The sequence below is a fragment of the Bordetella genomosp. 2 genome (genome assembly GCF_002261345.1).
GTDB lineage: Bacteria > Pseudomonadota > Gammaproteobacteria > Burkholderiales > Burkholderiaceae_B > Bordetella_A.
On sequence record NZ_NEVT01000004.1, the window covers coordinates 56,841 to 111,339 of the forward strand.

Genomic DNA, 54,499 nt, shown 5'->3' on the forward strand with positions numbered 1-54,499 from the left:
GTCCTGCAGGAAACCGCCTGAAGGCAGGCGGCCCCGAGGGACCGGGCTACTGCCCGGTCCACTCCGTGACAAATTCCCGGTAGTCCGGCCGCTCGGCCGGCGGCACCGCGCAGGCCGGCGTGCCGATCGCCAGGAAGCCCAGGAAGCGGTAGTCCAGCGGGTCCAGCCCGAGGGCTTCCTGGACTTCCTCCAGGTAGGTGCCCATGCCGGTGCTCCAGAACGCGCCGTAGCCCAGCATGTGGGTGGCGTTCAGGATGTTCATCACCGAGGCGCCGGTGGCCAGCAGTTGCTCCTGCTCCGGCACCTTGGGGTTGTCGTGCTCGATCTTGTGGGCCAGGCCCACGAACAGCGGCACTTCGCTCATCCACTGGCGCACCGATTTTTCCTTTTCCGGCGTCATGCGCGGGTCGCCGCTGCGCTTGACCGCGTCCAGGGCGCGGTCGGCCAGGCGGCCGATGGCCTCGCCGCGAATCAGCACGAAACGCCAGGGACGCAACTTGCCATGGTCCGGCGCGCTCATGGCGGCCTGGAAAATCTGGTCGAGCTCTTCCTGCTTGGGCGCGGGCGCGCGCAGGAACTTCATGGAACGGCGGGAAGCCAGGGCATGCAGGGGAGAAACGGTCATGGGTAAGCGTCAGCCTATTCGAGAAACATTCTCATCATACGACAGCCCCCGCGCGGGCCGGCCCTATCCCCCCGCCCCGGCCAAGGTCTTGGCCGCGCTCAGCCCAGGTGGGTGTGGCGCTCGGGGCGTTCCTCGACCTGCATTTCGGACAGGCCGTGCAGAATGCCGCAGTCGTCAGTATCGGGCCGCGCCGACAGGCAGCGCCGGCGCAGTTCGGAAAGCTGGCCCTTCAACTGCAACAGCTCGGCGATGCGGGCATCCACGTGGGCGATGTGCTGGTCGAACAGCGCGTTGATCGGGCCGCAGCCGGCGCGGTGGTCGTCGGCCAGTTGCAGGATGGCCCGGATCTCCTCCTGCGTCATGTCCAGCGCGCGGCAATTGCGGATCAGGCGCAGCCGCTCCAGGTGCGGCGCGCCATAGCTGCGGTAATTGTTCAAGCCACGCTCCGGCGCGGGCAGCAAGCCCTCTTTTTCGTAATAGCGCACGGTTTCGACGGTCGTGCCGGCCGCCTTGGCGAGTTCGCCGATCTTCATGGCTGCCTCCACAGGAAATCGGCCGGGTACGGCCGCTTGACCCTATAGTAACTCCAGGGTGTGCAATGCCGTCAATGCTCTTGAATGGACCCCGATCCGAGCCATGACCCACCCTGTTTCCGACTCCCCGGCCTGCTGCGGCCACGACCACGCCGGCCACGACCATGCCGGGCATGCGCACCCCGCCGCCGGCCGCCGCGCCGAGGCGGCGCCGCTGCGCGCCGGCCCAGGCCAGCGGCTGGCGCGGCTGCGCATCGGCCAGATGGACTGCCCCACCGAGGAGACCCTGATCCGCAAGAAGCTGGGCGCCCTGCCCGGCGTGCACGGCATGCACTTCAACCTGATGCAGCGGGTGCTGACGGTCGCGCATGGCGAGGGCGCGCTGGACAAGGTGGTGGCCGCCATCAAATCGCTGGACATGACGCCCGAGGTGCTGGCCGACGACGATGCGACGCCCGCCGCCGCGCCGGCGGGGCGCCGCGGCCATGGCTACTGGCTGGCCGCCGGCGGCGTGCTGGCCGCCCTGTCGGAAGCCGCCCACTTCGCCGCCCTGCCCACGGCGGTCGCGGCGGTGCTGGCGCTGGCCGCCATCCTGGCGTGCGGCCTGGGCACCTACCGCAAGGGCTGGATCGCACTTCGCAACGGCAATCTCAACATCAACGCGCTGATGAGCATCGCCGTCACGGGAGCCGTCCTGATCGGCCAGTGGCCCGAGGCCGCCATGGTGATGTTCCTGTTCAACGTGGCCGAGCTGATCGAGGCGCGCGCGCTGGACCGCGCGCGCCACGCGGTGCGCGACCTGCTCGACCTGGCACCGCAAGTGGCGACGGCCCGCCAGGCCGACGGCTCGTGGGCCGAAGTGCCGGTGGCGCAGCTGCGCCATGACGACTGGGTGCGCGTGCGGCCCGGCGAACGCATCGCCGCCGACGGCATCGTGGCCGACGGCTCCTCGGCGGTGGACCAGTCCGCCATCACGGGCGAGAGCCTGCCGGTCGACAAGGCAGTGGGCGACACCGTGTACGCCGGCACCGTCAACACCACCGGCGCGTTCGACTACCGCGTCACCGCCGCGGCCGGCGAGACCACCCTGGCGCGCATCATCCACGCGGTCGAGCAGACCCAGGGCGCGCGTGCCCCGACCCAGCGCTTCATCGACCGCTTCTCGCGCGTGTACACGCCGGTGGTGGTGATCCTGGCGCTGCTGGTGGCCGTGGCGCCGCCGCTCATCTGGGGCCAGCCGTGGCTGGACGCGATCTACCGCGCGCTGGCGCTGCTGATCATCGCCTGCCCCTGCGCGCTGGTCATCTCCACGCCGGTCAGCATCGTCAGCGGGCTGACCGCGGCGGCGCGCCGCGGCATCCTGATCAAGGGCGGCGTGTACCTGGAAGAAGGCCGCCGGCTCGCCTGGCTGGCGCTCGACAAGACCGGCACGCTGACCCACGGCAAGCCGGTCTGCACCGACCTGGACACCCTGGTCCGGCCCGAACCCGGCGCGGCCGCGCCGGCCCTGCTGGCCGCCAGCCTGGCCGCGCGCTCCGACCACCCGGTGTCGCGCGCCGTGGCGCAAGCCCATGCCGCCGGCGCGGCGCCCGCGCCGCTGCTGGAAGTGCGCGATTTCGCCGCCCTGCCGGGACGCGGCGTGCGCGGCCGCATCGGCGGACAGACCTGGCACCTGGGCAACCTGCGGCTGATGCGCGAACTGGGCGTGGCCACGCCCGACCTGCAGGCCCGCATCGAAGCCCTGGAGCAGCAAGGCAAGACCGCCATCGCGCTGGCCGACGGCCGCGGCGCCGTGGCGCTGGCGGCGGTGGCCGACACCCTCAAGCCCGGCAGCGCCGAAGCAGTCGCCGGCCTGCACCGCCTGGGCGTGCGCACGCTCATGCTGACCGGCGACAACGTGCGCACCGCGCGGGCGGTGGCCGAACAGGCCGGCATCGACGAAGCCCATGGCGAACTGCTGCCCGAGGACAAGCTGCGCGCCGTCGAGGCCAAGCTCGGCGCGGCCGGCAAGGTCGGCATGGTGGGCGACGGCATCAACGACGCGCCGGCGCTGGCGCGCGCCGACATCGGCTTCGCCATGGGTGCGGCCGGCACCGGCACGGCCATCGAGACGGCCGACGTGGCGCTGATGGATGACGACCTGCGCAAGATCGGCCAGTTCGTGCGCCTGTCGCGCGCCACGCACCGCATTCTGGTGCAGAACATCGCGCTGGCGCTGGGCATCAAGGCGGTGTTCCTGGTGCTGGCCGCCGCCGGCCACGCCACCCTGTGGATGGCCGTGTTCGCCGACGTGGGCGCCAGCCTGCTGGTGGTGGCCAACGGCCTGCGCCTGCTGCGCGCGCGCTGAGCGCCGCCGCGGGCGGCGCGGGCACGGCGCCGCCTAATAACCGCCGGCAATATTCTTACGATTCTTCATGCTTTGTGGAAAAATAGGCTGGTTGTTACAGTGTTCGTTTCCCCGGCGCGGCCCACAAGGCGGCGCCGGCGCGCATGACACCATCCACTGGAGCACCACCATGAAATTGCGCTCGATTCTGCTGGCCGGACTACTGCAACTCACCGTGGCGGCCGCCGCCCATGCCCAGGACGGCCTGGCCGCCATCAAGTCGGCCGGCGTGTTCAAGATCGGCACCGAAGGCACCTATGCGCCGTTCACGTATCACGACACCTCCGGCAAGCTCACCGGCTTCGACGTGGAAATCGGCCGCGCCATCGCCGAGCGCCTCGGCGTCAAGGCGGAATTCGTCGAAGGCAAGTGGGACGGCCTGATCGCCGGGCTGGACGTCAAGCGCTACGACGCCGTGATCAACCAGGTCGGCATCACCGATGCGCGCAAGGCCAAGTACGACTTCTCCGACCCGTACATCGCTTCGCAGGCGGTGTTGATCGTGCGCGACGACAACACCGAGATCAAGCGCTTCGAGGACATCAAGGGCAAGCGCTCGGCCAATACGCTGACCAGCAATTTCGGCAAGCTGGCGCAGAAGTACGGCGCCCAGGTGGTGGCCGTGCAGGGCTTCAACGAGAGCATCGACCTGCTGATGTCGGGCCGCGTCGACGCCACCATCAACGACAACCTGTCGTTCCTGGACTTCAAGAAGCAGAAGCCCAACGCCAAGGTGAAGATCGTCGACAGCGACAAGAGCGCCGAGTTCAGCGAATCGGGCGTACTGATCCGCCAGGGCAACCCCGAGCTGCGCGCGGCCATCAACAAGGCGCTGGCCGACATGAAGGCCGACGGCACCTACAAGGCCATTTCGGAAAAGTACTTCGGCACCGACCTGTCGGCCCAGTAAGCCCCGCCGCCTCGTCCGCCGAGCCACCCTTCCAAGGAAGACACGCCATCGTGCCCGCCTGGCTGCAGTTGATGATCGATTCATTCTGGCCCCTGCTGCACGCGGGGCTGGTGTTCACGGTGCCGCTGACGCTGCTGTCCTTCGCGGGCGGGCTGGTGCTGGCCTTCGTGGTGGCGCTGATCCGCCTGTTCGGCCCGGCCCCGCTGGTGGCGCTGGTGCGCTTCTATGTATGGCTGATCCGCGGCACGCCGCTGCTGGTGCAGTTGTTCGTGATCTTCTACGGCCTGCCCAGCGCGGGGATCGTGCTCGACCCGCTGCCGGCCGCCCTGATCGGCTTCACCCTCAACGTCGGCGCCTACAACTCCGAGGTGATCCGCGGCGCCATCGAATCCATCCCGAAGGGCCAGTGGGAAGCCGCCTACTCGCTCAGCATGACGCGCGGCCAGGCCATGCGCCGCACCGTCCTGCCGCAGGCCGCGCGCGTGGCCGTGCCGCCGCTGGCCAACTCGTTCATCTCGCTGGTCAAGGACACCTCGCTGGCCGCCGTGCTGACCGTGCCCGAGATCTTCCAGGCCGCCCAGCGCATCGCCGCGGTCACCTACGAGCCGCTGATTCTCTACACCGAGGCCGCCCTGATCTACCTGGTGTTCAGCTCGGCGCTGTCGGCCGCGCAAGTGCGGCTGGAGCGGCGCTTCGGCCAGCACGCGGTGTTTTCCGAGAGGAACCGATGATCGCGCTGACGCAGATCGACAAATTCTTCGGCGACCACCATGTACTGGACAAGGTCGACGTCGCCATCGCCGAAGGCAGCGTCACCGCGCTGATCGGCCCGTCCGGCAGCGGCAAGAGCACGCTGCTGCGCTGCGTGAACCTGCTGGAGATCCCGGAGGGCGGCACACTGCAGCTGGGCGACGAGACCGTGCGGTTCGACCCGCAGCGCAAGCCCGAGCGCGACGCCGTCCAGCGCGTGCGCAAGCAGACCGGCATGGTGTTCCAGAACTTCCAGCTGTTCCCGCACCAGACCGTCATCGACAATGTCATGGAAGGCCTGGTCACGGTGCAGAAGTGGCCGCGGCCGCGTGCCCGCGAGCGCGCGCTGGAACTGCTGGCCAAGGTCGGCATGCGCGACAAGGCCGACGCCTGGCCGCTCAATCTGTCCGGCGGGCAGCAGCAGCGCGTAGCCATTGCCCGCGCGCTGGCCCCCCTCGCCGCGCGTGCTGCTGTGCGACGAGCCCACCTCGGCGCTCGACCCCGGCCTGGCGGCCGAAGTGGTCGAGGTGCTCAAGCAGCTGGCCAGCGAAGGCATGACCATGCTGATGGCCACCCACGACCTGCGCCTGGCCGCCGCCATCTCGCGCGAGGCGGTGTTCCTGCAGGAAGGCCGCGTGGTGGAATCCGGCCCCTCGGCCGAACTGTTCAGCCGGCCGCGCGACGCGCGCACGGCGGCGTTCATTTCCACGCTGACGCAGTAGGCCGCGCGCCTGCCGCCGGACTCCCGCGCGAGGCTCGCCTCAGTTCACCTGGGCGCCGGATTTCCGCACCAGATCCGACCACTTGGCGATCTCGGCCCGTTCGAAACCGGCCAGGTCGCGGGTGGACTCGCCGCCCGGTTCAACGCCCTGCCCGGCCAGGCGCTCGAGCACCTGCGGATCGCCCAGGGCCTGCTGCGCCGCCTGGCGCAGCACGGCCAGCGCCGGTTCGGGCGTGGCGGCCGGCGCGTACAGCATGAACCAAGCCACCAGGTCGAAATCGCTGCCGGTCTGCTCGGCGATGCTGGGCACATCGGGCGCGGCGCTGCTGCGGCGGGCGCTGGATACTCCCAGGGCGCGCAGCTTGCCGGCCTGGATGTGCGGCAGTACCGCGGCGGGATGGTAGAACATGAACTGCACCTGGCCCGACATCACGTCGGACACGGCCAGCCCGCCCTCTTTGTAGGGCACGTGCAGCATTTCGCCGCCCAGCCGCGCCTTGAGCAATTCGCCGGCCAGGTGGCCGGACGTGCCGCTGCCGGCCGAGGCGAACGCCACGCCGGGCGCCTTGCCCGCGGCGGCGGCCAGGTCCTTGAGCGACTGGATGCCCGATCCGCTTCCGGTGACCAGGAAAGTCGGCGTCTGGCCCACGAACGCCACCGGCGCGAAGTCCTCCAGCGGGTCGTAGCCGGGATTCTTGTACAGGGCCTGGTTGATCGCGTGCGTGCCCACCGTGCCCATCACCAGCGTATAGCCATCGGGCTGGACCCGCGCCACCTGAGCCGTCCCGATGGTGCCGCCCCCGCCGGATTTGTTTTCCACCACCACTTGCTGGCCCAGCGGCTTGGCCATGGCCTCGGCCACGATGCGCGCGATGGTGTCGGTGGTGGTGCCCGGACCGAACGGCACCACCATGCGCACCGCACGCTCGGGGAACGCGGCAGCCTGCGCGGCCACGGCCGGCAGCCCCAGCACGCCGGCCAACAATGCGGCGCCCAGCAATTTGCGGCGTGTCCGCCGGCCGTTGGAATGGTGATCGAGCGGTTTCATGGTTGTCTCCTCGTTATGATGAGTATGTGCGGCGAGCCATGCCGGCGGCGCGCCGCGATTTGCAACGCCTACGGGCGCTGCGCGGCAAACCCCGGGGGCAGCGCGCCCTCGTATTGCACCGCGCGGCCGGCCTGGTACGACAGGGCGAACCCGATCGGCGCCTCCTGCTCTTCGGTCAGGTGCGCAATGAGGCCGGCGGCGCGCGCCAGTATCGGCACGCCCTTGAGCGCGGCCAGGGGAAAGCCGATGCCCAGCAGCACGGCGGGGATCGCCGCCGAAACATTCAACCGCAGGTCCTTGCCCACGACCTGCGGAATCACCGCCTCGACCGCCTCGGCGATGGCCACGTACTGCAGGCCGGCCGCGCTTGCGCGCGCCACCTCGAACAGGCGCGCCACGCGCGGGTCGCGCTCCTTGTGCAGCGGGTGCCCGTAGCCTGGAATGGCGCGCCGGTCGGCCCGGTACTCGGCCACGACGGCGCGCGCCGCAGCGCCAATGTCGCCGCCGGGCCCGGCGCGCGTCTCGATCTCGTGGAACAGCCGCCCGGCCGTCTCGGACGCGCCCAGGATCACCGATCCGCACCCGAGGATGCCGGCGGCCACCGCGCCCTGCAGCGCATCCGGCGCGGCGGCCAGCGTCATGCGGCTGGCCTGCACGCTGGGCACCAGGCCATGCTCGGCGATCGCCACCAGGGTGGCGTTCAGCACCGCGCTGGCGGCCGCATCCGGGCGGCGGCCCGTCACCAGCAAATAGAAATAGTCGCCAAACCCCATCTTGCCGATCAGGTCCTGGCACAGGTCCGCGCCGCGCACCACGATGGTGTGTTCGTCAGAAGTGCAGATCGAGGTGCGGGGCACCGTTTGTTTGCCGATTTTCATGAACTGCTCGCGGTCGTGAAATGGTGAAATGGACGGCCGGCGTCAAGCCCGGGCATTGCGCAGGGCCGCGCGAATCTCGTCGTTGTGTTCGCCCAGCACGGGCGGCGGCCGCACGTGCGTGGGACGCTGGCCGTCGAACGTCACCGGCGAGCGCACCGTCTTCCAGGGGCCGCGCTGCGGGTGCACGCCCTCGATCTCGATCTGCAGGTGACGGGCCTGGGGATCTTCCAGCGCTTCGCGCGTGTCGTACATGGGCGCGTGCGGCACGTCGCGCTCCTGCAGGCGGCGGCACCAGGTATCGCGCGGCTGGGTGGCGAAGACCTCGCCCAGCAGCTCGATCAGTTGCTCCTGGTGCGCGATGCGGCCTTCCCGCGTGGCAAAGCGCGCGTCGTCGAAGAGGCCGGGGCGCTCGATGGCGGCCGCCAGGCCGCGCCAGAACTTCTCGGGCGACGACATGTGCAGCGCGATCCACTTGCCGTCGGCGCAGCGCAAGGTGTACGACTGCGACACGCGGGGCCGGCTGTACGGGCCCATGATCTCGCCTTCCGACAGGTAGTGGGTGAAGGCATCCAGGTTGAAGTGGCACATGGCTTCCAGCATGGACACCTCGACCCGCTTGCCCCGGCCGCTGCGGGCCCGTTCCACCAGCGCGCCGAGGATGCCGTAGGCCGCGTAGAAGCCGGTAAGGGCGTCGGCGATCGCCGGCCCCACGACGCGCGGATTGGCGGGGTTGACCAGCAGGTTCAGGAAACCGCTGGCCGCCTGGGCCACCGTGTCATAGGCGGGCCGACCGGCGGCCGGGCCGGTCTGCCCGAACCCGCTGATGGCACAGTACACCAGGCCGGGATTCAGGTCGCGCAGGCGCGCCTCGCCGGCGCCGAGGCGTTCGGCGGTGCCGGGCCGGAAATTCTGGATATAGACGTCGGCGCTCTGGATCAGCGAATCGAATACCTGCGCGTCCGCCGGGTCCCGCGCATCGAGTTCGATGCTGCGCTTGTTGCGGTTGTAGGTCTGGTAGTGCGGGCTGTACAGCCCGCCCTTGAAGGCCCGGAACGGATCGCCGGTGCGGGGCTGTTCGACCTTGATCACGTCCGCGCCCAGGTCGGCCAGCAGCATGCCGGCGGCGGGCCCGGTAATGAAAGTGCCTTGCTCGATGACCCGGATGCCGTCCAGTACATTCCCCATGGGAGCTCCTTGCTGCGGTTTCGGTACCGGCGTAAGACTAGCCATGGCGCAGGAAACATGGAAATGATTAATTTATGGATTTACCATTGATGCTATCGATCATTAGGTGGACACACCATGGAACTGCGGCACCTGCGCTACTTCATCGCCCTGGCCGGCTCGTTGAATTTCACGCGCGCCGCCGAACGGGTGCACGTGACCCAGTCGACGCTGTCGCACCAGATCCGCCAACTGGAAGACGAGATCGGCCAGCGCCTGTTCGACCGCGTCGGCAAGCGCGTCGTCATCACTGCCGCGGGCGAGACTTTCCTGGCTTATGCGGCGCGCGCGCTGCGCGAGGTCGACCAGGGCCTGAGCGAGCTCAAGCAGAACGCCGCCGCGATGACAGGCGAACTGCGCGTGGGCACCACTCACACCTTCAACCAGCGCTTCATTCCCGACTGCGTAGCGCGCTTCCTGCAGCGCCACGTCACGGTGAAAGTGATCATCGAAGAACTGGCGGCGGACCAGATTGCCGCGCGGCTGGAGGCGGGCCAGCTCGACCTGGGGGTGGCCTACCGGCCCGAATCGGCCAGCGGCCTGCAGTTCGAGCCCCTGTTCAACGAGGAACTGGTGCTGGTGGTCTCGGCTTCCCATCCGCTGGCGGCGCGCAAGCGCATCCGCATGATTGAGCTGCATCGCGAGCCCCTGGTGCTGCTACCGGCCAGCTTCTCCACCCGGCGGCTGCTGGACGAATGTTTCGCCGCCGCGGGCGCCGAACCCAACGTCGTGGCCGAGGCCAATACCATCGCCGCCATGCTGGGCATGGTGGCGCGCCTGCCCGTCGGCGCCATCGCGGCCCCCAGCGCCCTGGCCCCCGACCCCGCGCTGCGCCTGATACCCATGGAAAGCCCCACCCCCATGCGCACCCCGGGCCTGCTGCTGAACCGCGAGCAGCCCCAGACTCCGCCCGGCCGAGCCTTCGCCGCGCTGCTGCGCAAGCGGGCCATGCGCGCCCGGCAAGGCGCCGCCCGCGGCGCCTAGCCGGCCTCCAGCGGACCTGAACCTGGCTCGACTCATGCCTCGGGCTGGATAAGCCCTACCGTATTGCCATCATCTCCCTGCCTTGCGTCAACCAGTGTATTGCGGCAAAGGCACTCCTTACAGCGGAAATAGAATCCGTCCTCGTCCCGTTCGGCATTGATGGCCCCGGCCTTCGTTTCCGCGCCGCAATGTCTGCACATCCACATCGCATTCTCCAACACCCTGAAGGCAGGAATAAGCGGCCATTGCCCGGCGTCACCCTGCTGTGCACCCGATCGTGCCGGCCGCCAAGGAACCCTTGTGCAGTGTATAACCCATCAAATGATTAATTGTTTCAATTGACCGCTAGGGAATCAGGCGCCGAGGGCGCACCGTGAAGAGGTGGCATCCAGCCACAACAACCCAAGAGGTACCATCATGACATTCCCTACCCGCTTCGCTGCTTCCGTCACTCCGGATGAAGCCGACAAGAAGCAAGCGCCCAGCCAGTCGCAAGAGCAACAGACGCAACAGCAAAAAGACGATGCCGCGCGCAAGCAGGCCCAAAGCGATCCGAACAAGCAACGCACCCCTCAGTAACCCGAGGCCGAGTTAGCTGACCCAAGCCAACGTCGGTCTTGACTCCGGTCGCAGACCACAAACGACTCAGTACGCTTGAAGTCGAGCCGAGCGGCAACATGCCCGGCAAACACTGTGCGCTGGCTCATCGCTCGGACGCGGGAGCCGGCTGCAGAATGTTCTTCCCGGCCGCTCGACACGCCAAAGACATGGTGCCTGCAGACCAACTGTAATCGCCGACTCCACGCATGCCGCGGCCACGAGCATTTCCGCTCTTTCGAGGAGCACTCAATGAATAACGACACGGATTCCAAGTCGCAAACAGGGGTCAAGGCACCGCTCCCCGTTTCGGCAGACGAATCGAATAACTCCCGCCACGAAAACAGCGAATCGCCGGGTGACGACAGCAATCGTTGGTTTGATTCGGTATGCTCGGCGACTAGACATAGTCTGGGAAATGCCGCGGATGCATCTACCGACTTCGCGCGCGACAGTCCATGGAAAACGATGGGCATCTGTGTCGCAGCGGGCGTGGCGCTTGGTGTTCTGATCAGCCTGCGATAACCGTTTCCGAACCTCGGCCAGCCGCCGCCACTCTCATCCGTCGAGCACCACAATAACGAGAATCGACAGGGTCGCGTCAATGAGGAAGTTGCCCGGCCTTGGCCTGCTCCGCCGCTTCGACAAATTTTTCGAGCGATGCTTCAATGCGCGGCAGAATGCCGGCCTGGTCGGTGGCGCCTATCGCCTCGGTCGGGATTAGCGTCAATGGCCGTTGGCCGCGTTCACGGCAGACATAGGACACTTGCACCTGCCGATCCTCGCCAATAGTGATGCGAAAGCCGAATTGTGTCGTCACCTGAGATGGCAACATGTCGGCCACGTATGCGAAGCTCAATTCTGCACCGACGGATGAACTGTGGTCGTCGCGTATGCGGTGGACTTCCGCCATGTAGCCGCCAGCCTTTGCCTCCGCCTTCTCGACTTCGAGATATTGGATGATCGTTTCGAGCAGAGCTCCGGCCTCCGCTTCCAGCGCCCTCAATGCCGCTTCGCGTCCGGCTTTGACGTCCTGCTCCGTTGCCTGGGCGGCAAGAAGCCGGCGATGCCGTTCTTCAATCCGCCGCTTGAACACACTCATACCGCCCTCCTGTATTGCACTGCTTGTATCACCCGCTGCCGAATACCGCAGGCGTCTACACGGGAAATGCCATGAAAAACGGGTGGACGGCCTACAGGGCGAGAAAAAGCCCCCGAAGCGGGCTGTCGAACTTCACGAACCGTTCAACCCAGCTGCTGTACCAGTCGTGCTTCAACGGCCCGTTTCAGCCTGCCCAAGGTCTCAGCCGAATCGGGATCTTCCACGTCGATCAGCACGTCGGTCCAACTGTCGACGGGCCCCGCGCCAATTTGTTGGAAAAAGGGAGACTGGGGATCCACGGCCCAAACCCGGACGCTGTTCCCATCATCGACTCGGTCTTTGATCGCCCCGACGTACTTCACTCTCCGGAAGTCTCCAGTCGGGATCTGGTACTCCGTAATTATTCGCTGCATGATCAGCCTCATCAGGAGTAAGTTGTTCATGATACGCCTGTGGTCGAGCGAAAGACCATCCGCCTGCCGGTTCAGACACCCGGCTTTCGCTGCTCCTGCAATCGAGCCTCGGGAAGAAAGGCCGGCCCCATCAGCAAATCAGTGCAACAGATGGCTTATCAGTTCCCGTGCCGCCCGCCGAGCGGCTTCCTCAGTCTCGAATGGCTTTGTGGCTTGCTGTACAGGAACCCTTTCGCCAGTCGCCCGCGTCAGCCAAACCTTTACCCATGCGACGAATTGCCCCGCGCGGGTTCGCCGGACTTCGATTGTCTGGTTGTTCATCTTGACTGCCCCCAAGAACCTGAGCAAGCAGCAAGTCACGTGCCGGGGCCGCGGGCGCGCTCCTCAAGTGCAACAAGAAGGCGGCTTGATGGCGCGGTATCATCCCTATCCTGCCGGCGCGCCATCAAAATCAACCGCGCGGAATATGTAGCCAGATGGTAGCCAGCCGGCGAGAATCTGAGCAAACCGGCCGGAAACCCGAGAAATAAAGGCCCCGCCCACGACATGAAACTCGCCACCTGGAACATCAATTCCCTGAAAGTCCGCCTGCCGCAAGTCCTGGACTGGCTGGCCGCCAACCCCGTGGACGCCCTGTGCCTGCAGGAGCTGAAGCTGGCCGACGACAAGTTCCCGCTGGACGAGTTCACGCGCATGGGCTACCACGCGGTGTGGGCCGGGCAGAAGACCTACAACGGCGTGGCCATCCTGTCGCGCGAGCCGGGTTCGGCCATGGTGCGCAACATTCCCGGCATGGATGATCCGCAGCAGCGGCTGCTGGCCGTGACCCTGCCCGCGCCGGGCGGCGACGTGCGGGTCATCTGCGCCTATTGCCCCAACGGCCAGTCGCTCGATTCCGACAAATACGTATACAAGCTGGACTGGTTCCGGCAACTGCGCGACTGGCTGGCCGAAGAGCTCAAGGCCTACCCCCGGCTGGCCCTGCTGGGCGACTACAACGTGGCGCCGGCCGACGAGGATGTGCACAACCCGGCCAAGTGGGTCGGCCAGGTGCTAGTGTCCGAGCCGGAGCGCGCCGCCTTCCGCGCCTTGCTCGACCTGGGCCTGACCGATTCGTTCCGCCAGTTCGACCAGCCGGAGAAATCCTTCAGCTGGTGGGACTACCGCCAGTTCGCCTTCCGCCGCAACGCCGGGCTGCGCATCGACCATATCCTGCTGTCCGAGCCGCTCGCCCAGCGCTGCGTGGCCTGCGTCATCGACAAGGCGCCCCGCTCCAACGAGCAGCCGTCCGACCATACCCCGGTGGTCGCCACTCTGGAACTGGGCTGAGGCCGTTCCAGGCCGCCGGAACCGCCATGGCACGATCGCAGACGAAGAAGCCCGTGGCCAGCATCGCCCCCACCGAACTGCTCGCATACCGTGTGCTGACCCTCAGCCAGTTGCTGAATCGCGGTATCGAAGTCATCCTGGATACGAACCTGGGGCTGTCGGTGCGACAGTGGCGCGTCTTGCTGTGCATCGCTCACGGCGGGGCGCAGTACGTGCAGGACATCGCCGATTTCTGCCGCTACGACAAGAGCCAGGTCAGCCGGGCCGTGGCCGAGCTGCTGGAAAAGAAGCTGGTCTACACCGCCCCCAGCCCCACCGACGGCCGCCGCATCCTGGTGGACATGACGGCGGCCGGCCGGCAAAAGTACGAGCAGGGCATGCCGCTGAGCCTGGCGCGCCAGCAGCGCCTGGCCAGCTGCCTGAGCGCCGGCGAGCTGGAGACTTTCGAAAAAGCCATGCAGACCCTCATCAAGCAGGCCGAAACGCTGCTGGAAGAGGCCTACGCGGAGAAGTCCGGCAAGGCGCGCTGACCTGGCACGCGGCGGCTACCAGCCGCCGGCGTGGCCGTCCTTGCGGTGGTCCGACGCCCCCAGGTAGCCATCGGCCAGCCGGGCAATCGCCTGCGCGCCGCCGAATTCATCCGAAAAGCGCGGCGCGACCGTCACCTGGTGGCCCTTGCTGCGCAATCCGGCGATCGCGGCTTCCGGGAAATTCCATTCCACCAGCACGGTGACGTTGTCCTCGAGAATGCGCCAGCGCGGCGCGTCCACCGCCGCCTGGGGATTCTGCCCATGAGCGATGCGCGTCGTGACCTGCACGTGGCCCTGGGCCTGCAGCGACCCGCCCATGACGCCGAAGCTCATCAACGGCTGGCCGCCGCGCATCAGGAAGCCGGGAATGATCGTGTGGAAAGGCCGCTTGCCGGGGCCGACCTGGTTCGGGTGGCCGGGAATCAAATTGAAGCCCCAGCCGCGATTGTGCAGGGCGATGCCGGTGTCCGGAACGACCAGCCCGGAGCCGAAACCCTTGAAATTCGACTGGATGAACGAGACCATCATGCCGCTGGCGTCGGCGGTGGTCAGATAGGTGGTGCCGCCCTTGAGCGGCAGGCCGGGACCGGGATACCGGGCCGCCCCGGCACCGATATCGCGCGCGCGCGCCGCCAGGTAGGCCTGATCCAGCAACTGCGGCGCAGTGACTTCCCGCATGTGGCGGCTATCGGCCACATAGCGCTGCAGGTCGGCCAGCGCCAGCCTCATGGCTTCGATCTGCGCATGGAAATAATCGACCGAATCCAGCGGCAGCCGATGGGCGTCGATCGCCTCGAGCATGCCCAGCGCCATCAAGGCGCCGATGCCCTGCCCGTTGGGCCCGATTTCGTGCAGCGAGATGTCCTGGTACGGCATCGAGATCGGCTCGACCCAGTCCACCTGGTGCGCGGCCAGGTCGGCTTGCGTCAACGCCCCGCCCGTGGCTTGCGCATACGCCGCGATGCGCCCGGCCAGCGCGCCGTGGTAGAACGATTCGCCGTGGGTGCGGGCCAGCTCTTCCAGCGTGGCGGCCTGTCCCGGGCAGATGAAGCGCTGCCCCGGCGCGGGCGCCCTTCCGCCGGGCGCGAAGGCCTCGACAAAGCCCGGCGTGGCCTTGATGTCTTCGATCTGGGTCTGCCATTGCCGGCTCGCGATCGGGGTGACCAGGTAGCCGTCGCGCGCGTAGCGGATGGCGGCTTCGAACAGGTCGCCGAACGGCAGCTTGCCGAACTTCCTGGACAAGGCCACCCAGCCCGAGACGGCGCCCGGTACGGTGACCGAGTCCCAGCCGCGGGCGGGCATGGCGCTGTACTTGGCAAAGTATTCCGGCGTCCAGGCCTGCGGCGCCCGGCCGGAGGCGTTCAGGCCGTGCAGGCGCGCGCCGTCCCAGACCATGGCGAAGACATCGCCGCCGATGCCGTTCATGCAGGGCGCCACCACGGTCAGCGTGATGCCGGCGGCGATGGCGGCATCGACGGCGTTGCCGCCGGCGGCCAGCGCGGCCAGCGCCGCTTGCGTGGCCAGGGGCTGCTCGGTGCAGGCCATGTTTTCGGCCAACGCCGGCATGCGTTGCGACGTGTAGGGAAAGGCCCAGTCAGAGCCGTCGAAAGCGGGCATGGCGGATTCCAGTCAGAGCGCCCGGGGCGCGGCTTCAGTGGGAGGAGGCGGCCAGCTTGCGGGCCAGGCCGGGCCACAGCGCGAATTCCTGCGCGATGACATCGCGGAACGCCGCGGGCGCGGTGAACTTCGCCACGATGCCGGTGTTTTCCAGGGTGGCGATCACTTCCGCGCTAGCGAGGGCTGCGCGCACCGCTTCGGTCAGCGCCTGGGTGTGCCCGGGCGGCGTGCCGGCCGGCACCAGCAGCACGAACGCGTTGTCGGCCTTCAGGTCATAGCCCAGTTCGGCCATGGTGGGCACGTCGGGCAATTGGGGCACGCGCCGGCTCGCCGCCGTCGCCAGCGCGACCAGCTTGCCGGACCGCACGTGCGGCAGCACCGATGACACGCTGTCGAACATCAGGCTGGTCTCGCCCCCGATGAGCCCCGGCAGGGCCTCGGCGCTGCCCTTGTAGGGCACGTGCGTGGCCGACACGCCGGCCGCGTCCAGGAACACCGCCGATTCGATATGCGACAGCGAACCGGCGCCCTGCGAAGCGTAGTTGTAGTGGCCTGGCCGGCTTTTCAACAGGGCGAGCAAGCCCTCGATGTCCTTGACGCCCAGCGAAGCCGGCACCACCAGCACATGGGGCGCGTCGGCGATGCCCGCGACGATGTCGAAGCTGCGGTCGATGTCCGGCAGGTCCTTGTAGGTGACGGTGGCGATGGCGGTGCCGGCCACCGGCACCAGCCCGACGGTATAGCCGTCGGGCGCCGCGCCGGCCAGGCTGCGATAGCCGATGGTGGCCGCGGCGCCCGGCTTGTTCTCGACCACGACCTGCTGCTTCAGGGTGTCGGCCATGTGGCGGGCAATGGCGCGCGCCGAAGTATCGCCGGCGCCGCCCGGCGGCGCGGGCACCACCAGGTGGATGGGCTTGGCCGGGAACCCGGCCTGCGCATGCGCGGGCACGAGGCCGGCGGACAGGCCCAGCCCCAGCAGGCATTGGAACAAACTGCGCACGATTGCGGCGCCGCCTGACTGCTTGATCATCGGTTCGCTCCTGGCGTCGGGACGGCGGGCGCGGAGTCGCGCCGATTCTCTCGTATGCCCCTCTGGCGCGCATCATATCGGCCATGTAGTTGCTACGTCAACAATATTTCACGGACATGACCGCACCGGCGCACAGCCGGCAGGCGGCTTTCACACGCGAGAAAAAATAAGGTATAGTTGCGGTCTTGCTTGATTTGGGGCGGTAGCTCAGCTGGGAGAGCGTCGCGTTCGCAATGCGAAGGTCGGGAGTTCGATCCTCCTCCGCTCCACCAAAAACAGGCAACACAAGAAGCCCGCCAAGTCGTTGACGCAGCGGGTTTTTTGTTGGCCGGCGGAAACGCGGGCCCCGGCCCCAGGGCCATGTGTCCCAGCGCGGGCGCCGCCGCTAGCGGTAATACACGCAGATGCGCTGCCCGTCGATCTCGTGCACGGTGATCGGCAGCGCGTAAAGATCCGTCAGCGCCTCGGTGGTAAGAATGGCGGGCGGCCCTTGCAGCGCCACCCTGCCCTGGCGCATGGCAATGATGCGGTCGGCATAGGCCAGCGCGAAATTGATGTCGTGCAGCACCACCACCACGGTCTTGCCCAGTTCGTCGGCGGCGCGGCGCAGGATGCGCATCATGGCCACGGCGTGCTTCATGTCCAGGCTGTTCAGCGGTTCGTCCAGCAGCACATAGCGCGTGTCCTGGCACAGCACCATGGCGACGAAGGCGCGCTGGCGCTGGCCACCGGACATCTCGTCGAGGTAGCGGTCGGCCAGCGGCTCCAGCTCCAGGTAGGCGATGGCGCGCTCGATGTGGGCCCGGTCCTGCACGGTCAAGCGCCCGCCGCTGTGCGGGAACCTGCCGAAGGCGACCAGGTCGCGCACCGTCAGGCGCAGCGGCAGGTGGTTGTCCTGGCGCAGGATGGCCAGCCGCCGCGCCAGTTCCTTGCTGTCGGCATGGGCCACGTCCAGGCCGTCGACCAGCACGTGCCCGGCGGACATCGGCAACAGCCGGCTGATCATCGACAACAGGGTCGACTTGCCGGCGCCGTTGGGCCCGATGATCGCGGTGACGCCGCCCTCGGGCAGCGCCAGGCTGACGCCGTCGACCACGGCGGTGTCGCCGTAGCGCTTGCTGACGGATTGCACTTCGATCATGGGCGCCCTCCCTTGCGCAGGATCAGGATGAGAAACAGCAGGCCGCCGACGAACTCGATGATGACGCTCACGGTCGTGTTCAGGCCCAGCACGCGCTCCAGCAGTGTCTGGCCGCCCACCACGAAGATGACGCTCCACAGGACCGCCGCGGGCACCGTCTGGGCGTGGCGGTCGCTGGCCATGGTGCGGTAGGCCAGGTTGGCGACCAGCAGCCCCAGGAATGTCACCGGCCCGACCAGCGCGGTCGAGACGGCCACCAGCACGGCGATGCCGGCCAGCGTGCCCAGCAAGGTGCGCCGGTAGTCGACGCCCAGGTTGACGGCCATGTCGCGCCCCAGCGCCACCACGTCGTAGCGGCGCCGCATGCGCCAGAACGCCAGCGACACCGCCAGGGCGGCCGCCGCCGCGTAGGGCAGCAGGCCGGTGCGCACGCTGTTGAAACTGGCGAACATGCGATCCTGCAGCACCAGGAACTCGTTGGGGTCGATGAGCCGCACGGCGAAGCTCGACAGGCTGCGGAACAGCAGGCCGAACACGATGCCCACCAGCATCATCAAGTGCAGGCTGCGCGCCGCGCCGGTGAACAGCCAGCGGAACAGCAGGCAGGCAAAGGCGGTCATGGCGCCGACCTCCAGCAGGAACTGCCAGAGCGGTTCCTGCGTGTTCATGGCCGACAGCCCGAAGCCGAACACGATGCATGCCTGGATCAGCAGGTACAGCGCATCGAAGCCCATGATGGCCGGGGTGAGGATGCGGTTGTGGGTGATGGTCTGGAACAGTACCGACGAGACCGCCACGCAATAGGACACCAGCGCCATGGCCAGCAGCTTGCCGCCGCGGAACGGGATGACGAAATCCCACTGGCCGCGCGCGCCGATGGTCAGGTAGGCGGCGCAGCAGGCGGCCGCCAGCGCCGCCAGCAGGCCCAGGCGGACGCGTCCCGGCACGGCGCTCATGTCAGCCAAGGCGCCCCCTCCGGCTGAGCAGCAGCCACAGGAACAGGACGCTGCCGACCACGCCCACCACGGTGCCGATCGGCACTTCGTAGGGATAGAGCACCAGGCGGCCGAGGATGTCGCAGGCCAGCACGAAGATGCCGCCCAGCACCGCCACCCAGGGGATGGCGCGACGCATGTTGTCGCCCATGACCAGGCTGACCGCGTTGGGCACGATCAGCCCCAGGAAGGGGATGCTGCCGGCCGTGACCACGACCACGGCGGCAATGGCCGAGACGATGAGCAGCCCGGCGAAAGTCAGGCGCGCATAGTTCAGGCCCAGGTTGGAGGCGAACTCGCGTCCCATGCCCGCCACCGTGTAGCGGTCGGCGGCCAGGTAGGCGACGCAGGTCAGCGCCAGGCCGATCCACAGCAATTCGTAGCGCCCGCGCAGCACGCCGGAGAAGTCGCCCATGGTCCAGGCGTGCAGCGATTGCAGCAGGTCGTAGTGGAATGCCACGTAGGTGGTGGCGGCCTGGATGACGCCGCCCAGGATCAGGCCGACCAGCGGCACGATGAACGGGGTGCGCAGGGGCACGCGCCGCAGCAGCGCCAGGAAGAGCAGGCTGCCGGCCAGCGCGAAGCCGGTGGCGGCCAGCATCTTGGCGATGACCGGCGCGCCCGGCGCCAGCAGCGTCACGACCAGGATGCCGAACGTCGCCGATTCGATGGTGCCGGCGGTGGAGGGCTCGACATAGCGGTTGCGCACCAGCATCTGCATCAGCAGGCCCGCCACGGCCAGCGCCAGGCCGGCCAGCAGCAGCGCCAGGGTGCGGGGCACGCGGCTGACCATGAGCAGTTGCCAGCTGCGCGCCGCGTCGGGCCCGCCCAGCAAGGCGGCATAGGAGAATTCCCCGGCCCCCAGCCCTATGCTGACCAGACACAGCGCCACCAGCACCAGCAAGGCGGCGGCCAGGCCCCAATAGGCCCGGCCGCCGCCCGGCGTCGCGGCACGACGGTATGGCATGAACGCCCCGCGATCCGGCGCTTACTTGGCGCGGTCCAGCGCGGCGGCGACTTCGTCGACGCTCTGCTGCAGCGCGGTCAGCCCGGCGGCGCCGAGGGTGTACCAGTTGAAGGCGTCCAGGTAGACCACTTGCCCCTGCTTCCAGGCCTTGGTCTGGCGCACCAGTTCGTTGTCCAGCAGCTTGCGCGCCGAGGTGCCCTCGCGGCCGATGGCGGCGTCGCGGTCGATCACGAACAGCCAGTCGGGGTTGGTCTGGGCAATGAATTCGAAGGACACTGCCTGGCCATGGTTGGATTGGGCCAGGTCGGTGACGGAGGGCTTGACGCCGAAGGCGTCGTGGATGACGCCGAAGCGCGAGCCGGGACCGTAGGCGCTCATCTTGCCGCCGGTGGTCAGGATGATGAGACCGTTGCCGGCCTGGCCCGCCCGCTCGCGCAAGGCGGCGATGGACGACTCCAGGGCGGCGATCTTCTGCCGCGCGATGTCCTGCTTCTGGTAGATGGCGGCCAGCGTTTCGGTGTTGCGCGCCACGCTGCCGACGAGATCCTTGGGGTCGACGGTCAGGTCGACCGTGGTCGCCAGGCGGGCCAGCTCGCCATACTTGGGCGCGGAACGGCCGGCGACGAAAATCAGTTGCGGCGCGAGGCGGTGGATGGCCTCGTAGTCGGGCTCGAACATCGAGCCCACTTTGGCATAGCGCTTGTCGGCGTACTGGGCCAGCTGGGGCGGCCACTTGGTGGCCTGGGGCACGCCGGCCACGTCGACGCCCAGGGTGTGCAGCGTGTCCAGGACGGCCAGGTCCATCACGACGGTCTTGGCGGGTTGCTGGGGCACGGATTTTTCGCCGTGGCTGTCCTTGATGGTGATCGTGCCCTGTGCGCCGGCCAGCGCGGGCAGCAGCCCCGCCAGCAGCGCCGCGCCGGCCAACCAGCGGCGCACTCCTGCTTGTTTGTACATATCGAATCCCTGCTTGCGCGCGGGCCACGCCGCGCCACTTACTACAAATAAGAATTATTCCTATCTTAACATTGCCCTTGCCCTCGTCGCAGGCGGGCATGGCCCCTAACCGTTTCAGCGCGTTTCATCGGAAGGCATGTCCCTTGCTGCGCCCCGGCCATTGCGGCGGCATGACGCCGCGCCTTCGCCAGGAGTTTCCATGCCACTTACCGCCCTCGGCATCAATTGCACCTTGAAGCCCTCGCCGGCCGCCTCGTCGTGCGAGAAACTGCTCGGCCAGGTGGCCGAGGAACTCCGCCGCCTGGGCGTCACGTGCGACCTGGTGCGGGCGGTGGACCACGCCATCGCCCCGGGCGTGACTTCGGACGAAGGCCCCGGCGACGAATGGCCGGCGCTGCGGCGGCGCGTGCTGGCCGCCGATATCCTGATCCTCGGCACGCCGATCTGGCTGGGCCATCCCTCCAGCGTCTGCCAGCGCGTGCTGGAACGCATGGACGCTTTCCTGGGCGAACTCGATGACGGCGGCCGCATGGCCCCCTACGGACGGGTGGCGGGCGTCGCGGTAGTGGGCAACGAGGACGGCGCCCATCATGTCAGCGCGGAGTTGTTCCAGGCGCTCAACGACGTCGGCTTCACGCTGCCGGCGAGCGCGGTGACCTATTGGGTCGGCGAGGCCATGCACAAGACCGACTTCCAGGACTTGCCCGCCACGCCCAAGAAAACCGCCCAGGCCACGCGCGAACTGGCGTTGAACTGCGTGCACCTGGCGAGGTTGCTGCAGGCGTCGCCATATCCGCCGCGGGAGTGATGGGAGGGAAGTGCTCGGGGCGTTGGGGGGGTAATTGAGTTCTTGAGGCGCCCGGGCGTGCCGGTGGGGCCTGGGCGGCCACGTCGCTCGGCTCGGGCGCGCCACCAGGCGCCCTCGGCCCCCTGCGGGGGCTGCCCTCGCTCCAACTGGCCGCCCAGGCCCCACCGGCACGCCCGGGCTCGCAGGATCTCGGGTAGGTCGCCTTCGGATACCTTGTGCTGAGCTGACAGGTGTCAGACACCCCTGGCGCACGGTCGTGCTTGAAGAAACGATGTGCATGGGGTGTCTGACACCTATGTGGCATGCACGTGAGGTTGCCGCAGGTGTCAGACCCCCCTGCCGAGATGGCGCGGGTAGGCGGGACTGTTGCAAGGGGTGTCTGACACCTACCTACAACTGTCGCATTGGGGTGTCTGACACCTACCGCCGTTCCCCAATGATTCCAGCCCAGCCCCGCCCAGGACGCCCCAGGAACCCCTGCGCCTGCCCCCATGAACACAAGCCTCCACCTCTTGACGCCCGCTTTAATCTAGATATTATTTATCCTGATTAAGAGGACCAAACCAATGAAGATGAGCGAAGGCGTCGAATGGGCGCTGCACTGTTGCCTCACGCTGGCGTGGCTGGGACGCGATGACGCCGCGGTGCCGACGTCCCGCCTGGCCGCGGCGTTCGAGTTGCCGCCGGCCTACTTGAACAAATGCCTGCAGTTGCTGGTGAAAGCCGGCATCCTCGCCTCCAGCGCCGGCGTCAAGGGCGGCTTCCGCCTGGCGCGCGCGCCGCAGCAGATCACGCTGCTCGAAGTCGTCACGGCCATCGAAGGCCCCGAACCAGCCTTCCGCTGCACCGAGATCCGCCAGCGCGGCGCCGGCGCCACCGCCGCACCCGGCGAATTCGCGCGGCCGTGCGGCATCGCGGCGGCCATGCATCGCGCCGAGGCCGCCTGGCGGCGCGAACTGGCGGCGCAGACCGTGGCCGACCTGCTGCGCGCCGCGCCTCCCACCGCATCCGAACGCCTGCGCTGCTGGCAACTGGCCCAGGCGCGCTGACCTCTTCCGGGAACCGCCGTTCCCCTTCTTGCGGAGTAAATCTGGATGTTTTCTATCCAAAATAAGCCCCATCCCGCGCCCGCCGTCGCCCCGCTCGGCATGGGCGCCATCGCCATCCTCGCGCTCGGCACCTTCGCCGTCGGCACCGATGCATTCATCGTGGCCGCCTTCCTCCCCATGATGGCCAGCGACCTCGCGGTCACCCCCGCCGTGGCCGGCCACTCGGTGACCGCCTTCGCGCTGGCCTACGCCATCCTGGCCCCGCTGATCGCCACCGCGACCGCGCCGGCGCCGCGGCGCGCCCTGCTCGTCTGCGCCCTGCTCCTGCTGGGCGCGGCCAACCTCGGCTCGGCACTCGCCACCTCGATGCCATGGCTGATCGCCACCCGCATCGTCGCCGCGGCGGCGGCCGCCGCCTACACCCCCAACGCCGGCGCGGTGGCGGCCGCGCTGGTGCGGCCGGATTTCCGCGCGCGGGCGCTCGCCATCGTGATCGGCGGCCTGACCGTCGCCACCGCGCTGGGCGTGCCGCTGGGCCGCCTGGCCAGCACCTCCGCCAATTGGCGCGTCGCGCTGGCCGCGGTGGGCATCGTGGCATGGGCCGCCGCCGTAGGCGTGCAGGCCAGCCTGCCGCGTCTGGGCGGCAACCCGCGCATGTCGCTGGCCGACCGGCTGCGCGTATTGCGCCAGCCCGCCGTCATGCAGACCCTGCCGCTGACCGTGCTGGGCATGGCGGCCTGCTACGCCCCCTACGCCTACACCGTGCAAGTGCTGCAGGAACTCGGCACGCCCGCCGGCGCGGTCACCGGCATGCTGCTGGCGTACGGGCTGGGCGCGGTGGCGGGCAACTATGCCTCCGGTGCCGGCACCGATCGCCATGGTGCGCGCCGCGTGCTGCTGACGGCCTATGCGGCCATGGCCGCCGCCCTGGCCGGGCTGGCCTGGCTCGCCCACATGACCCACCCGGCGCAGTGGGCCGTGGCGGCGGCCATGGCCTTGTGGGGCGCCAGCAGCTGGGCCCAGAGCCCGGCGCAGCAGCACCGCCTGATCAGCGGCGCACCCGCGCACGGGCCGCTGGTGGTGGCGCTGAACGCCTCGGCCATTTACTTCGGCATTGCGCTGGGCACCGCCATCGGCGGCGCCGCGATCGAATCCGGCGCGGCCGCCGCCCTGGCATGCGGGCTGGTCCTGGCGCTGGCCGCGCTGGGCTATGCGGCGGCGACATGCCGCCGCGCGGCGCGAGCCGGCGCCGGCCTCAATGGTGGCTGAGGTCGCGGCGGGCCGTCTCCGGCACGCTCAGGGCGATCAGGAACACGCAGACGGCGATCGCCGCCAGGTAGTATCCCGGCGCGCCGGGATTGCCCGTCTCGCGCACCAGGAACGTGCCGATGAACGGCCCCGTGCCGCCGAACAGCGCATAAGAAGCGTTGTAGCTGATGGCCGCGCCCGTGAAGCGGGTCGACGTGGGGAACAGTTCGACGAAGAAGGTATAGCTGCCGCCCCCGTACAGCGACAGGGCCGCGGCCAGCAGCACCTGCGCGGCCATGGCGCCGCCCAGCGAGCCGCTGGTCAGCAGCCAGAACGCGGGCAGGCTGGCCAGCGCAACCGCCAGCGCGCCGGCCAGCAGCATGGGCTTGCGCCCGACCGCGTCGGAAATGCGGCCCGCCAGCGGCAGCAGCACCGAGAACGTCAGCAGGCCGGCCGCGTTCGACAACAGCGCGTCCGTCTGGGACAGCCGCGCCACGGTCTGCAGGTACGTGACGAAGTAGCCGACCAGGAAATAGAACGTCAGCGCGTTGAGCGACACGATGAAGAACACTTGCAGCATGCGCAGCCGGTTGTGCCGGAAGGTCTCGCGCAAGGGGCTGCTTTCCTTCACGCCCGGCTTGGCCATCACCTGCTTGAAGGCATCGCTCTCGTCGGTCCTGCGGCGGATATAGAGCCCCACCAGCGACAGCGGCGCCGCCACCAGGAAGGGAATGCGCCAGCCCCAGGAAGCGTAGTCCTCGGCCGACATGGCGGTGGTCAGCCCCAGGATGAACAGGCCGGCCACTACCGAAGGCACCGCCGACATCGCCGTGGTGATGCCGATCCACATGGCGCGGCGATCGACCGGGGCATGCTCCAGCACGAATGACGGCGCGCCCACGGCTTCCCCGCCGGCGGAGAAGCCCTGCACCAGCCGGCACACCAGCAACAGCACGGGCGCCAGGATGCCGATCTGTTCATAACTGGGCAACAGGCCGATCAGCGCGGTGGCCGCGCCGATCGACAGCAGCGTGATCGCCAGCACCTTGCGGCGGCCGATGCGATCCCCCAGCGCGCCGAAGAACACGCCGCCCAGCGGGCGCACCACGAATGCCACGCCGTAGACCGCGAAGGCCGCCAGGATGCCCACCACTGGATCGCCGGCGGGAAAGAACAGCTTGGCGATGGTGACCACCGAAAAGCCGTAGATGGCGAAGTCGTAGAACTCCACGAAATGCCCGACCGCGCCGGCGCCCAGCACCCGGCGCGCCGCGCTGTTGGCCTGGGTCGCCGAAGCGGCGCCCGTCAAAGAGATTTCCATTGCGTTCCCCTGATATCCGTTCGAAAAAGTCGGTACTGCGAGGCGCGCCCGGCGGGCGCGGTCAATGCTGCGTCATGCGTCTTGCTGCGCGTGGTCGAACACCGGCAGGCGATAGCGCGGCTCATCGTGCATGCGCCAATAGGCATCGCGGATGCGGCGCGTGACCGGCCCCGCGCCCCCGGCGCCGACCGGCGCGCCGTCGACCCAGCCGACCGGCATGACGCCGCCGGCCGTGCTGGTGATGAAGACTTCCTGCGCCTGGCGCAACTCGTCGGCCGGCAAGTCGCGCTGCTCGACGCGCACCGCCACGGCGTCGGCCGCTTCGATCGCGCTGCGCCGCGTGACGCCCTCCAGCGCGCCGCGCCGCGGCGTGACCAGCACGCCGCCGCTCAGCGCAAACAGGTTGAACCCCGGCCCTTCGACGACATTGCCGCGGCCGTCGGTCAGGGCCACGGTCTCGTCGCCGTCGTCGTAGGCATCGAACAGGCCGCGCACCAGGTCGAGCCAGTGGTAGTTCTTGACCGTCGGGTCCACCGATTCCGGCGCGATGCGATGCACGGTGCTGATGCGCAGCCGCAGGCCGCGCTCGCGCTGCGCCGGGTCGGCGATCCAGGCGAACGGGATGGCGAAGGCGTAGAACTGGTTCACGCACAGGCGCGGGTCGCGCGAGCCCAGCGGCGCGGTGCCGCGCGTGCAGATCATCTCGACATAAGCTTGCCGCAGGCCCGCGGCGCGCACGCAATCGATCAAGATGCGGCGGACCTGGTCCCGGTCGTAGGGAATGCGCATGCGCAGGCGCTCCATGCCGCGCATGAAGCGGTCCAGGTGGTCCTCGAGCCTGAAGAAGCTGCCGTTCCAGACGTGGGCCACATCGTACGTGGCGTCGGAATGCAGGAAGCCCCAATCGAGGATGGGTATGCGCGCCTGGTCCATCGATACGATGGCGCCGTCGATGAATGCAGCGCCCGGCCGCGCGTCGGCGGAGGCCGCCGGCGACATGCCGGCCGGCGCGGAGAGAGGAGAATGCGTCATGGTGGCGTAGAGAACGTGATGAACCGCCTGCAACAGGCAAAAGGATCCCCGCCCGGCATCGCGATCCGGACCGGAATGACAATCGGAGGAAATCGGCCGGCCCGCGCCCCGCGCGGTGGCCGCATGCGTCAGTTATTGCGCCATAGCGGCCCGGGACTGTCGTCCATGGGATAAAACGGCCGGCGGCAACGCGTCCAGGCCAGCTTGCGCAGGTCGGCCCGGCCCGCGCCGGGAGTACCCAGCGCCACCAGGCGCGGCGCCCAGGAATAGGCCTGCTTGTAATTCATGGGGTTCTTCACCACCACATAGCGGAACTTGCGGATATCGATGCCGGCGGCCACGTACTGCTCGTCGGCGTACTCATAGGTGGGACGGCTGGTGACCAGCACCGTGGCGCGCGCGCCGCGCAGCACGGCGGCCGGCCCCATGGTGGAGGTGATGCCGCCCATCAGGCCGCCGCGATAGGTGAACGCCCCGTCATCCAGCAAGCGCTCGACCAGGCCGCTGAACGGCACCGGCGGCCCGTAGCGGGTCTCGATGCGGTTGCCCAGCTCGCAGCTCAGTTCGACGCCCGCGCCGGCGCGGCGGGCAGCGGCCACGGCGCCGGGGTCGACCACCTGCACCAGCAGCGGCCCGGGCGCGTCCATGGCCAGGAAGCGCCCCAGCACGTAGGCGCTGTCGCCGGCGGCGCCCGCGCCCACGGCATCGGACATCTCGCTCAGGATGATGGGGCCCGCTTCTTCCGCCGTCGCGGCCACCGCCTGGTCGAAATCCAGCAGGCCCGGCTCGAATTCGGCGCGGGCCGCCCACAACTGCCGGCACAGGCCGTCAAGTATCTCGCCGGCGCGCGGATGGACGCCATCGGTGACCAGCACGAAGGCCGTGCCGCCCTCTTCCCGCTCGGCCCATGGCGTGGAAGGGAAATAGCTCAGGGCCAGCACGCCCGGCAAAGCCTCGATGGCCCGCGCGGCCTTGTACATGGCGCGCATGGGCGTGCGTTCGCGGGTGCCGGCGGCGGTGGGCGATACCAGCATGGCCAGCTTCTTCATGGCCATGACGGGCCGCGCCCCGCCCGCGACGGCCCGCACCAATATGCCGGCGGCGCGCACGCCCGTCTCGAAGGGGTCGTCGTGCGGGTATTGCTGGTAACCCACGATGGCGTCGCACAGGGCCAGCAGGCGCGGCGTGATGTGCGCGTGCAGGTCGCAAGTGATCACGATGGGCACCGCGCCCACCAGGGCCCGCACCGCCTCGAGCAGTTCGGCCTCGGCGTCGTCGGTCTGCTCGCAGATCATGGCGCCGTGCAGGGCCAGGAACACCCCGTCGACCGCGTGGCCGCGCAGGCGTGCCAGCAGCTTTTCCTTCAGGGCCTCGAAGCACTCGCGCGTGACCTGCCCGCCGCAGCCGCCGTGCGTGGCGATCAGCGGCACCAGCTCCGCCCCCTGTGCCTGCAGCACCTGCAAAGCGCCGGAGACTTCCACGTCGCCGCCGCGCAAGCCGGACAGGATGGCGTCGCCTTCATGCAGGTAATTCTGGCGGAACTCGGCCAGCGAGGTGCGGGCCAATGAAAACGTGTTGCCCTCGAACAGCAATCCACCGATGGCGATTCGCATGTTGGCTCCTAGTCGGCGACCGGCGTCGACACGCCGGTCTTCACTTCGTCCATGGCCACGTAGGAATGCGTGATGCGCACGCCCGGCAGCTTGAGGATCTTGTCTTCCAGCAGCACCCGGAAGGCGCCGATGTCCGCCACGCGGATCTTCATGATGAAATCGACGTCGCCGGTAATCATGTGGCATTCGACGATCTCGCCGATCTCGGCGATGGCGGCGCGGAACTGCTCGTATACGCCGTCCACCGCGCGGTCGAACAGGACGAACGCGAAAATCAGCATCGGATAGCCGACCCGCGTGGGATCGAGGATGGCCTGGTACTCGCGGATGTAGCCCTCGCGCTCCAGGCGCCGCACCCGCTCCAGGCATGGCGTGGGGCTGAGCTCCACCTGCGCCGCCAGCCACTGGTTGGTGGCGCGCGCATGCGTCTGCAGCAAGCGCAGGATGCGGCGGTCGATGGCGTCGAGTTCGCGACGGGTTTCGGGGGCCGCGCTTTTTTCCGCGGACGGGGGACGTGCTGCCATGAATGCTCCGATCGATCGGCGGGCCGGCCGGCCCGCTTTTCATGGCAGATTAGAGAATCGACTGCTATTTCTGAATAGGTGTTAATACTTATTCTGATGATTTTTTCATATCCAGGATTTTATCTCGCTTAATCAGATTTTCGTAGAATTAAATAAAACAGAAAACCCCCACCATGCGCAGCCAGCGCGACCTGTGCCATGCCCCGCCGCGCGCGGTTCCCTGTAAAACTTGTTTTCCAACGTGAGCGAAGTTGATCCACGCGGCGCGGCGCCGCAGCCGCGGCTCGCAGGGAAACTCCCCGCGGCATGACAGAATCAAGACACGGCCTGCCGCCATCGATACGTCCACGCCGCCTGGCGGCATGGCGCTGTCAAGAAAGTGAACTTTTTCGCGCCTAGGATGGCGCACCTGACAGCCGCAGCCGTTCTCTCTTTGCCCGTCACCGGGTCGATCCTCAACTCCACCACTGCCCGGCGCTCTCCGGGCAAGGAGAGCTTTTGTCTTGCGGAAGTCGCTCGACCATTCTCTGATGGCTTAATCAACGTGTGCGCACGCCGCCGCCGGGCGCGGGCGCGCACATTTTTCCAGGTGAACTGAAACGATGATGCGAAGTAGCTCCGAAGGTTGGCCCGTCGCGCGCAAGCTGGCATGGGCGCTGGGCCTGTCGTTGACCGTGCTGCTGGCGGGCTGCGGCAGCGGCGACTCCGATGACGACGAGCCGGGCGCGCCGCCGCCCGGCGGCGGCACCGAATGCAGCGCCGACGCGCACTGCGCGCCCGCGCCCTGACCCCGCCCCTTTCATCCACGACCTCATCGAACCGACATGTCCTTTGATCCTTCCAAGCGCGGGTTCCTGCGCGCCTCGCTGGGCACCACCGCCGCGCTGAGCGCGCTGTCCACATTGCCGCTGTCCATCCGGCGCGCGCTGGCCATCGAGGCCAACAATGCCACCGGCACCCTGCAGGACGTCAAGCACGTGGTGCTGCTGATGCTGGAGAACCGCTCGTTCGACAGCTACTTCGGCACCTTCCGCGGCGTGCGCGGCTACGGCGACCGCTTCCCGATCCCGCTGGTCAACGGCAGCAACGTGCTCTACCAGACCGATGCCAACGGCAATACCGAGACGCCCTACCACCTGGACGGCAGCAAGGGCAACGCCCAGCGCGCCGGCGGCACGCCTCATGTATGGACCGACGCGCAGGCCGCCTGGGACCATGGCCGCATGAGCCGCTGGCCGGTGGCCAAGCAGCCGCTGTCGATGGGCTATTACGAAGACGCCGAAGTGCCGTTTCATCGCGCGCTGGCCGAGGCCTTCACCGTCTGCGACGCCTATCACTGTTCCATGCACACCGGCACCATCCCGAACCGGCTGTTCTACTGGACCGGCACGAACGGACCGTCGGGCGACAACTACGCGGCCATCGTCAATGAATACAACGGCGGCAACGACGTGGGCCCCTCGACCGAGGGCTGGACCTGGACCACGTATGTCGACCGCCTGGAACAGGCCGGCGTCAGCTGGAAGGTCTACCAGAGCCTGGCGGACAACTTCGGCTGCAACCAGCTGATGTCGTTCCGCCACTGGCGCCAAGCCATGGAATCGATGCCGGCCGAGCGCCGGCCGGCCGCGCTGCCGGCGGTGTCGCCGGCCTACGACCCCGCCATCGACGATCCGCTCAGCCCGCTGGCGAAGGGCTTCGGCAACACCATGCCGGACGGTTATCTGCAGAGCCTGCGCGACGACGTGAAGAACGGCACGCTGCCGTCCGTGTCGTGGATCATTCCGCCGTCCACGTACAGCGAGCACCCCGGCCCGTCCAGCCCGGCCCAGGGCGGCTGGTACGTGCAGGAAGTGCTGGATGCCCTGACCTCCAACCCCGAGGTGTGGGCCAGCACCGTGCTGCTGATCAACTACGACGAGAACGACGGCTTCTTCGACCACCTGCCGCCGCCGTCGGCGCCGTCGCGTCGCGAAGACGGCACCCTGGCCGGCAAGACGACGCTGGGCGAGGCCGACATGGCGTTCGAATACCACGACTATGCGCCGGCCTCGCCCAAGCATACGGCGCCGGACGGCAGGCCCTACGGCCCCGGCCCGCGCGTGCCGCTGTGGGTGGTATCGCCCTGGAGCCGGGGCGGCTGGGTCAATTCGCAGGTGTTCGACCACACCTCGACCCTGCTGTTCCTGGAAAAGCGCTTCGGCGTGAAAGAGCCCAACATCAGCGCCTACCGGCGCGCCATCTGCGGCGACTTGACCAGCGCCTTCAATTTCGCCAACCCGAACGGCGAGCTGCTGCCCACCCTGGCGGGCCGCACCACCAAGGACGCGGCCGACCAGCTGGTGGCGCAGCAGGAGGCCGCGCCGCCCATCCCGGTGCCGGGCGACCCGGCCCTGCCGCGCCAGCAGGCCGGCACGCGCCCCTCGCGCGCCCTGCCGTATGAGCTCCATACGACGGCGCGGGTCGATGCCCAGGCCGGCACGGTCACGCTGGCCTTCGCCAACAGCGGCCAGGCCGGCGCGGTCTTCCACCTCTACGACAAGCTGCATCTCAACCAGATCCCGCGCCGCTACATGGTCGAGGCCGGCAAGCAGCTCGACGACACGCTGGACGTGAGCGCGGACAATGGCCGCTATCACTTCTGGCTGCTGGGGCCCAACGGCTACCACCGTGAGTTCGTCGGCGACCTGCGCGACGAAGCCACCGCGGCGCTCGAATTGCAGGTCTGCTACCGCCAGTGCGAACCGCCGGAAGTGCAGGCCAGGCTGTACAACCGCGGCGCCGGCGCGGCCACGTTCGCCGTGACCGCCGGCGCCTACCGCGGCGACGGTCCCTGGACCCTGCAGGTAGAAGCCGGCCAGATCGGCGAACTGAGCTGGCCGCTCGGCGACAGCGGCAACTGGTATGACTTCACGGTAACGGCGAACGATTCGAAGCTCTGGTCGCGCCGTTTTGCCGGCCGCGTGGAGAACGGCCGCGACTCGGTGTCCGACCCCGCCATGGGCCAGGGCTGACGCATCCCGGCGGGGATGCGGCCTCCCCGCCGGGCGCGCGGCCCAGAGTCGCGACCCGCCGGAATAACCTTTGCCTTTCCGGGCAGCTCAGCGCTGCCCTTGGATTGGCATATCGCTAAATTCCGATATAATCGGCTCATGGACTTGCTTGAAATATTCAAAGCCCTCTCGAACCGCACTCGTCTCGAAATCTTGAAACGGCTGAAGGATCCGGTGAAGAACTTCCCGCCGCAAGACGAGGGGGATGTCCATACGGTAGGAGTCTGTGTAAGCAGTATCCAGGAGGGTGTCGGGTTGTCGCAGTCGACGGTCTCCGACTACCTTGCAACCTTGCAAAGAGCTGGCTTGGTCGAAGTCCAGCGCATTGGCCAGTGGACCTACTACAAGCGCAACGAAGCAGCCATCCGTACGCTCGCCGAGCTCATCGGCAAAGATCTCTAAATTTTTTGGCCCTTTATATCGGTAATTCCCGATATCCCTTTTTATCGAATCGAGAAATTCATGAAAGCTATCGCACTCAGCACTTTTGGCGGTCCGGACGCATTTGAACTTTGTGAAGTGCCTAAGCCGGTGCCTGGGCCGGGACAAGTTCTGGTTCGGGTGCACGCCACTTCCATCAACCCGTTGGACTACCAGGTACGACGCGGGGACTACCCCAGCCTGGTGCAGCTTCCGGCCATTACGGGACACGATGTTTCTGGCGTGGTCGAGGCAGTCGGAGCAGGTGTGACAGCCTTCGCGCCAGGCGACGAGGTCTGGTATACGCCCCAGATCTTCCATGGCGCGGGAAGCTATGCCGAGTACCACGTCGCGGCCGAGAACATCATAGGCAAGAAACCCGCCGCGCTTAGCCACCTTGAAGCCGCGAGCCTGAGCCTGGTCGGGGGAACAGCATGGGAAGCGCTTGTCGTGCGCGCGGCGCTACGGGCCGGGGAAAGCATTTTGGTGCACGGCGGCGCAGGAGGCGTCGGGCATGTGGCCATTCAGCTTGCGAAGTCCATGGGGGCACGGGTGATGACGACCGTGCGCGAAGCAAATTTCGAGTTCGCGTGCAGCATGGGAGCCGATGTCGTCATCGACTACCAGAACGAAGACTATGTCGAGGCCGTCATGCGTGAAACAGCAGGCCATGGCGTCGACGTCGTTCTGGATACTATCGGCGGCGACACCCTTTCCCGCACTCCCGAGGCGCTCGCACAACTGGGCCGGCTGGTCACGATCGTCGATATCGCGCAGCCACAAAACCTCATTCATGCCTGGGGCAAGAATGCGAGTTACCACTTCGTGTTCACACGACAGAATCGTGGCAAGCTCAATGAACTGAGCGCGCTGGTCGAACGCGGCAGACTCCGGCCCCATGTCGGGGCCACTTACTCTTTAGCCGATATTCCTCTTGCCCATGCCCGCCTCGAAAGCCGCGACAACGGGCTGCGCGGAAAAATCGCCATCGCCGTGGTTCCGCCAGCGAATCCATAGGCTCCGCATCCGCATTCCCCTCCTCAGGGTAAATCCCCATCACAAATCGCTTGATGACACTTCTCGACCTATAGGACACTTCGTGTCCTATAGGAATCTTTTTTGATTACAATCAAAGCAAAGGAGAAGCAATGCATATAGCGAAGATCCTCGGCGCCGCGCTGCTCGCCGCCGCCAGCGCCGCCGCGGCGGCCCAGGCCTATCCGGAGCGCCCCGTGCGGCTGATCGTGCCGTTCGGCGCGGGCGGCATCACCGACATCGTGGCCCGCCAGGTCGGCCAGGAACTGGGCAACGCGCTCGGCCAGAGCATCGTGGTGGAAAACCGCCCCGGCGCGGGCGGCGTCATCGCCGCCCAGGCTGGCGCCGGCGCGGCGCCCGACGGCTACACCCTGTTCATGGGCACCGTGGGCACGCAAGTGGTGAACCCGCTGATCCGCAAAGGGCTGGCCTATGATCCGCAACGCGACTTCGCGCCGGTGGGCCTGGTGTCGAGCTCGCCCTATCTGCTCGCCATCCGCGCCGGGCTGGAGCCGCGCGACTACGCGCAATTGGTGGACTATGCCAGGAAGCATCCGGACGCCCTGAACTTCGGCTCGGCCGGCAACGCCAGTTCGCCGCACCTGGGGCTGGAGCTGCTGAACCTGACCGCGGGCATCCGGATCATGCACGTGCCGTTCAAGAGCGGCAGCGAGGCCGTCAATGCCGCGGTCGGCGGGCAAGTGGATGTGGTCATGGACGCCAGCCCGGTGATCATGCCGCAGGTGCAGGCCGGCCGCCTGCGCGCGCTGGTGGTGGCGGCCGAACGCCCCCTGCCCTCCGCGCCCGGCGTGCCCACGAGCGGCGAGGCCGGGGCCGCCGCCCTGCAGATCAGCTCCTGGAATGCCTTCTATGCGCCGGCCGGCACGCCGGCCCCGGTGCTGCGCACCCTCAACGCCGCCCTGCAGAAGGCTTTGTCCTCGCCAGCCCTGGGCAAGCGCCTGGCGGCGCAGGGCACGCAACTGTATGGCGGATCGCCGGAAGAGTACCGGCAATTCATCGCCGCCGAACAGGCGAAATGGGCGGACATCATCCGCCGCGCCGATATCCGGGTGGAGTGACGCCATGGCCTGCCATCCCTTGTCCGGCGCGCCGCTGGAACTGATCGACACACTGCGTTCCGGCAATGCCTGGAAGGTGCGCCTGGCGTGCGGCTACATGGGCCTGCCGATCATGCGGCGAACCCTCGATATCCCGCGCGGCGACCTGCAGGCTCCCGAGTTCGGCCACATCAACCCGCTGCGCCAGGTGCCGGTGCTGCGCACCCGCGAAGGCGCCTGGCTGGCGGAATCCCAGGCTATCCTGTGGTACCTGGGCCGCGACACGCCGTGGCTGCCGGACGCGCGGCTGGCGCAGGCCCAGGTAGCCAGCTGGCTGAGCTTCGAGCAGACCATGCACATGCACAACTTCGCCCAGCCGCGCCTGCAGGTGCACCTGCGCGCCACCGCGGTGGCGGACGACGCGCACATCGTCGCGCTGCGCGAAGCCGGCATGCGGGCGGCGGCCATCATGGACGGGCAACTGGCGCGCAGCCCCTACATCGCCGGCGATGCGCCCACCATCGCCGACATCGCCCTCTACCCTTACACCAGCATGGCCGGCGAAGGCGGCTACGACCTGTCCGGCCTGCGCCATGTGGCATCCTGGCTGGACCGGATGCGCGCCCTGCCGGGCCATGTCCCGCTGATCAGTTGACACCGCCGCGCGGCGGCAAGAAGGAAATGAAATGGCAGACACGATGAAATTGTCGAAACAGGAACTGGTGCGGCACGCCCAGGCGGAAATGCAGCGCCAGTTCGGCGACGCGGCCTGGACGGTGCGCGAGCGCGTCGCGCTGACGTGCCGCATTCTCTACGATGGCGGCCACGACTCGGGCCTGGCCGGGCAGATCACGGCGCGCGCGGAAGCCCCGGGCAGCTACTACACCCAGCGGCTAGGGCTGGGCTTCGATGAAATCACCGCCGGCAACCTGCTGGAAGTGGACGAAGACCTGCGCGTGCGGAATGGCGACGGCATGCCGAACCCGGCCAACCGGTTCCATTCGTGGATCTATCGGGCCCGTCCCGACGTGCAGTGCATCATCCATACGCACCCGCTGCACGTCGCGTCGCTGTCGATGCTGGAGGTGCCGCTGGAAGTCTCACACATGGACAACTGCACCTTGTACGACGACGTGGCCTTCCTGGAAAAATGGCCGGGCGTGCCGGTCGGCAACGAAGAAGGCGAGATCATCTCGGCGGCGCTGGGCGACAAGCGCGCCATCCTGTTGGCGCACCATGGCATGCTGGTGGCCGCCGGCACGGTGGAAGAAGCGTGCGTGCTGGCGCTGCAGTTCGAGCGGGCCGCGCGCATGCAGCTGCTGGCCATGGCGGCCGGCCGCATCCAGCCGATCCCGCCCGAGCTGGGCCGCGAGGCGCACGACTGGATCCTGACGCCCAAGCGCTCGCAGATCGGCTTCGCCTACTACGCGCGGCGGGCCTTGCGCGCCCACCCCGACGTGCTTGCGTGAGCCGGCTCGACGCGCCGCCGGAATTGCGGCATGCTAGCGGGATCGTTCGCCTTCCCTTCGCATGCCGATGCAAGACCTGCCGCACCGACTCCGCGCGCTGCGCCGCCAGCAGGCGCTGTCGCTGGAACAACTGGCCCAGCGCACCGGGCTGACCAAAAGCTACCTGTCCAAGGTGGAACGCGGCCTCAGCGAACCCTCCATCTCCACGGTGCTGCGCCTGGCCCAGGCCTATGAAATCGGCGTGTCGCAACTGGTCGGGGCCGACCCGGACGCCCAGGAAGAAACCGTCAGCGTGGTGCGCGCCGCCGAGCGCGAACCCATGGTGCGCCGCGGCACCGCCGCCGGCTACGACTACCTGTCCATGGCCGGGCGCCGCAAGGTGCGCATGATGGAGCCCTTCGTGGTGCGCCCGCCGCGCCGCTTCCCGGCCGACCGCGCGGTGTTCCCGCATCCCGGCGAGGAATTCATGCTGGTGCTCAAGGGCTCGGTGGAAGTCCACGTCGGCGAACGGCAGTTCCGGCTCGACTGCGGCGACTCGGTCTATTTCGATTCCGAGCTGCCGCACCGCCTGCGCACCGTCAGCCGCGAGATCGCCGAAGTGCTGGTGGTGACCGCGCGCTGACCTTTCCTTCGCGGATCCACGATGACCGATACCTCTCCGTACCCCGCCGCCCGCACCCTCGACGACCTGCGCCGCAACCTCGACCAAGTGCGCGCCAATATCGCCGCGGCGTGCGCCCGCGCCGGCCGCGCCCCGGCCGACGTGCGCCTGCTGCCGGTCAGCAAGACCATCGACGAAGCGCGCATCCGGCTGGCCTACGCGGCCGGCTGCCGCGAACTGGGCGAGAACAAAGTCCAGGAAGCGCATGCCAAATGGGAGGCCATGGCCGACCTGCCCGACCTGCGCTGGGCGGTGATCGGCCACCTGCAGACCAACAAGGCCAAGCTGGTGGCGCGCTTCGCCAGCGAATTCCAGGCGCTCGACAGCCTGCGCGTGGCCGAGACGCTCGACCGCCGGCTGCAGGCCGAGGGCCGCGCGCTGGACGTGCTGGTGCAGGTCAATACTTCCGGCGAAGCCAGCAAATTCGGGCTGGCGCCCGAGCAGGCGGCCGCCTTCGTGCGCGCATTGCCGGCATACGCCAGCCTGCGCGTGCGCGGCCTGATGACGCTGGCGCTGTTCTCGCCCGACCCGGCGCGGGTGCGCCCATGCTTCGTGCGCCTGCGCGAACTGCGCGACCGCCTGCGCCAGGAAGCGCCGGACGGCGTCTGCATGGACGAATTGTCCATGGGCATGTCCGGCGACTACCAGCTGGCCATCGAAGAAGGCGCCACCACGGTGCGCGTGGGCCAGGCCATCTTCGGCGCGCGCGCCCTGCCGGACAGCCACTACTGGCCCGGCTTCGCAGGCCCTCCCACGGCATCATGAACACTCCCGCGGCCCTGCGGCCGCTGCCCGTCGACGTCATTTCCATCCAGTCGCAGGTGGTGTACGGCCATGTCGGCAACAATGCCGCCATTCCCACCCTGCAGTCCATGGGGCTGCGCGTGGCGGCCGTGCCGACCGTGCTCCTCAGCAATACGCCGCACTATCCCAGCCTGCATGGCGGGGCCATCCCCGCCGACTGGTTCGCCGGCTACCTGCGCGACCTGGAGGCGCGCGGCGTGCTGGCCGGCGCCCGGGCCGTCATGGTGGGCTTCCTGGGCGACCCCGACCAGGCCGGCATGCTGGCCGATTGGCTCGACGGCGCCACGCGCGCCCATCCGCAATTGCGCGTGCACGTGGACCCGGTGATCGGCGACTTCGACCACGGCATCTACACCGACCCGCGCCTGACCCAGGCCTGGCGCACGCGCCTGCTGCCGCGCGCCCACGGCCTGACGCCCAATCATTTCGAGCTGGAGCAATTGACCGGCGCCAGCCTGGCCACGCGCGACGACACGCTGGCCGCCGCGGCGCGGCTGCTGGACGGCGCCACCGACTGGGTGGTGGTCACCAGCGCCGCCCCGCGCGACTCGCCCGCCGGCGCAATGCAGGTGGCGCTAGTCACCCGCACGCTGCGGCGGGTGTTCAGCCACCCGGTCGTGCCGTGCGCCGCCAAAGGCATCGGCGACCTGTTCGCGGCGCGCCTGGCAGGCCATGTGCTGGGCGGCATGCCGCTGGAACACGCGGTCGAGCGGGCCTGCGCGCATGTCGTGGCGGTGCTGCGCGATACCGCCGCGCGCGGCTGGGAAGAACTGGCGCTGCCGCTGCACGGGCCGGCGGCCGGGGCCGCGTCATGACGGCCGGCAACGCGGCGCCGTTCGACCCGCCGCCGGACTGGCGCGACGCGCTGGCCGGCTACGCCTGGGCGGCGCAGGATATCGGGCGCTCCGACGCGGCGGTGTTCCGCCTGGAAGCGTCGGGCCGGCCGCCGCTGTACGTCAAGACCGAGACCGCCGGCAGGCTGGCCGAACTGCCGGGCGAGGTCCTGCGCCTGCGCTGGCTGGCGCAACAGGGCATCGATTGTCCGCGCGTGCTGCGCACGGCACAGGCCGCCGGCCGCCACTGGCTGCTGATGAGCGCCGTGCCGGGCCGCGACCTGGCCTCCACGCCCGAGCTGCCCGCCGCCCGCATCGTCGCCATCGCCGCCGCGGCCCTGCGCGCGCTGCACGGCCTCGATCCGGCCGGCTGCCCGTTCGACCACCGGCGCGCCGTGCGCATCGAACACGCGCGGGCCCGCGTGCAGGCCGGGCTGGTCGATGAAAGCGACTTCGACGACGAGCGCATGGGCCAGAGCGCGGCGCAGGCGTACGCCGCACTGTGCGCCGGCCAGCCGGCGCACGAGGACCTGGTCGTCACCCACGGCGACGCCTGCCTGCCCAACCTGCTGGCGGTGGACGGCCGCTTCAGCGGCTTCGTGGACTGCGGCCGCCTGGGCGTGGCCGACCGCCACCAGGACCTGGCGCTGGCGGCATGGAGCATCGAATACAACCTGGGCGCGCAATGGGCGCAGCCGTTCCTGGACGCCTATGGCGGTCCGGTCGACACGGAGCGGCTGGCCTTCTACCGACTGCTGGACGAGTTCTTCTGACGCGGGCCGGCGCGCACCGGCGCCGGCCCGGGGCGCGCTCGAGGATGAGCCGCCCCTAGATGCCGCCGCACTTCAGCTCGGCCAGCCTGGCGTCGATCCAGCCGGTGTCCAGCGTACCCGCGGCGATCTCCTCGAAGGTGCGGGCTTCGGCGGCCTGCTTGGCGGCGGCCGCCTGGCAGACCGCGTCGACCCGGTCGAACGGGACGCACAGCAGGCCGTCGGCATCGCCCACGATCAGGTCGCCGGGCTCGATGATCATGCCGTCGAGCGCGATGGCGGCGTTGATCTCGCCCGGGCCGTCCTTGTACGGGCCGCGGTGCGTGACGCCGGCCGCATAGACCGGGAAGCTGGATTGCCGCAAGGCCTGCGAATCGCGGATGGCGCCGTGGATGACGATGCCGCCGATGCCGCGCCGGCGCGCGTAGGTCGTCATGATTTCGCCGATGATGGCGTTGGTGAGGTCGCCGCCCGCGTCGACCACGATAATGTCGCCGGGCTGCGCCAGGTTCAGCGCCTTGTGCACCATCAGGTTGCCGCCGGGCCGGGTCTTGACCGTCAGCGCCGGGCCGGCCATGGGCGCGCCGTCGTGCATGGGCCGCAGGTGCGCGCCGCCGGCCGCCATGCGGGACATCACGTCGCTGATATTGGCCACCGGCAGGCCGGCGAAGCGGGCCACGATATCCGCCGCCACCTGGCGCCGCCGGGGATGGATGTGAAAGCCGATCATTGTCTCTCCAGTACAAGGGGCGCCGGCCCTACGGCACCGGCGAAATCAGGGGCTGCCCGGCGAAATGTCGTTCTGCGTTGTCCAGGAAGCGCTGCACCGAGGCATGGATGGCCTCGGGGGAAATGCCGGCGATATGCGGGGTCAGGACCGCATTGTCGAACTCCAGCAGCGACGCGGGTGGCGTCGGTTCGCCTTCGTAGACGTCCAGGGCTGCCGCCATGATACGACCATCGCGCAGCGCGGCGGCCACCGCCTCGGTATCGACCAGCGAGCCGCGCGCGATGTTGACCAGCACGCCGCCCGGGCCCAGCGCGTCCAGCACCCGGGCATTGACGATGTGGCGGGTGTCCGCGCCGCCCGGCGCCGCCACCACCAGGAAATCGCACCACTGCGCCAGGCCCTGCAGATCGTCGAAATAGCGATAGTCGCAATCGGCGCGGCGGGAGCGGTTGTGATAGCCGATCTCCATGTGGAAGCCGCGCGCCCGGTGGGCGATCTTGCGCCCGATGGCGCCCAGGCCCAGGATGCCGAGGCGGCGGAACGACACGTGCGGCGGACGCGGAATATCGTCGCGCCACAGGCCATGGCGCACCCCGCTATTGAGGAACGGCAGCCGCCGCACGGCGGCCGGCAGGATCATCATGGCGTGGTCGGCCACGCATTCGTCATTGGTGCCGGCGGCATTGGCCACGGCGATGCCGCGCGCGCGGGCATGCGCCACCGCGACGTTCTCGTAGCCCACGCCCACGGTGCAGATCAGCTCCAAACTGGGCAGCGCGTCGATCTCTTCGGCCAGCAGGCCGTTGGTGCCGTTGGTCAGCACCACCCGGATGTCGCGGCCGCGCGCCGCGATCTGGGCGGCCCCGTTGGATCGGTCGGCCCCCAGCCCCTCGTTGGGCGCGTAGATCATCTCGAATCGCTCGGACACCAGGGCGCGATGTTCTTCGGACAGGAATACCAGGACTAGCAGTAGCGGTTTCATCGGAAATCTGCACAGGGAAAATGCCGGGGCGCGCGCCGAGCGGGCCGCGGCCCGGGGAGTGTCAATCGATATGGGCGCCGGAAAGCTTTACCAGTTTGCCCCATTTCACGATCTCGCTGCCGACGATCTGCTTGAACTCGGCCGGCGAACCGCCGACCGGCGTGGATCCCTGGTCGGCAAAGGTCTGCCGCACGGCCGGGTCCTGTAGCACCTTGCCGATCGCCGTATTGAGGCGGTCGACCACCTCGGCCGGCGTGCCGGCCGGCGCGAACACGCCGTTCCACAGCACGATCTCGAAGCCGGGCAAGGCCTCGCCCACGGCCGGCACATCGGGCAGGCGCGCCGAGCGCTGCGGCGTGGTCACGCCCAGCGCGCGCAGCTTGCCGCCCTCGATATAGGGCAGCACCTCGACCAGCGGCGAGAACACCGCCTGCACCTGCCCGGCCATCAGGTCGGCATTGGCCGGCGCGCCGCCCCGGTACGGCACATGCACCATCTCGCCTTGCACCATGTTATTGAACAGGGCGCCGGACAGATGCTGCGAGGTGCCGTTGCCGGCCGAGCCGTAGTACAGCGGCCCTTTCTTGTCGCGCACGTAGTCGACGAACTGCGCCAGCGTCTGCGCGGGGAAGTCCTTGTTCACCATCAGCACGTTGGGAATCAGCGCCACCTGGGCCACCGGTATGAGGTCCTGCTCGACGTTCAACGGCATGTGCTTGTAGAGCGTGACATTGGTGGTCAGCGTGCTGGTGGACATCAGCAGGGTGTAGCCGTCCGGCTTGGCCTGGGCGACGTAGGCGGCGCCGATGTTGCCGCCGGCGCCGGTGCGGTTCTCCACCACCACCGGCTGGCCGAGCTGCGCCTGCAGCTTCTCGGCCAGCAGGCGCGCGGTCACGTCGGTGCTGCCGCCGGCCGACAGCGGCACCACCAGCGTCACCGGCCGCTCCGGCCAGGCGCCGGCCTGCGCGGCGCCGCCCGCCAGGGCGGCGGCGGCCAGCATGGTCTTGATCAATATGGATTTGCGCATGGCGAGTCTCCTCCTTGTATCGTTGTAGGAATGGCGGAACGGTCAGCGCTGGCCGTCGCCCACCGAGATCTGGTCGGCGCGCAGGCCGCCCAGCCGCTCGTGCACGCGGCTGCCGTCGGACACGACCAGCGCGTAGAGCAACTCGTCCGGGCGCGGGCCGTCGATGATGCCCACGTCCACGGTGCTGAAGTGGCTGCGCACGTAGCAGGCCTCGATGTGATGCAGCGGGATCTGCAGGCGCGTGCCGGCGCTGGCCACCACCTTGGCCGCGGGCACGATCGACTTGGCGGTCGGCAGCATGGCGCGCATGGCCCAGCCGCCGGCTTCGTGCCAGATGGCGCCGTGCTCCAGTTCGCCGTTCAAGCCGACGATGGCGCCCTTGCCGTATGCCTGGATGCGCTCCGCGCCGCCCATGGCCTGCAGCAGTTCGGGCACCAGCTCGTTGGCCAGCTCGCGGGCATCCCGCACCAGCCCGGACAAATCCTCCACATAGCGGCCGGCGTAGGGGTTCTGGAACACCACGGCGATCGTCCCCTGGCGCACCGGCTCGGCGCGCGGCGGACCGCCCTCGTGATAAATGCTCTCGACGTTGAGCAGCTTCTTGCGGATCTGGATCTTGGCCATGGATGGCTCCTTGAGGGAAAAAGGAAGGTGATGAGCGCGGGCGCCGGACGGCGCCCGCAGGCGGGACGCGCTCAGGGCTGGGGCGCCCGGCCGACCTGCACGCCGGCCCATTTCTCGATGTGCTGGATGACGCAGGCGTTGTCCTTGGCGCCATCGCCCTGGGTGATGGCGAACGCCAGGAACTGGCGCGCGGCCGGCCCGACCTGCATCGGCACCCCCAGCTTCTCCGCCTCGTCGATGCACAGCTTCACGTCCTTGTGCAGCAGCTCGGTGGTGAAGCGCAGCGGGAAGCCGCGGTCCAGCACGCACTGCGGAATGCGCTCCTGCGTGGCGAACGAACGTCCGCTGGAAACGTTCAGCACATCCAGCATCGTCTGCGGATCGAGGCCCGCCTTGACGCCATAGACCAGCGCCTCGCTGGCGGCCACCAGGCTGGCCGCGTACAGTGTGTTGTTGATGATCTTCATGGTCTGGCCCAGGGTCGGGTCCGCGCCCAGGTAGAAGACGTTCTTGCCCAGCACGTGCAGCAAGGCTTCCACTTCCCGATAGGCGGACTCCGGGCCGGACGGCATCACGGCCAGCGTGCCGCGCTCGGCCGCCACGGTGCCGCCGCTGACCGGCGCGCCCAGCAAGGCGATGCGGCGCGCGCTCAACAGGGCCTCGACTTCGCGGGTGGCCGACGGGCCGGTGGTGGACAGGTCGATCACCAGGCGCACCCGGCTGCCCTCGGCCACCTCGGCGGCCACCTCCACCACCGCGCGCGGCACTGGCAAGCACAACAGCACGATCTCCGCGCGCGAGGCCAGGTCGCGGGCACTGTCGGCGCCCAGCGCGCCCTGCCGCACCAGCCGCTGCTGCGCCTCGGCCGAGCGATCGTGCACGATCAGTTCATGGCCGGCGGCCAGCAGCCTGTTGCCGAAATGCCGGCCGATGTTGCCGACCCCGATCAATCCGATTTTCATGGTGAAACATTCTCCGCAGTGGGTTTCCGGCGCCCATGGTGGCGGTCCGGCCGACGCCTGTCAGCGCCGCCCTGCATCCTAAGATGGCGGCGCACCGCACTGCGAGTACTGTTTCGGCGATGGGGTATAGCCTGGTGTTAAGCGTCGGCCTGCTGCTCGACCAGCAGGTCGACGAACTTGTCGGCGTGGCTCTTGCGCGTGTCGAACACCGACCGGACGATGCTGGGGGTCAGCGGGATCTCGTGCGCCAGCGGCACGATCCGCAGGTCGTCCCAGGCCGTGCCCTCGGCGGTGTACTGGTCGACCATGGCCACGCCGGCGCCGGCGCGCACCAGGGAACAGGCCACGTCGGTCTGGTGGATATGGATATGCGTGGTCATCTCGACCCCGGCCTTGCGGAACGCCGCCGAGACGAGCTGGCCGAACGGAATGCCGGGGTGGTGGGCGATGAGCGGATAGCGGGCCAGGTCCTCGATGGCCACGCTGGACTGCGCGGCCAGCTCATGGCCGCGCGGCACCACGCACACCATGCGGCCTTCGGTGAACGGTTGCACGTCCAGGTTGGGATGGTCCAGCGGCAGCACCGATACGGCCAGGTCGACCTTGTTGCTCAGCACCTCCTGGGCCATGTCGTTGAGCAGCGTGGTGCGGTAGTTGACCCGAATGCCGGGATAGCGCTGGACAAAACGGTTGATGGCGCGCGCGACCAGCCCATGGCTCAGGCACGGGCTGGAGGCGATGTTAAGGGTCCCGGACGGTCCGCGCGCCAGGCTGCGGGCGAAGTCGTCCACCCGCAGCGCATACTGGTAGCACTCGTCGACTTCGCGAAACAGCGCCTCGGCCTCGGGAGTGGGCACCAGCTTGCCCTTGACGCGGTTGAACAGCGCCAGCCCGAGCGTTTGCTCGGTGTGCGAGACGATGCGGCTGATGGCCGGCTGCGAGGTGAACAGCAGCTTGGCGGCGCCCTTGATCGAGCCGGTCAGCATGACGGCGCGAAATACCTCCATCTGCCGTAGCCTGAATTTCATGATGTGTCTCCTGCATTCATCCGGCCAGTGCGCGCGCCACGCCCAGGAAGGACGCCAGGGCCGGATTGTCGTCGTCCTTGCGCCATGCCACCGAGATTTCCTGGCTGAGGAAACGGCTGCGGTCGGCCAATGGCACGTATTGGACTTTGGGATGGATGAGCGAAGCCAGGTTGCTGGGGATCAGCGCCACTGACAGGCCTGCCGCCACCAGGCAGATGACGCCCGCCACCTGCGAACACTCCTGCGCGATATCGGGATGGAACCCGGCGGCCGAACAGGCCGAAATCAACTGGGCATGCGCCGCGGGCACCTTCTCGCGCGAGAAGGCCACGAACGATTCGCCGGCCAGCTGCCGGAGCGCGATGCTGCGCTGGCCCGCCAGCGGGTGCGATTTGGGCAGCGCCACCATCAGGCGATCGTGCTTGTACAGGCAGGTGGCGATTTGTGCGGCCTCGCGCGGCAGCGGCGTACGGAGCAGGCCGAGATCCAAGCCGCGCCCGGCGAGTTGCTCGAGCTGGTCCTTGGTCGTCATTTCGACCACGCGCAGCCGGACCTGCGGAAATTGCTGGCGGAAGTGGCCGATCAGTTCGGGCATGAAACCATAGCCGGCGCTGCCGATGAAGCCGAGCGCCAGCTGGCCGGTACGGCCGTCGCGCGCGGCCTGTGTGCGCGCGATGGCTACGCGCTCGTAGTTCAACCACTGGTAGGCCTCTTCGAGAAAGACCTTGCCGGCCGGCGTCAGCGACACGGTGCGCTTGTTGCGCAAGAACAGCGGCACGCCGACTTGCGCCTCCAGTTTCTGGATCGCCTGGCTGAGCGGCGACTGCGCGATGCCCACGCGCGCGGCGGCGCGGCCGTAGTGCAGCTCCTCCGCCACGGCGATGAATTGCCGAAGCAGGCGGCTGTTCATCATGAGATGTTTTTTATCTTACAGAGCGCCAAATTATATGTTGGACGAGGATATTACCCAAGACTAGACTTTGCCCCACACTCTCACGGGATCGTCATGGACTCCTCTATTTCACTGGCCGGCCAGGCGCACCAGGCCGTTGCCGCCCTGCTCGGCACGCCCGCCGCATGGGATGAACCCATCGCCTCCCGCCTGCGTTTTCATGGCGAGCCGCCGGTATTCGATTCGCCGCACCTGCTCACCCTTTCGGCCGGCGCCGCCATCGGCGCGTATGCGCTGGCCATCGAACGCTGGTGGCACCTGGCCACCGGCCAGCGACAGACCGTCGCCATCGACTGGATGCAGGCGGCCTGCTCGCTGAACCCCGGCCATTTCCAGAAGCAGAGCGGCTACGTGCTGCCGGCCCTGTCGCTGCTGACCGAGCTGAAGGCGGATTTCTACCAGACCGCGGACCAGCGCTGGTTCTTTCCCATCGGCTCGTATCCCCACCTGCGCGACGGCGTGCTCGACTTGCTGCAATGCCCCAACAACGCCGCCTCGCTGGGCGCCGCCATCGGCCGCTGGAATAGCCACGACCTGGAAGAAGCTTTCGCCGCGCACAAGCTGCCGGGCGCCTATGCGCGCAGTCGGGAGGAATGGCTGGCGCACCCGCAGGGGCGCCTGCTGGCGAGCCGGCCCGTCATCGAGATCCAGAAAATCGACGACAGCGCGCCCGAGCCGGCCCGCGCCGCCAGCCGTCCGCTGGAACACCTGCGCGTGCTGGATCTGGGCCATGTCATCGCCGGCCCCGTCGTGGCCCGCACCCTGGCCGAACATGGGGCGGACGTCCTGCGCGTGACATCGCCGTTCATGCAGGATCCATTCCGCCAGACCATCGATACCAATATCGGCAAGCGGTCGGCGTTCCTGGACCTGGACCGCGCCGTCGATTGCCAGCGGGCCCGCGAACTCATCGCCGGCGCCGACGTGGTGGTCCAGTCATGGCGGCCCGGCAGCATGGCGCGCCGGGGCTTCGGTCCCGGCGAGGCGGCGGCCATCCGGCCGGGCGTGGTGTACGTGTCGGTGACCGCCTATGGCGATGAAGGTCCCTGGGCCACGCGGGGCGGGTTCGAACAGCTGGGCCAGACCGTCAGCGGCGTGGCGGTGCGCGAAGGCGGCGCCGGCCGGCCGCGCGTGGTGCCCCCCCTACCTGCTCAACGACTACCTGACGGGATACCTGGGCGCGGCCGGCGCCATGCTGGCGCTGATCCGGCGCGCCCGCGAGGGCGGCAGCTATCACGTCAAAGTGTCGCTGGCGCGCACCTCGATGTGGGTGCAGGAACTGGGCGGCGAGCCCGCTTTCGACGACGATCCGCGCCGGCCGCGGCGCCATTTCGCCGAAGCGCTGGCGCCCACGCTGGAAGTCCGCCAATCGGCGTATGGCCCGCTGGAGCAACTGCCACCGGTGGCGCAGTTATCGCTCACCCCGCCGCGCTGGGACCTGCCTCCCGCGCCCAACGGCGCCCATCCGCCGGCCTGGCGGAGCAACTAGAAAAACGCCCCCAAGGAGGAGACCTCACCATGTCCCGAAACCTGATCTGCGCGGCCAGCCTGGCCGTGCTGGCCGCCGGCGCCCCATGGACGCAGACGGCCGCCGCCTACCCCGAAAAAGCCATCACGCTCATCATCGGCTTCGCGCCCGGCGGCCCTACCGATGCCATTGGCCGCGTACTGTTCAAGAAAGTCGCCGAAGAACTGCGCGTCCCCATCGTCATCGAGAACCGCCCGGGCGCCGGCGGCAATATTGGCGCCCAGGAATTCTTGCGCGCGCAACCGGACGGCTACACCCTGATGTACGGCACCTCGTCCATCACCACGGCTCCCGCGCTGTTCAACCGCCAGGACTTGAATCCCAAGACGGCCTTCGTGGCGGCGGGCTGCTCGGTGGCGGTGCCGCTGATCCTGCTCGCCGCCAAGAACCTGCCGGCGGCCGATGCACGGGACTTCTACCAACAAGTAAAGGCCCAGCCGGGCAAGTATTTCATGGGCTCGTCGGGCAATGGCTCGATCGACCACCTGGTCGCCATGGACGTCGCCGCCAAGCTCGACCTGGACTTTCAGCACGTGCCGTACAAGGGCAACGGCCCGGCGCTGACCGACCTGGCGGCCGGAAACACCAGCTTCATGTATTCCGGCTCGTTCAATAGCGCGTTGCCGTTCATCGAGAGCGGCCAGGTCCGCGCCCTGGCGGTCACCTCGGCCCGGCGCTCGGCGGCCCTGCCCGATGTCCCCACGCTGTCGGAAAGTGTCCCGGCCTTGAAGGGCTACGACGCCGGCACGTGGCAGGTGCTGTTGGCGCCCAAGGGCACGCCGGCCGCGGTCCTGGACAAGCTCGACACGGCCTTGCGGGCCGCGCTGCAAGATCCGTCCGTGCGCGACAGCCTGCGCTTCCAGGGAGCCGAAGTCATGGACAAGACGCCGGCCCAGTGCCAGGATTTCATCGATAGCGAATACGACCGCTGGTCGGGCACGATCGACCGCCTCGGGCTCGAAGCGCGCTAGCGCGGTGCGGCCCTAGCGCGGCGGCGCGTCCGGTTCCTGGTCGGCGGCGCAGACGAAGGCGATCTTGTTGCCTTCCGGATCGCGGCAGTAGGCCGCATAGAAATCCGGGGCGTACCAGGCGCGCAGGCCGGGCAGGCCTTCGTTGCGGCCGCCCGCTTCGATGGCCAGCGTCCAGCAGCGGTCGACGATGTCGCAGGACAGTGCCCGGAAGCTGACCTGCGCGCCGTTGCCCCAGGTGGCCGGCAGGCCATTGAAGGGCGGCGCCACCACGAACGACGGCCAGCGCAGCGTGGGCGGGCGCCAGATCACGCCGGCCGGGCCGGCGCTGTCGATCGAATTGACCCGCAGCAGCCCCAGCGGCGCCAGCACGGCGTCATAGAAGGCCACCAGGCGCGGCCAGTCGCGCGCGCCGATCTGTATATGGGTGTACATGGCCGGTTCCCCCATGCGCGCCGGCTAGGCGGGCTGGCTGCGCGCCTGTTCGATCAGCGCGTCGGCCTGCTGCCGGACTTTGTCCTCCACCGCGCGCAGCGCCAGCCACTCTTCAAACTTGCCGGGCTCGAGGATGTTGTTCGCTTCGTAGAAGTCCATTACCGCGGTATGGGCTTCGTGCCACAAGCGCATGGCGGCTTGCACGTCGTTGATGTCGGGCATGGCAGGCTCCTGGGACAAGACGACAAAGCCACGCCCGCGCAAGTAGCGTACCCGGGGACGGCCGGCGCGGCGCGGGCCCCCGGCCCGCATGCGCGGCGGTAAATATTACGTCGCGGCGACACACGGGCTGGACGTGTTTCCATACAACAGATATTGCCAATGTCAAGACCGCCCTGATAAGATTGCGCCTCGGGTATTTCCCTACCCTCTTCTCTTCTTCCATCTCTTCATTCACCACCAGGGAGGCGTTCGATGTCCGTATTTCGCACCGCTATCCCCAGCGTGGCCGCACGACACCATTAAGTCGTCGCTGGCGCTGGGCCGCCCGCATGTTTCCTAGCTCGTAGGCTTGCGCTTACGGCTGGCCCTCGCCCGTTTTCCAGATCGTCTTCGCCTTGCCTGCCGGCCATCGCCGGCAAGCCGGATGGTCTGTTCCTCTGCTTCCGATTGAAGTCCCGGCGCGCTCGCCGCGCCGGGCCGTGACAAATGGCTCTAAGAAAAATCGACTTTCGCGGACAAGCCTTCAAGGATGTCCTGGGTTTTACGTTCCGTCACTGGCGCGAACAGCCCTGGCGCGTGCTGCTGATCGTGGCGCTGGTGCTGCTGTCGGCGGTCGCCGACGTGCTGACGCCGCTGTACGCCGGCCGGCTGATCGATGCCGTGGCCGCCGGCACCGCCGCCTGGGACGCGGCCGCCGCGGCATTCTGGACCCTCGCCGCGCTGGGCGTGATCAGCACCCTGCTGCTGCAGCTGGTGTACTTCAACATCATCTCGCTCACGCTCAAGATGATGAGCGCCGTGGCCGCGCGCGCGTTCCACCGGGTGCAGCACCTGTCGACCGACTGGCACGCCAACAGCTTCGCCGGATCGACGGTGCGCAAGATCACGCGCGGCATGTGGGCGCTGGACCTGCTCAACGACACGCTGCTGGTGGCATTGCTGCCCTCGCTGGCCATGCTGGTCGGCGCGACCCTGGTGCTGGGGCTGTACTGGCCGGTCATGGGCCTGGTGGTGGGCCTGAGCTCGCTGCTGTATATCGGGGTGACCACGGCGCTGTCGCTGAGCTTCGTGGCGCCAGCGGCGCGGCTGGGCAACGCCTGGGACACGCGCCTGGGCGGCGTGCTGGCCGACGCCATCACCTGCAACCCGGTGGTCAAGGCGTTCGGCGCGGAACAGCGCGAGGAGGCCCGGCTGGCGCGCGTGCTGGGCAAATGGCGCCATCGCACCCGGCGCGGCTGGGTCCGCGGCTCGGTCAACGGCGGGGTGCAGGGCATCATGCTGGCCGCCATGCTGGCGGCCATCCTGGGCTCGGCGCTGATGCTGTGGGCCGACGGCCAGGCCAGCGTGGGCGACATCACCTTCGCGCTGACCATGTTCTTCATCCTGCAGGGCTACCTGCGCGACATCGGCATGCATATCCGCAACCTGCAACGCTCGGTCAACGACATGGAAGAACTGGTGTCGCTGCACGCCCAGCCGCTCGGCGTGGCGGACCGGCCCGGCGCCGGCCCCATTGCCATCGAACGCGGCGAGATCCGCTTCGAGCACGTGACGTTCCGCTACGGCGCGCACGCCACGCCGCTCTATGACGATTTCTCGGTGCGCATCGCGCCGGGCGAGCGGGTCGGGCTGGTCGGCCACTCGGGCTCGGGCAAGACCACGTTCATCAAGCTGATCCAGCGCCTGTACGACATCAACGCGGGGCGCATCACCATCGATGGGCAGGACATCGCCGCCGTCCGGCAGGCCTCGTTGCGCGGCCAGATCGCCATCGTCCAGCAGGAGCCGGTGCTGTTTCACCGCACGCTGGCCGAGAACATCGCCTACGCGCGGCCGGGCGCCAGCCGCGCCGAGATCGAGCAGGCGGCGCGGCTGGCCAGCGCCCACGACTTCATCATGGCCCTGCCCAAGGGCTATGAGACGCTGGTGGGCGAACGCGGCGTCAAGCTGTCGGGCGGCGAGCGCCAGCGCGTGGCGATTGCCCGCGCCTTCCTGGCCGACGCGCCGGTGCTGATCCTGGACGAGGCCACCTCCAGCCTGGACAGCGAGAGCGAGGCGCTGATCCAGCAGGCCATGGAACGCCTCATGGCCGGGCGCACCACCCTGGTGGTGGCGCACCGCCTGTCCACCGTGCGCGCCATGGACCGGCTGCTGGTGCTGGACCGCGGCCGCATCGCGGAAGAAGGCAGCCATGACGTACTGGTGCGGCGCGAGGGCGGGCTGTACCGCCGCCTGCTGGAACGGCAGGCGCTGGAACTGACGCACGGCCTCGACCTGCCCGACCACGCGCCGCGCCGCCGCGCGCTCGCGGTTGCCGACGCGGACGACGCGACGGCGCTGGCGCAAGGCTGAGGCCCGCCCATGTCCCGCGCCCGCCGCCTGTTCGCGCTGATCCAGTTGCTGCGCCGCCACCGCTACCCGATCACCGGCGCGGCGCTGGCGGCCGAGCTGGGCGTCAGCCTGCGCACGCTGTATCGCGACATCGGCGCCCTGCAGGAGCAGGGCGCGCAGATCGAAGCCGAACCGGGCCGCGGCTACTTGCTGCGGCCCGGTTTCGTGCTGCCGTCGCTGATGTTCTCGGAAGACGAAATCGAAGCGCTGGTGCTGGGCTCGCGCTGGGTAGCCGACCGGCGCGGCGACGCGCGCCTGAGCGCGGCGGCCTGCAGCGCGCTGGCCAAGATCGCCGCGGTGTTGCCCGAGGAACTGCGCGCCGCGCTGGACGCCGACATCATCCTGGCCGGCTCCGGCGCCACGGTGCCGATCGACGCAGCCGTGCTGCCCACGTTGCGGCAGACGATCCGCGCCGAGCAGAAACTCGACATCGTCTACCGGGACCTGCAGGACACCGAGTCGGCCCGCACCATCTGGCCGTTCGCGCTGGCCTGCTTCGACCATGTATGGCTGGTCGTCGCCTGGTGCGAATTGCGCCAGGCCTTCCGGCATTTCCGGGCCGACCGCATCGTCAGCCTGGCGGCATCCGGCGAGCGCTACCCGCGCAGGCGCCAGGTGCTGCTGCAGGCCTGGCGGGCGGCGCAGGCCATGGCGCCGCCTTAGCTGCGCCTCGCGGTACCCACTGACAGTTTCTGACAGCATGCATCTTTACGATGCCGTCTGGCCGGCGCGACGACACGCGCCGCGTCCAGCCGACGTCATTGCCTTTGCGGAGGATTCCATGACCGATCCCAATCTGCTTATCCTGTACGTCGACAGCCCGGACCGCAGCGCCCGTTTCTACACCGAGTTGCTGCACAAGCAGCCGGTGCACGCCACGCCGAACTTCGCCAAATTCAAGCTGGACTCCGGCCTGATGCTGGGCCTGTGGGCGCGCCAGACGGTCGCGCCGCGGGTGCTGTCGGCCGGCCGCGCCGGCGAGCTGGCCATTCCCGTGGCCGACCGCGATACGGTGCGCGCGCTGCACGCCGACTGGACCGAGCGCGGCATTCCCATCGCGCAACCGCCCACCGACCTGGACATCGGCCATACGTTCGTCAGCCTCGATCCCGACGGCCACCGGCTGCGCGTCATCGCGCCGCGCCGCGACTAGGCCGGTCCGCCCGGCCGGCGGCGCGACGCTGACAGCTGCCTGTCATGCACGACGGCTACAATCACCCCTGCACCTGCGGGCCCGCCGCCCGCAGGCCGTTCCAATCCCGCTTGACAATCACCCCATGACTGCTTCCCCAACCGGGCACCGTTCGCCCGGCCTGGTGCTGTTCGCGCTGGCGATCGGCGCCTTCGCCATCGGCACCACCGAATTCGCCACGATGAGCCTGCTGCCCTACTTCGCGCAGAGCCTGCACATCGATGCGCCCACCGCCGGCCATGTCATCAGCGCCTACGCGCTGGGCGTGGTGGTGGGCGCGCCGGTCATCACGGTGCTGGCGGCCCGCCTGCCGCGGCGCGCCCTGCTGATCCTGCTGATGACGATGTTCTCGTTGTTCAACGGCCTGTGCGCGTTCGCGCCCAGCTACGAATGGATGATGGCGCTGCGCTTCCTGAGCGGCCTGCCGCATGGCGCCTATTTCGGCATCGCCGCGCTGGTGGCGGTGTCGCTGGTGCCGGAGCAGCGCCGCACCCAGGCGGTGGGCCGCATGTTCCTGGGCCTGACCGTCGCCACCATCGTGGGCGTGCCGCTGGCCAACTGGCTGGGCCACGCGGTGGGCTGGCGCTGGGGCTTCGCCCTGGTGGCGGCCGCCGGGCTGCTGACGGTGGCCCTGGTGGCGCTGTTCGCGCCCGCCACGCCGGCCGATCCGCACGCCAGTCCCCTGCGCGAACTGGGCGCCCTCAAGCGCGGGCAGGTCTGGCTGACGCTGGCCATCGGCGCGATCGGCTTCGGCGGCCTGTTCGCCGTCTATACCTATCTGGCCGACATTCTGCTGGAAGTGACCGGTGTGGCGCCCGCGGCGGTGCCGCTGGTGCTGGCCGTGTTCGGCATCGGCATGACGGTGGGCAACATCGTGGTGCCGTGGTTCGCCGACCGCGCCCTCATGCCCACCGCCGGCGGCCTGCTGTTGTTCAGCGCGGCCGCGCTGGCGCTGTTCACCTTCACCATCGGCAATCTGTGGGCGATCTCCGCCGCGGTGTTCCTGGTGGGGCTGGGCGGCGCGCTGGGCACCGTGCTGCAGACGCGGCTGATGGACGTGGCGGCCGACGCCCAGGGACTGGCCGCCGCGCTGAACCATTCGGCTTTCAATACCGCCAATGCGCTGGGCCCTTGGCTGGGCGGCCTGGCGCTCGCGCACGGCCATGGCTGGCGCGCGCCCGGCTGGGTGGGCGCCCTGCTGGCGCTGGGCGGCTTCGCGCTGTGGCTGGTGTCGGTGTCGCTGGAGCGCCAGCGCCGCCTGCTGCGCCAGGCCGCCTAGGGCCGGTTGCCTCCAGGAAGCGCCGCGCCGGCCGCCAAAGAATGCAAAGCCGGGGCGCCCGGCCCCGGCGAACCTAGGCAAAACCCGCCGCATTACCTATGATCGGGGAACCCGGCGGGGCGCCTCGTCCGTCGGGCTCCTCGTCAGCGCAATCGTTTCATACCAAGGAGTCCCATCATGGCAGGTTGGTTTGAACTGAAAAAAGCAAGCAACGGACAATTCCACTTCGCCCTCAAGGCGGGCAATGGGGAAACCATCCTGACAAGCGAGATGTATGCCGCCAAGGCATCGGCCGAAAACGGCATCGCCTCGGTCCAGAAGAACAGCGGCGACGCTTCGCGCTACAACTCGGCCACCGCCTCGAACGGCAAGTTCTATTTCACGCTGCGCGCCGCCAACAACCAGGTCATCGGCAACAGCCAGATGTACGGCACGGAAGCCGCGCGCGATGGCGGCATCGAGTCGGTCAAGCACAACGGCGCCACGCAGGACATCCGCGACAACAGTTGAAGGGCCGGCGGCGGCGCTACAGGAACGACTTGCCCTGCTCCAGCACCTGGTCGCAGGCCTTGCGGGTGATCTCTTCCTTCAGCCCGCCGCCGCTCAAATCCACCGATTTGCCGCCGCCCTTGAGCACGCCGCCCGCGCCGGCGCTATAGCCCGGGTCGGACGCGGCTTGCGACTGGCCGCCGAGCTTGCCCACGAGCTGGTCCTTCACCGACTGCGCGTCGCCGCCGCCCAGGTAATTGTTCTTGATGCAGAACTCGAGCACGCCGGCGGCATTGCCGGCGCTGCCCGCGCTCAGCGACGATAGCGGCAGGTTGCCGCCCAGGCCCTGCGCCACGCCGCCGGCCGAGGCCCCCTGCTGGCCGCCGCCCATCTGGCCCTTGACCGCATCGAGCAATTGCGCGTGCGCCCCGCCCGCTGCCCACTGCGCTACGATCACTGCCGCTGCGCCGATGACCTGCCGATGACCGAATCTCATTGCGTGCTCCCTGGGTTGAAGGCTCCGCGATCATCCTAAAGAGTTCCGGCGGCCGCCGTTGCGGCGGCGCACGGCCGGATGCGACAAAGTATGTAGCGCGGCCCGCGCCCGGCGCGGCACGGTAGCAAGTCGATTCGGATTGTCACTGGCCGGACACGATGGTCAGGCGCAGCTTGCCCGCAATGCCGGCAGGTCGGGCTCGATGCCGATGCCGGGCGCCTGCCCCAGCCGCGCGACGCCGTCCCGCAATTGCGCCAGCGGCCCGCTGAGCAGGGTGCGCAGCGGATTGTCGTTGGCGTCGATCTCGAGCAGCCCATGGTTGCCGGCATCGTCGACGGCGGCCAGCACGTGGGCGGAGGCCATCAACCCGACGCCGGCGCCCAGGTAATGCGGGCAGTAGCGCAGCCCCGCCGCCCGGATGGCGCGCGCCACCGGCAGCACGCCGGAGATGCCGCCCCATTTGGCCAGGTCGGGCTGCACCACGCGCAGGAAAGCGCCGTCGATGGCGGTCCGGAAGGCGTCCGCGCCCAGGCAGTTCTCGCCGGCCGCCAGCGGCACCGGCGACTGGTGCGCCAGCGCCTGCCATTCCGCCAGGGGCCGGTCGGCGCGCAGCGGCTCTTCCAGCCAGGCGATATCGAGCTCCGCCATGGCCTGCGCCATGGTGGCGGCGACCGACGCGTCCCAGCCCTGGTTGGCATCCGCCATGAGCGGCACGCCGGGCCCCAGCAGCGCGCGCACGCGGCGCAGGTTGACGAGGTC

57 protein-coding genes, 1 tRNA gene and 3 pseudogenes (2 of these 61 only partly in view) are annotated in these 54,499 nt (G+C 68.6%); 32 read left to right on the forward strand and 29 right to left on the reverse strand.

What is annotated here, in order from left to right; genetic code table 11:
- A protein-coding gene (gene argH, locus CAL24_RS09465; RefSeq protein WP_028355580.1) for an argininosuccinate lyase crosses the window boundary here: on the forward strand, positions 1-21 show its 3' end. 1,395 nt of this gene lie to the left of the window's left edge; 21 of the gene's 1,416 nt are visible here — the last part of the coding sequence; its start codon lies off the left edge, out of view; it ends in the stop codon at positions 19-21.
- A 25-nt stretch (positions 22-46) separates the two neighbouring features.
- On the opposite strand, the gene CAL24_RS09470 is transcribed toward argH, so the two are convergent.
- Together CAL24_RS09470 and cadR are read right to left on the reverse strand one after the other, a co-directional pair.
- Positions 47-625, reverse strand: coding sequence for a nitroreductase family protein (locus tag CAL24_RS09470; RefSeq protein WP_028355581.1), 579 nt, complete (start codon positions 623-625; stop codon positions 47-49).
- Positions 626-723: 98 nt separating this feature from the next.
- Positions 724-1,158 (reverse strand): Cd(II)/Pb(II)-responsive transcriptional regulator, encoded by a 435-nt coding sequence (cadR, locus tag CAL24_RS09475; protein WP_028355582.1) that lies wholly within the window; start codon positions 1,156-1,158, stop codon positions 724-726.
- A gap of 103 nt (positions 1,159-1,261) precedes the next feature.
- Between cadR and CAL24_RS09480 the strand changes: the two genes are divergently transcribed.
- From CAL24_RS09480 to CAL24_RS09495, 4 genes and pseudogenes are all read left to right on the forward strand, one after another.
- On the forward strand, positions 1,262-3,505 hold the full coding sequence (locus tag CAL24_RS09480) for a heavy metal translocating P-type ATPase (RefSeq protein WP_094806554.1): 2,244 nt from the start codon (positions 1,262-1,264) through the stop codon (positions 3,503-3,505).
- Positions 3,506-3,674: 169 nt separating this feature from the next.
- Positions 3,675-4,454 carry an amino acid ABC transporter substrate-binding protein gene (locus tag CAL24_RS09485; protein WP_094806555.1) on the forward strand — a complete coding sequence of 260 codons (780 nt, stop codon included), beginning with the start codon at positions 3,675-3,677 and terminating at the stop codon, positions 4,452-4,454.
- A 50-nt stretch (positions 4,455-4,504) separates the two neighbouring features.
- Positions 4,505-5,185: an amino acid ABC transporter permease gene (locus tag CAL24_RS09490; RefSeq protein WP_028355584.1), complete on the forward strand. Its 681-nt coding sequence runs from the start codon at positions 4,505-4,507 to the stop codon at positions 5,183-5,185.
- Positions 5,182-5,926 (forward strand): annotated as a pseudogene (locus CAL24_RS09495) (amino acid ABC transporter ATP-binding protein). Before CAL24_RS09490 ends, CAL24_RS09495 begins: the two are co-directional and overlap by 4 nt.
- 39 nt (positions 5,927-5,965) lie before the next feature.
- Here CAL24_RS09495 and CAL24_RS09500 read toward each other — a convergent pair.
- The 3 genes from CAL24_RS09500 to CAL24_RS09510 all read right to left on the reverse strand — a co-directional run bounded on the left by CAL24_RS09500 (position 5,966) and on the right by CAL24_RS09510 (position 9,036).
- The gene (locus tag CAL24_RS09500; protein ID WP_094806556.1) at positions 5,966-6,973 is read right to left on the reverse strand and encodes a Bug family tripartite tricarboxylate transporter substrate binding protein; all 1,008 of its coding nucleotides are present in this window, start codon (positions 6,971-6,973) and stop codon (positions 5,966-5,968) included.
- 68 nt (positions 6,974-7,041) lie between these two features.
- A complete protein-coding gene (locus CAL24_RS09505) occupies positions 7,042-7,851 on the reverse strand; it encodes a citryl-CoA lyase (protein ID WP_094806557.1) in 810 nt (269 codons plus the stop codon).
- Between the two features lie 42 nt (positions 7,852-7,893).
- Positions 7,894-9,036: a CaiB/BaiF CoA transferase family protein gene (locus CAL24_RS09510; protein WP_094806558.1), complete on the reverse strand. Its 1,143-nt coding sequence runs from the start codon at positions 9,034-9,036 to the stop codon at positions 7,894-7,896.
- A gap of 117 nt (positions 9,037-9,153) precedes the next feature.
- On the opposite strand from CAL24_RS09510, the gene CAL24_RS09515 reads away from it, so the two are divergent.
- From CAL24_RS09515 to CAL24_RS24000, 3 genes are all read left to right on the forward strand, one after another.
- A complete protein-coding gene (locus CAL24_RS09515) occupies positions 9,154-10,059 on the forward strand; it encodes a LysR substrate-binding domain-containing protein (RefSeq protein WP_028355589.1) in 906 nt (301 codons plus the stop codon).
- 417 nt (positions 10,060-10,476) lie between these two features.
- On the forward strand, positions 10,477-10,638 hold the full coding sequence (locus tag CAL24_RS24150; RefSeq protein WP_170947057.1) for a hypothetical protein: 162 nt from the start codon (positions 10,477-10,479) through the stop codon (positions 10,636-10,638).
- A gap of 270 nt (positions 10,639-10,908) precedes the next feature.
- Positions 10,909-11,181, forward strand: coding sequence for a glycine zipper domain-containing protein (locus tag CAL24_RS24000; RefSeq protein ID WP_141218069.1), 273 nt, complete (start codon positions 10,909-10,911; stop codon positions 11,179-11,181).
- Positions 11,182-11,257: 76 nt separating this feature from the next.
- Here CAL24_RS24000 and CAL24_RS09520 read toward each other — a convergent pair whose 3' ends face one another.
- Together CAL24_RS09520 and CAL24_RS09525 are read right to left on the reverse strand one after the other, a co-directional pair.
- Positions 11,258-11,758 carry a hypothetical protein gene (locus CAL24_RS09520; RefSeq protein ID WP_094806559.1) on the reverse strand — a complete coding sequence of 167 codons (501 nt, stop codon included), beginning with the start codon at positions 11,756-11,758 and terminating at the stop codon, positions 11,258-11,260.
- Positions 11,759-11,901: 143 nt separating this feature from the next.
- Positions 11,902-12,201: a hypothetical protein gene (locus tag CAL24_RS09525; RefSeq protein ID WP_094806560.1), complete on the reverse strand. Its 300-nt coding sequence runs from the start codon at positions 12,199-12,201 to the stop codon at positions 11,902-11,904.
- Positions 12,202-12,717: 516 nt separating this feature from the next.
- On the opposite strand from CAL24_RS09525, the gene xth reads away from it, so the two are divergent.
- Both xth and CAL24_RS09535 read left to right on the forward strand, forming a co-directional pair.
- Positions 12,718-13,500 carry an exodeoxyribonuclease III gene (xth, locus tag CAL24_RS09530; RefSeq protein WP_028355590.1) on the forward strand — a complete coding sequence of 261 codons (783 nt, stop codon included), beginning with the start codon at positions 12,718-12,720 and terminating at the stop codon, positions 13,498-13,500.
- A 26-nt stretch (positions 13,501-13,526) separates the two neighbouring features.
- A complete protein-coding gene (locus CAL24_RS09535; protein ID WP_028355591.1) occupies positions 13,527-14,030 on the forward strand; it encodes a MarR family winged helix-turn-helix transcriptional regulator in 504 nt (167 codons plus the stop codon).
- A 15-nt stretch (positions 14,031-14,045) separates the two neighbouring features.
- Here CAL24_RS09535 and CAL24_RS09540 read toward each other — a convergent pair whose 3' ends face one another.
- A complete protein-coding gene (locus CAL24_RS09540) occupies positions 14,046-15,647 on the reverse strand; it encodes a gamma-glutamyltransferase family protein (protein ID WP_094806561.1) in 1,602 nt (533 codons plus the stop codon).
- Positions 15,648-15,681: 34 nt separating this feature from the next.
- On the reverse strand, positions 15,682-16,677 hold the full coding sequence (locus CAL24_RS09545; RefSeq protein WP_081760475.1) for a Bug family tripartite tricarboxylate transporter substrate binding protein: 996 nt from the start codon (positions 16,675-16,677) through the stop codon (positions 15,682-15,684).
- A 196-nt stretch (positions 16,678-16,873) separates the two neighbouring features.
- Between CAL24_RS09545 and CAL24_RS09550 the strand changes: the two genes are divergently transcribed.
- A tRNA-Ala gene (locus CAL24_RS09550) sits at positions 16,874-16,949 on the forward strand.
- A 113-nt stretch (positions 16,950-17,062) separates the two neighbouring features.
- On the opposite strand, the gene CAL24_RS09555 is transcribed toward CAL24_RS09550, so the two are convergent.
- Genes CAL24_RS09555 through CAL24_RS09570 form a run of 4 tightly spaced genes read right to left on the reverse strand, consistent with a single transcriptional unit; the run spans position 17,063 to position 20,737 of the window.
- Positions 17,063-17,818 carry an iron ABC transporter ATP-binding protein gene (locus tag CAL24_RS09555; RefSeq protein WP_028355594.1) on the reverse strand — a complete coding sequence of 252 codons (756 nt, stop codon included), beginning with the start codon at positions 17,816-17,818 and terminating at the stop codon, positions 17,063-17,065.
- On the reverse strand, positions 17,815-18,774 hold the full coding sequence (locus CAL24_RS09560) for an iron chelate uptake ABC transporter family permease subunit (protein ID WP_170947064.1): 960 nt from the start codon (positions 18,772-18,774) through the stop codon (positions 17,815-17,817). Before CAL24_RS09560 ends, CAL24_RS09555 begins: the two co-directional genes overlap by 4 nt.
- A 1-nt stretch (position 18,775) precedes the next feature.
- On the reverse strand, positions 18,776-19,780 hold the full coding sequence (locus tag CAL24_RS09565) for an ABC transporter permease (RefSeq protein ID WP_094806562.1): 1,005 nt from the start codon (positions 19,778-19,780) through the stop codon (positions 18,776-18,778).
- Between the two features lie 21 nt (positions 19,781-19,801).
- Positions 19,802-20,737 (reverse strand): siderophore ABC transporter substrate-binding protein, encoded by a 936-nt coding sequence (locus CAL24_RS09570; protein ID WP_094806563.1) that lies wholly within the window; start codon positions 20,735-20,737, stop codon positions 19,802-19,804.
- Positions 20,738-20,936: 199 nt separating this feature from the next.
- Here CAL24_RS09570 and CAL24_RS09575 point away from each other — a divergent pair, with 199 nt between their 5' ends.
- From CAL24_RS09575 to CAL24_RS09585, 3 genes are all read left to right on the forward strand, one after another.
- Positions 20,937-21,545 (forward strand): flavodoxin family protein, encoded by a 609-nt coding sequence (locus tag CAL24_RS09575; RefSeq protein ID WP_094806564.1) that lies wholly within the window; start codon positions 20,937-20,939, stop codon positions 21,543-21,545.
- A gap of 566 nt (positions 21,546-22,111) precedes the next feature.
- Entirely contained in the window at positions 22,112-22,594 is a 483-nt protein-coding gene (locus tag CAL24_RS09580) for an RrF2 family transcriptional regulator (protein WP_094806565.1), read from the forward strand.
- A gap of 45 nt (positions 22,595-22,639) precedes the next feature.
- Entirely contained in the window at positions 22,640-23,863 is a 1,224-nt protein-coding gene (locus CAL24_RS09585) for an MFS transporter (protein WP_094806566.1), read from the forward strand.
- On the opposite strand, the gene CAL24_RS09590 is transcribed toward CAL24_RS09585, so the two are convergent.
- From CAL24_RS09590 to CAL24_RS09605, 4 genes are all read right to left on the reverse strand, one after another.
- Positions 23,850-25,163 carry an MFS transporter gene (locus CAL24_RS09590; RefSeq protein WP_028355397.1) on the reverse strand — a complete coding sequence of 438 codons (1,314 nt, stop codon included), beginning with the start codon at positions 25,161-25,163 and terminating at the stop codon, positions 23,850-23,852. The two genes, CAL24_RS09585 and CAL24_RS09590, sit on opposite strands and share 14 nt — an antisense overlap.
- A 72-nt stretch (positions 25,164-25,235) precedes the next feature.
- The gene (locus CAL24_RS09595) at positions 25,236-26,195 is read right to left on the reverse strand and encodes an aminotransferase class IV (RefSeq protein WP_231501759.1); all 960 of its coding nucleotides are present in this window, start codon (positions 26,193-26,195) and stop codon (positions 25,236-25,238) included.
- Between the two features lie 128 nt (positions 26,196-26,323).
- Complete coding sequence (locus CAL24_RS09600) at positions 26,324-27,808, reverse strand: M81 family metallopeptidase (protein ID WP_094806567.1); 1,485 nt, start codon at positions 27,806-27,808, stop codon at positions 26,324-26,326.
- Between the two features lie 8 nt (positions 27,809-27,816).
- Positions 27,817-28,332: an Lrp/AsnC ligand binding domain-containing protein gene (locus CAL24_RS09605; protein WP_094806568.1), complete on the reverse strand. Its 516-nt coding sequence runs from the start codon at positions 28,330-28,332 to the stop codon at positions 27,817-27,819.
- A 602-nt stretch (positions 28,333-28,934) separates the two neighbouring features.
- Here CAL24_RS09605 and CAL24_RS09610 point away from each other — a divergent pair.
- The 11 genes from CAL24_RS09610 (at position 28,935) to CAL24_RS09660 (ending at position 38,438) form a co-directional block, all read left to right on the forward strand.
- Entirely contained in the window at positions 28,935-29,120 is a 186-nt protein-coding gene (locus CAL24_RS09610; RefSeq protein ID WP_141218070.1) for a hypothetical protein, read from the forward strand.
- A 36-nt stretch (positions 29,121-29,156) separates the two neighbouring features.
- Positions 29,157-31,346, forward strand: a complete 2,190-nt coding sequence (locus tag CAL24_RS09615) for a phosphocholine-specific phospholipase C (RefSeq protein WP_094806569.1) — start codon at positions 29,157-29,159, stop codon at positions 31,344-31,346.
- A 138-nt stretch (positions 31,347-31,484) separates the two neighbouring features.
- A complete protein-coding gene (locus CAL24_RS09620; RefSeq protein ID WP_028355391.1) occupies positions 31,485-31,787 on the forward strand; it encodes an ArsR/SmtB family transcription factor in 303 nt (100 codons plus the stop codon).
- A 60-nt stretch (positions 31,788-31,847) separates the two neighbouring features.
- Positions 31,848-32,822, forward strand: coding sequence for a zinc-dependent alcohol dehydrogenase family protein (locus tag CAL24_RS09625; RefSeq protein ID WP_028355390.1), 975 nt, complete (start codon positions 31,848-31,850; stop codon positions 32,820-32,822).
- Positions 32,823-32,953: 131 nt separating this feature from the next.
- Complete coding sequence (locus CAL24_RS09630; RefSeq protein WP_094806570.1) at positions 32,954-33,919, forward strand: Bug family tripartite tricarboxylate transporter substrate binding protein; 966 nt, start codon at positions 32,954-32,956, stop codon at positions 33,917-33,919.
- A 4-nt stretch (positions 33,920-33,923) separates the two neighbouring features.
- Complete coding sequence (locus CAL24_RS09635) at positions 33,924-34,553, forward strand: glutathione S-transferase family protein (protein WP_028355388.1); 630 nt, start codon at positions 33,924-33,926, stop codon at positions 34,551-34,553.
- Positions 34,554-34,584: 31 nt separating this feature from the next.
- On the forward strand, positions 34,585-35,367 hold the full coding sequence (locus CAL24_RS09640; RefSeq protein WP_028355387.1) for an aldolase: 783 nt from the start codon (positions 34,585-34,587) through the stop codon (positions 35,365-35,367).
- A gap of 67 nt (positions 35,368-35,434) precedes the next feature.
- Positions 35,435-35,989, forward strand: coding sequence for a helix-turn-helix domain-containing protein (locus CAL24_RS09645; RefSeq protein ID WP_028355386.1), 555 nt, complete (start codon positions 35,435-35,437; stop codon positions 35,987-35,989).
- A gap of 21 nt (positions 35,990-36,010) precedes the next feature.
- The gene (locus CAL24_RS09650; protein ID WP_094806571.1) at positions 36,011-36,793 is read left to right on the forward strand and encodes a YggS family pyridoxal phosphate-dependent enzyme; all 783 of its coding nucleotides are present in this window, start codon (positions 36,011-36,013) and stop codon (positions 36,791-36,793) included.
- Positions 36,790-37,647, forward strand: coding sequence for a pyridoxine/pyridoxal/pyridoxamine kinase (pdxK, locus tag CAL24_RS09655; protein ID WP_094806572.1), 858 nt, complete (start codon positions 36,790-36,792; stop codon positions 37,645-37,647). The genes CAL24_RS09650 and pdxK overlap by 4 nt, the downstream gene beginning before the upstream one ends.
- A complete protein-coding gene (locus tag CAL24_RS09660) occupies positions 37,644-38,438 on the forward strand; it encodes an APH(3')-II family aminoglycoside O-phosphotransferase (protein ID WP_094806573.1) in 795 nt (264 codons plus the stop codon). The genes pdxK and CAL24_RS09660 overlap by 4 nt, the downstream gene beginning before the upstream one ends.
- 55 nt (positions 38,439-38,493) lie before the next feature.
- On the opposite strand, the gene CAL24_RS09665 is transcribed toward CAL24_RS09660, so the two are convergent.
- From CAL24_RS09665 to CAL24_RS09695, 8 genes and pseudogenes are all read right to left on the reverse strand, one after another.
- Positions 38,494-39,165, reverse strand: a complete 672-nt coding sequence (locus tag CAL24_RS09665) for an RraA family protein (protein WP_094806574.1) — start codon at positions 39,163-39,165, stop codon at positions 38,494-38,496.
- A gap of 28 nt (positions 39,166-39,193) precedes the next feature.
- Entirely contained in the window at positions 39,194-40,147 is a 954-nt protein-coding gene (locus CAL24_RS09670) for a 2-hydroxyacid dehydrogenase (RefSeq protein WP_094806575.1), read from the reverse strand.
- Between the two features lie 61 nt (positions 40,148-40,208).
- Positions 40,209-41,174: a tripartite tricarboxylate transporter substrate binding protein gene (locus tag CAL24_RS09675; RefSeq protein ID WP_028355380.1), complete on the reverse strand. Its 966-nt coding sequence runs from the start codon at positions 41,172-41,174 to the stop codon at positions 40,209-40,211.
- 42 nt (positions 41,175-41,216) lie between these two features.
- Entirely contained in the window at positions 41,217-41,798 is a 582-nt protein-coding gene (locus CAL24_RS09680; protein ID WP_028355379.1) for an amino acid synthesis family protein, read from the reverse strand.
- Positions 41,799-41,869: 71 nt separating this feature from the next.
- Positions 41,870-42,265, reverse strand: coding sequence for an NAD-binding protein (locus tag CAL24_RS24425; RefSeq protein ID WP_283162969.1), 396 nt, complete (start codon positions 42,263-42,265; stop codon positions 41,870-41,872).
- A gap of 36 nt (positions 42,266-42,301) precedes the next feature.
- Positions 42,302-42,769, reverse strand: a pseudogene (locus CAL24_RS24430) (NAD(P)-dependent oxidoreductase); the annotation flags it as partial.
- A gap of 128 nt (positions 42,770-42,897) precedes the next feature.
- Positions 42,898-43,788 (reverse strand): LysR family transcriptional regulator, encoded by an 891-nt coding sequence (locus CAL24_RS09690; protein ID WP_028355377.1) that lies wholly within the window; start codon positions 43,786-43,788, stop codon positions 42,898-42,900.
- Positions 43,789-43,804: 16 nt separating this feature from the next.
- On the reverse strand, positions 43,805-44,701 hold the full coding sequence (locus CAL24_RS09695) for a LysR family transcriptional regulator (RefSeq protein ID WP_094806577.1): 897 nt from the start codon (positions 44,699-44,701) through the stop codon (positions 43,805-43,807).
- A gap of 336 nt (positions 44,702-45,037) precedes the next feature.
- Here CAL24_RS09695 and CAL24_RS24515 point away from each other — a divergent pair.
- Together CAL24_RS24515 and CAL24_RS24520 are read left to right on the forward strand one after the other, a co-directional pair.
- Positions 45,038-45,859 (forward strand): annotated as a pseudogene (locus tag CAL24_RS24515) (CoA transferase); the annotation flags it as partial.
- 147 nt (positions 45,860-46,006) lie between these two features.
- Positions 46,007-47,239, forward strand: coding sequence for a Bug family tripartite tricarboxylate transporter substrate binding protein (locus CAL24_RS24520; protein ID WP_432759287.1), 1,233 nt, complete (start codon positions 46,007-46,009; stop codon positions 47,237-47,239).
- 12 nt (positions 47,240-47,251) lie between these two features.
- Here the strand turns inward: CAL24_RS24520 and CAL24_RS09705 are convergent, their stop codons facing one another.
- Together CAL24_RS09705 and CAL24_RS09710 are read right to left on the reverse strand one after the other, a co-directional pair.
- Positions 47,252-47,671, reverse strand: a complete 420-nt coding sequence (locus CAL24_RS09705; RefSeq protein ID WP_028355373.1) for a VOC family protein — start codon at positions 47,669-47,671, stop codon at positions 47,252-47,254.
- Between the two features lie 24 nt (positions 47,672-47,695).
- Complete coding sequence (locus CAL24_RS09710) at positions 47,696-47,893, reverse strand: hypothetical protein (protein ID WP_028355372.1); 198 nt, start codon at positions 47,891-47,893, stop codon at positions 47,696-47,698.
- Positions 47,894-48,379: 486 nt separating this feature from the next.
- Between CAL24_RS09710 and CAL24_RS09715 the strand changes: the two genes are divergently transcribed.
- From CAL24_RS09715 to CAL24_RS09735, 5 genes are all read left to right on the forward strand, one after another.
- Positions 48,380-50,245 carry an ABC transporter ATP-binding protein gene (locus CAL24_RS09715; RefSeq protein ID WP_028355371.1) on the forward strand — a complete coding sequence of 622 codons (1,866 nt, stop codon included), beginning with the start codon at positions 48,380-48,382 and terminating at the stop codon, positions 50,243-50,245.
- Positions 50,246-50,254: 9 nt separating this feature from the next.
- The gene (locus tag CAL24_RS09720) at positions 50,255-50,947 is read left to right on the forward strand and encodes a helix-turn-helix transcriptional regulator (RefSeq protein ID WP_094806579.1); all 693 of its coding nucleotides are present in this window, start codon (positions 50,255-50,257) and stop codon (positions 50,945-50,947) included.
- A 118-nt stretch (positions 50,948-51,065) separates the two neighbouring features.
- Entirely contained in the window at positions 51,066-51,437 is a 372-nt protein-coding gene (locus tag CAL24_RS09725) for a VOC family protein (RefSeq protein WP_094806580.1), read from the forward strand.
- Between the two features lie 124 nt (positions 51,438-51,561).
- The gene (locus CAL24_RS09730) at positions 51,562-52,755 is read left to right on the forward strand and encodes an MFS transporter (RefSeq protein ID WP_028355368.1); all 1,194 of its coding nucleotides are present in this window, start codon (positions 51,562-51,564) and stop codon (positions 52,753-52,755) included.
- Positions 52,756-52,932: 177 nt separating this feature from the next.
- Entirely contained in the window at positions 52,933-53,265 is a 333-nt protein-coding gene (locus tag CAL24_RS09735) for a YegP family protein (RefSeq protein ID WP_028355367.1), read from the forward strand.
- A gap of 16 nt (positions 53,266-53,281) precedes the next feature.
- Here the strand turns inward: CAL24_RS09735 and CAL24_RS09740 are convergent, their stop codons facing one another.
- Both CAL24_RS09740 and CAL24_RS09745 read right to left on the reverse strand, forming a co-directional pair.
- A complete protein-coding gene (locus CAL24_RS09740; protein WP_028355366.1) occupies positions 53,282-53,740 on the reverse strand; it encodes a DUF2501 domain-containing protein in 459 nt (152 codons plus the stop codon).
- A 162-nt stretch (positions 53,741-53,902) separates the two neighbouring features.
- Positions 53,903-54,499, reverse strand: partial view of a mandelate racemase/muconate lactonizing enzyme family protein gene (locus CAL24_RS09745; protein WP_028355365.1) — the 3' portion only. The gene runs 543 nt beyond the window's last position; 597 of the gene's 1,140 nt are visible here — the last part of the coding sequence; the start codon falls outside the window, past its right edge — the gene reads right to left on this strand; it ends in the stop codon at positions 53,903-53,905.

Coding starts and splice junctions, on each gene's coding strand:
- CAL24_RS09470 (WP_028355581.1), bottom strand. CDS start 625: ATGACCGTTTCTCCCCTGCATGCCCTGGCTTCCCGCCGTTCCATGAAG.
- cadR (WP_028355582.1), bottom strand. CDS start 1,158: ATGAAGATCGGCGAACTCGCCAAGGCGGCCGGCACGACCGTCGAAACC.
- CAL24_RS09480 (WP_094806554.1), top strand. CDS start 1,262: ATGACCCACCCTGTTTCCGACTCCCCGGCCTGCTGCGGCCACGACCAC.
- CAL24_RS09485 (WP_094806555.1), top strand. CDS start 3,675: ATGAAATTGCGCTCGATTCTGCTGGCCGGACTACTGCAACTCACCGTG.
- CAL24_RS09500 (WP_094806556.1), bottom strand. CDS start 6,973: ATGAAACCGCTCGATCACCATTCCAACGGCCGGCGGACACGCCGCAAA.
- CAL24_RS09505 (WP_094806557.1), bottom strand. CDS start 7,851: ATGAAAATCGGCAAACAAACGGTGCCCCGCACCTCGATCTGCACTTCT.
- CAL24_RS09510 (WP_094806558.1), bottom strand. CDS start 9,036: ATGGGGAATGTACTGGACGGCATCCGGGTCATCGAGCAAGGCACTTTC.
- CAL24_RS09515 (WP_028355589.1), top strand. CDS start 9,154: ATGGAACTGCGGCACCTGCGCTACTTCATCGCCCTGGCCGGCTCGTTG.
- CAL24_RS24150 (WP_170947057.1), top strand. CDS start 10,477: ATGACATTCCCTACCCGCTTCGCTGCTTCCGTCACTCCGGATGAAGCC.
- CAL24_RS24000 (WP_141218069.1), top strand. CDS start 10,909: ATGAATAACGACACGGATTCCAAGTCGCAAACAGGGGTCAAGGCACCG.
- CAL24_RS09520 (WP_094806559.1), bottom strand. CDS start 11,758: ATGAGTGTGTTCAAGCGGCGGATTGAAGAACGGCATCGCCGGCTTCTT.
- CAL24_RS09525 (WP_094806560.1), bottom strand. CDS start 12,201: ATGAACAACTTACTCCTGATGAGGCTGATCATGCAGCGAATAATTACG.
- xth (WP_028355590.1), top strand. CDS start 12,718: ATGAAACTCGCCACCTGGAACATCAATTCCCTGAAAGTCCGCCTGCCG.
- CAL24_RS09535 (WP_028355591.1), top strand. CDS start 13,527: ATGGCACGATCGCAGACGAAGAAGCCCGTGGCCAGCATCGCCCCCACC.
- CAL24_RS09540 (WP_094806561.1), bottom strand. CDS start 15,647: ATGCCCGCTTTCGACGGCTCTGACTGGGCCTTTCCCTACACGTCGCAA.
- CAL24_RS09545 (WP_081760475.1), bottom strand. CDS start 16,677: ATGATCAAGCAGTCAGGCGGCGCCGCAATCGTGCGCAGTTTGTTCCAA.
- CAL24_RS09555 (WP_028355594.1), bottom strand. CDS start 17,818: ATGATCGAAGTGCAATCCGTCAGCAAGCGCTACGGCGACACCGCCGTG.
- CAL24_RS09560 (WP_170947064.1), bottom strand. CDS start 18,774: ATGAGCGCCGTGCCGGGACGCGTCCGCCTGGGCCTGCTGGCGGCGCTG.
- CAL24_RS09565 (WP_094806562.1), bottom strand. CDS start 19,780: ATGCCATACCGTCGTGCCGCGACGCCGGGCGGCGGCCGGGCCTATTGG.
- CAL24_RS09570 (WP_094806563.1), bottom strand. CDS start 20,737: ATGTACAAACAAGCAGGAGTGCGCCGCTGGTTGGCCGGCGCGGCGCTG.
- CAL24_RS09575 (WP_094806564.1), top strand. CDS start 20,937: ATGCCACTTACCGCCCTCGGCATCAATTGCACCTTGAAGCCCTCGCCG.
- CAL24_RS09580 (WP_094806565.1), top strand. CDS start 22,112: ATGAAGATGAGCGAAGGCGTCGAATGGGCGCTGCACTGTTGCCTCACG.
- CAL24_RS09585 (WP_094806566.1), top strand. CDS start 22,640: ATGTTTTCTATCCAAAATAAGCCCCATCCCGCGCCCGCCGTCGCCCCG.
- CAL24_RS09590 (WP_028355397.1), bottom strand. CDS start 25,163: ATGGAAATCTCTTTGACGGGCGCCGCTTCGGCGACCCAGGCCAACAGC.
- CAL24_RS09595 (WP_231501759.1), bottom strand. CDS start 26,195: ATGACGCATTCTCCTCTCTCCGCGCCGGCCGGCATGTCGCCGGCGGCC.
- CAL24_RS09600 (WP_094806567.1), bottom strand. CDS start 27,808: ATGCGAATCGCCATCGGTGGATTGCTGTTCGAGGGCAACACGTTTTCA.
- CAL24_RS09605 (WP_094806568.1), bottom strand. CDS start 28,332: ATGGCAGCACGTCCCCCGTCCGCGGAAAAAAGCGCGGCCCCCGAAACC.
- CAL24_RS09610 (WP_141218070.1), top strand. CDS start 28,935: ATGATGCGAAGTAGCTCCGAAGGTTGGCCCGTCGCGCGCAAGCTGGCA.
- CAL24_RS09615 (WP_094806569.1), top strand. CDS start 29,157: ATGTCCTTTGATCCTTCCAAGCGCGGGTTCCTGCGCGCCTCGCTGGGC.
- CAL24_RS09620 (WP_028355391.1), top strand. CDS start 31,485: ATGGACTTGCTTGAAATATTCAAAGCCCTCTCGAACCGCACTCGTCTC.
- CAL24_RS09625 (WP_028355390.1), top strand. CDS start 31,848: ATGAAAGCTATCGCACTCAGCACTTTTGGCGGTCCGGACGCATTTGAA.
- CAL24_RS09630 (WP_094806570.1), top strand. CDS start 32,954: ATGCATATAGCGAAGATCCTCGGCGCCGCGCTGCTCGCCGCCGCCAGC.
- CAL24_RS09635 (WP_028355388.1), top strand. CDS start 33,924: ATGGCCTGCCATCCCTTGTCCGGCGCGCCGCTGGAACTGATCGACACA.
- CAL24_RS09640 (WP_028355387.1), top strand. CDS start 34,585: ATGGCAGACACGATGAAATTGTCGAAACAGGAACTGGTGCGGCACGCC.
- CAL24_RS09645 (WP_028355386.1), top strand. CDS start 35,435: ATGCAAGACCTGCCGCACCGACTCCGCGCGCTGCGCCGCCAGCAGGCG.
- CAL24_RS09650 (WP_094806571.1), top strand. CDS start 36,011: ATGACCGATACCTCTCCGTACCCCGCCGCCCGCACCCTCGACGACCTG.
- pdxK (WP_094806572.1), top strand. CDS start 36,790: ATGAACACTCCCGCGGCCCTGCGGCCGCTGCCCGTCGACGTCATTTCC.
- CAL24_RS09660 (WP_094806573.1), top strand. CDS start 37,644: ATGACGGCCGGCAACGCGGCGCCGTTCGACCCGCCGCCGGACTGGCGC.
- CAL24_RS09665 (WP_094806574.1), bottom strand. CDS start 39,165: ATGATCGGCTTTCACATCCATCCCCGGCGGCGCCAGGTGGCGGCGGAT.
- CAL24_RS09670 (WP_094806575.1), bottom strand. CDS start 40,147: ATGAAACCGCTACTGCTAGTCCTGGTATTCCTGTCCGAAGAACATCGC.
- CAL24_RS09675 (WP_028355380.1), bottom strand. CDS start 41,174: ATGCGCAAATCCATATTGATCAAGACCATGCTGGCCGCCGCCGCCCTG.
- CAL24_RS09680 (WP_028355379.1), bottom strand. CDS start 41,798: ATGGCCAAGATCCAGATCCGCAAGAAGCTGCTCAACGTCGAGAGCATT.
- CAL24_RS24425 (WP_283162969.1), bottom strand. CDS start 42,265: ATGAAGATCATCAACAACACACTGTACGCGGCCAGCCTGGTGGCCGCC.
- CAL24_RS09690 (WP_028355377.1), bottom strand. CDS start 43,788: ATGAAATTCAGGCTACGGCAGATGGAGGTATTTCGCGCCGTCATGCTG.
- CAL24_RS09695 (WP_094806577.1), bottom strand. CDS start 44,701: ATGATGAACAGCCGCCTGCTTCGGCAATTCATCGCCGTGGCGGAGGAG.
- CAL24_RS09705 (WP_028355373.1), bottom strand. CDS start 47,671: ATGTACACCCATATACAGATCGGCGCGCGCGACTGGCCGCGCCTGGTG.
- CAL24_RS09710 (WP_028355372.1), bottom strand. CDS start 47,893: ATGCCCGACATCAACGACGTGCAAGCCGCCATGCGCTTGTGGCACGAA.
- CAL24_RS09715 (WP_028355371.1), top strand. CDS start 48,380: ATGGCTCTAAGAAAAATCGACTTTCGCGGACAAGCCTTCAAGGATGTC.
- CAL24_RS09720 (WP_094806579.1), top strand. CDS start 50,255: ATGTCCCGCGCCCGCCGCCTGTTCGCGCTGATCCAGTTGCTGCGCCGC.
- CAL24_RS09725 (WP_094806580.1), top strand. CDS start 51,066: ATGACCGATCCCAATCTGCTTATCCTGTACGTCGACAGCCCGGACCGC.
- CAL24_RS09730 (WP_028355368.1), top strand. CDS start 51,562: ATGACTGCTTCCCCAACCGGGCACCGTTCGCCCGGCCTGGTGCTGTTC.
- CAL24_RS09735 (WP_028355367.1), top strand. CDS start 52,933: ATGGCAGGTTGGTTTGAACTGAAAAAAGCAAGCAACGGACAATTCCAC.
- CAL24_RS09740 (WP_028355366.1), bottom strand. CDS start 53,740: ATGAGATTCGGTCATCGGCAGGTCATCGGCGCAGCGGCAGTGATCGTA.